Source organism: Enterococcus wangshanyuanii (assembly GCF_002197645.1).
Lineage (GTDB): Bacteria > Bacillota > Bacilli > Lactobacillales > Enterococcaceae > Enterococcus_L > Enterococcus_L wangshanyuanii.
This window is the reverse complement of sequence record NZ_CP021878.1, coordinates 1-57540: the sequence shown is the minus strand read 5'-3', so window position 1 is coordinate 57540 and position 57540 is coordinate 1. Positions and strand designations below refer to the sequence as shown.

Sequence of the window (57540 nt, the reverse complement as noted above, 5' to 3'; positions counted from 1 at the left end):
AGATTTGCCAACCCCTAGTGGATTGATATTTGGTACTTCTGGTTCAGGAAAAGGAATGGCTACTAAGTGGGAAATGATCAGTGCTTTACTTCGCTATCCAAAAGATTTATTCCGTATTGTTGATCCCGAAAGTGAGTATATACCGATTGCTCGAGCTTTTGGTGCTGAAATCTTAGATATTTCAACAGGGACACAACACCATTTAAACATTTTAGATATGGTTGACAGTCGTTTATTGGATGTAGAAGATCGAAATGTCGATTTAGTTAAAGAAAAGGCCAATTTACTATCTGGCCTATTTGAATCCTTATTAAAGTCCTATACAGATGAAGATGCCTCGATCGTTGACCGTGTGACAAGAAAAACGTATGCAGCATTTGAAGGGAGTCAAGAACCGCCTACCCTAGTAGAGTGGTTTAATATTTTGCTAGAGCAACCAGAACCAGAAGCGAAAACATTAGCTACAAAAGTAGAACCTTACTGTATTGGCTCGCAAGATATTTTTGCACATAAAACAAATATTGATTTAAATGCCAAGTTTGTTGTGTTCAATATCAAGAAACTAGATGAAAAAATGAAGCCTTTTGCGATGAAAGTCATTTTAGATCAGATCTGGAAGCAAGTCGTAGCAAATCAAGGGAAAGTTACTACTCGTCTATATTTTGATGAATTACAAGTGAATTTTGAAGAAGAAAGTTCCGCTAGTTGGTTCTTAAATTTATGGGTACGTATCCGAAAATATGGGGCGGTTACAACAGGAATCACTCAAAATATCTCAACAATGTTGGATAGTCCAGCTGGTATGAAAATGCTATCTAATAGTGAATTTATGATTCTGTTACGCCAAAAACCTGTAGATTTACAAAGACTGAAAGAAGCGGTCAATTTGAAACCTAAATTATTGAAGTATGTAGGCGAAAAAGTACCACAAGGAACAGGTTTGATCTATGCCAATGGAACGATCGTTCCATTTGAAAATCCTATTCCAGAGAATACAGAACTCTTTGAAATAATGAACACAGATGCTTAGGAAGTGATTCTATGACGAAAGAAGAGAAGCCTTCTTGGAAAGAAAACCAAAAAATTGCGCCTAGAGTGAAGGATGGCGTTAGCAAAAATGCTTTCCGTAATCCACGAGAAGCAACGAAGGTATCTAAGAAAGCATTTAAACAGGCAAAAAAAGACTATAAACTTTCTAGAAAAGGGTATAAGGGTCAATTAAAAAAGCATAAGATCAACGTGAAAAAGGGCAGTCAAGCTCCTTCAATCGATCATATCATTGCAAAGAAAAAATTTATTGAAGACAAAAACGGTAAAAAAGTAGCCAAACGTGTCTATCAAAAAATAAAGGCTAAAGATACAACTAGAATTTCTGTACAACTTAAAAGTGAAACCAAAGTTTCTATGAAAGAAGAAACTAAGCAACAATCATTAAAGGTCTTGAGTGAAGATGATACTTTAAAAGAGGGCGTAGAAGCTTATCGAAAACTACGACGAGCCAATCAAAAAATTCGTGTTGGTTTCAAAATCGGTAAAAATACTGGAAAAGTAGCATTAAAAACAGGAAAAGGTGCTTATGGTTTAGGTAATCGCACGTTCAATTTTTCAAGAGGACGTGGATTCCACCGAACACCAGAGAATCTTACGACACGAAAACAATTGATGTACAAATTACGTAATCACCGTCAACGAATGAAAGCGGCTAAGGCCGCAAAAAAAGCTGAAAAAGGTCTTAGCTTAGTTCGTTCTGTCCTAACAGGCAAAAAATCGGCTTCAAAAGCAGCGATGATTCTTATTAAAAACCCAATTACCTGGATCGTCTTATTAGTTGTAGTTGTTGTTTTTATGATGATGGGTATTGCAGGAGGAACACAGAAACCTGCGATCGTTCAAGAAGATGAAGATTTAACAGACTCATGGGTTTATATGACGAAACTAGATGCAGAGCACACGGACGACACCAATCAATTCTACAGCAACATTGACGATGTCATGTTTTATATGAATTATCGTTTTGAAGAATATAAATTGTCGGACACTGGATTGTTGGGAAAAAACTTTGAGAACTATCTCAGTGATCTGTGGGAAGATTTGAATGGAAAATCTCCTGACTACGAGTTAAAGACCATAAAAGAACTTGAAACAGACAACAAGTCACGTTATTTTCTTTCAGGCGAAGACTATGAGCATTATCAGGAAGTAAAAAAGGAATTAGGCTATACTACATTGGATGATCCGTTAGCATTTCCCTTTGAAACAGATTCATTAATTGTTTCACGTAGATATGGGTACGAAAAGAAAGACGGAAAAGAAAGTTTGTTCCAGGGAATTGAGCTTATGACAGAAGTTAATAAAGCGTTCAATTCCCCACTTGAAGGAAAGGTAACAACTATTCCAAATGAAACAAGTTTAGTCATAGAAAAAGAAAAAAGTGTTCGTTTAACCATTGAAGGCGTTAAAAGTAGTCGATTCAAAGGGAACGAAGACGTGCAAGTCGGTACCTTTTTGGGAAATAGTCCAAATGAAACGGTCACCCTTCAGTATGAAAAATATGATTTAGAGAAAAAGGCTTGGTTTTCTGTTAACCCCGCTTTTTATTTTCCCAATGTGACCTATACGCAAACAACATTATTGGGTTCTTCGTCCTTTGATCCAGGAGCGGATGTAGAGAGTCGAGCACGAGCTGTCTATGACTACTTAACAAAATTAGGATACAAAAAAGAAGGAATTGCCGCTATCTTAGGGAACTTTTCCGTTGAAAGTGGAATCAATCCAAAACGAGCAGAAGGAGATTACTTAAACCCACCTGTAGGAGCGAGTGCTACTTCATGGGATGATCCTGCTTGGCTAGCAATGGGTGGAACGGAAATCTATGGTAAATTCCCTAATATTCTTCATAGAGGGTTAGGATTAGGCCAATGGACAGATACAGCTGACGGAAGTACACGTCATACATTGTTACTTGACTATGCAAAAAGTAAAAAGAAAAAATGGTATGATCTACAATTACAATTAGACTTTATCTTTAATGGTGATTCTCCTGCCTATCGAACAATAGCTGCTAATACAGCAGGAAACAAAGTTGCCGCAACCGTACCAGAATTAACAGTGTATTTCTTGAATAACTGGGAAGGAAATCCAGGAGATAAAACAAGTGAACGGATTCAAGCTGCTCAAAATTGGTTTAACTTCCTGTCTAGTTCAGGGAATGAAGTCAATGGATCAAGTAGCGAAGTCTTCCAAAAATACAAAGATAAAATGAAACCTTTACCTACGGATAGAGAAACGAAACAAGGACAAGGGTGGCCTGGTAATGCGTATGCACTCGGAAATTGTACATGGTACGTGTACAATCGAATGGCACAACTTGGTAAGTCGATTCACCCAACGATGGGAAATGCGAATCAATGGATAGTAAATTATATTCTAACGCCAGGTGCGAGTCTTGTTTCAACACCGAGACGAGGAGATGCCGTGATCTTTACGAATGGAGTGGCAGGTTCAAGTTCTGTATACGGGCATGTGGCATTTGTAGAATATGTTAACAGCGATGGAACGTTTGTAATCTCTGAAATGAATGTGAGTGGTGAATACTCCATGAGTTGGCGTGTATTGAAGAAAGAAGCAGGCGAATACTTTATGCGTGTGAAATAAGAGAAAGGAGAAAATAATTTTTATGTACAATCATGATAAAATACGAAAATTGAAGAAAGCAGGCTTGTTTCTCGGCCTGTTTTTTCTTGTACTTTTATGTTTTTTTGTTGGATTTAGTGTTGGTAAAAGCAAACAACAAGCGGCTCAAAAGCCCGTGAAACAAGAGGTGGTGGAAAAGAAAAAAGATTTGACCACTGATACAGTCCAAAAATTTCTTATTGCCTATTTTACAAGAAAAGATTTAGGAGAAAATCGCAATCGATACGAGCCCCTGGTTACCACGTCTATGTATAACGAATTAACAACAGAGGAAGAACAACCTGTTAATCAAGCGTATAAAGGCTATGTGGTCAATCAAGTACTGGATACAGCAGATATTTACATTAATGCAGAAAATGATACAGCTATATGTGTTGTAACCTATAAAAATACCCAACGAAAGAAAATCGGAAGCAACGAAGGGGCTCTGAAAAATCAATCAAATCAAGAAGCTGTGCAAGTCACCTTTACAAAACAAGGCAAAAAATTCTTGGTAGATAAAATGGAACCTGTAACGTTGACCAATTTATTAAATACAGACAGTAATTCTTACAACACAAATGTAACTACGGAATCTGAATATTTTGAGCCAACGCAATCAACAATGACAAGTTCAACCACACTAGCCACAACGGAGGAATCAAGCCATGAGTAGAATTGAAGAGTTAGAAAAAAAGCAAAAACGGTTAGAAAATGACCTGAAAAAAGCAAAAGAACGATTGAAGAAGCAACAAGAAACCGTCACTAAAAAAGAAAATGAGCTGAAGCAACTGGAAGCAGAAGTTGTTTCAACGTTTTTAGTTGAAAATGATTTGACTTTAACAGATTTAAAGTCATTATTAGCACCTAATCAATCAACGCCCCCTGCGTTAGAAGAAACCCCAAAGGATAATGAAGGAGGAACTGAACATGTTTAATTTTCTAAAGGGAACATTCCGTTTTGAAGTGATCCATTCAGATAACATTCAAACAGAGTCTATTCTGACTCCAGAATCATTAGTGAACTATGTGATTGGCGTAAATAACCACTTAATTAAAGCAGAAGAGACTGGTTGGGTGTATGCAGAAAAATTTAAGGAGGGTAAAAAAGGCAAAGAGCTACTTTATGCATTTAAAATCGAGCTGCCGTTATACGAAGATAATCCCTATTTTGACCAGTTGCTTTCACCATTTTATACAAAAAAGAAACTACCATTTGAAGAGGTTGTTCTTCCAGAGGCAACCAAAGAGACTGAAAGTAAGGCAGGTACACCAGAATTGCCGTCAGAATTACAAGCACTTGCAGAGTCTGGCACAAAACGTTTGGAAGAGCAAGAGCCTGAACCTAGTGAAATCGGTGAAGTGAACTCTGAAGAACAAGAACTCGTAGATCTCAACGAGGATCAAGCGGAACAGCAACAATTAATTGAAAATCTTATGTATCAGCTAGAAATTCAACAAGAAGAGATCCAGAAACTGAAGCAAGAAAATGCTTCAAATATCAGCCTTAGCGATCCTTTTTCAAATGCAGATATAAAAACCGAATTAGTGGTAAAGAAGAAACAGCCTGAAGTAAGTTCAGATAAATCGTATCCTGGTCTTTCTTTAGATTCGATTGAACCAAAAACAGAAAAAACAACAGTTTTATCAACTCCTGAATCAGTTGATGCTGTAAGTGATGTGTTGGATCTTGTGAAAAATGAATTTTCTTCTCGCCTTTCTAATTTTGTGGAAGAAGAGACAATCAAAATAAATCAAGAAATCAAGGAGCTCGATACTCGTCACTTGATTGAAGAAGAAGTGACGAAACGTGTTCAAGCGGAAAAGCAGCGGACAATTGATGCTGAGATTCTTGTCCTGGATAATGAAGAACAAAAAGAGTTAAAAGAAGAGCAGCAACGACATGAATTAGCAGTTGCGACAATCAAACGAACTTGTGCAGAGAAGAAAGCGAACAAAGAACAAGAATTAGACGTTCACTTTAAAGACAAATTGGCCAATGATATTGCAGTCGAGTACAAAACACAAACCGAGCAACTAACACGTATACTGCAAGGAAAGAAAGACGAGCTTGCGTTTAAACAAAAAGAAATGAACGAAGGCTTAAAGACTAACTTCGCCCAGGTACTTGCTTCATTCAATGAGACTCACGAAAAGGTGATTGAACAAGTAGAACAACAAAAAGTGGCCAATCAACCGATTGACTTTTTAGCACATAAAAAAGCAGCTAATTAGTATGAAAGGAAGGCAAAATGAAAAAAAACGAATTAAATCATTTGTTGAATGTAATTTATTACGATTTCTTTATATTGGTTAGAACATTAGGTGTGATCGAAGAATGTGATGCAAAAGAATTTAGATTTTGTGGGAAAATGGCGGATATGATTCATGATTTTCCGAAATGTGATGTAAATTCTGATTATTTTAAGCTAGAGTTGATTGATTATTCTAATTTTTTAGCTGATAATTTGGATAAAGGAATTTTTCAGCAAAAAGATGTTGACCTTATCTATAAAGAACAGTTAAAAATGATAGCAGCCGTGTTGAATGAGCAAAAATAGAGCTACCAATCCTTAAATATAATTAGTCCATATGGTACAATATAAAATATATTGATACCAAAACCTGGAGGGAATTTATTGGAAGATTGTCGTAATAATCTATGGGAAAAAATTGTTAACATGGGATTGGAAAATTATTTACTAAGTAAAGGAGTAACTGAAGAAAGTATTAAAAGAAGCAAAGACGAAATGTCTTTGGATGAGCGAGACTTATATTATTACTATAATGACAAAAATCAAGTTGTAAATGATAGACTTGTACCAGTGAAAGATATTGTAGGGGTTAGCCGTGTTGTAGATTTTTCATGGTTTGATATTTTAAATTACAGTATTTTAGGGCTTGCCAAAAGTGATTATGAAATAAACATTGAACAGATTAGATTTTTAAGACAATTATTATTGTTAGAAGAAAATAATTTGGATGAATTTCAAAAAATGTATAATCAAACTGGAAACATTTCTTTTCTTGCTTTTAAAAATGGGAATGAGACAAAATATTTTCAATGTACGGATGGAAATCACAGGGTCATTTTAGCTAAAATAACAGGATTAGAAACAATTCGAGCAAATAAAATTCGTTACTATGAGTATAATTCTAAAAATTATAAGTTATATAATATTTATAAAGAAGCGGAAACAGACTTTATAAACTTTTTGGAGGAAACAGAATTTACAGTAACTGATACAGATTGTTTTTCTGGGAGCAAGAGAATCGTTCTAGATTATTTTGATTTCAATGAAACATTTAGCAGAATTGCTTTTTATCCTTTTAATTTGTATGAATTTGAAAGAGATCCACAATCTGTTTTTGAAATGATTGAACAAATGAAGGCAATTCAAGAGGATATAAGCAGTATAAATCAAAAAGCAGAATTATATTTTCGTGTGTATGGTATTATCCCACGAAAATTATTAAAGGTAAGAAAATATCTAGTCTTTGATGAAGTCAATACTAAATCTTTGGCTAAAATAATTGCAATAAAAAAAAGACTAGAAGAATAGTTATGAATAAAATGTACAAAGGATTTGAGGTGAGTAAATGGAACAACGAGAAATCGTCCACCGATATTACATAATGGGGACTAACACGTTGGACAAGACACTTCAGGTGCTGTCTCACTTATCAATGGATGGCCTAGTAAAAATAAAGGATAGTCGTTTCCCTATGAATGGTGAAACGAATTTGTATAAACTCATGAGCCGAAGTGATCCTTTAACTTCGGCTTTTTTAAATGAAAAAGTCAATTTAACTAAATTGAAAGAACACTTGGAAGAACAGGGGCTTCCCTTTGCCTTCAAAGAGACACCAGAAGGTACGAATTTATACTTTCGAGTGAAAGATAAAGAGTTAGCAAAAAAAGCCTTAGAGCGTGTGATAACAGATATTAAGAAAGACCCAAAAAAGATTTTAAAGAAACCAGGCGCTATGACATTTGAAGAAAAAATTGCTTATGCTAAATCTCAAACAGCTTACAAAGGCTCAATTAAGCCTACAGTGGAAAAAACGAAAGGACGTGGTATTTAGTGCAGATATACAAAAAGAAGCTGAAACCATATCTAATTCTTGCATGTGTCTTATTTGTTCTTGGCTTTTTGATAGGAAATTTCTTTTGGTTGTTACCAGGATATGATTACTCGTCAAAACTGAATTATTTGTTTACAAGAGAACTTCTACCATATGTAGAGAGTTCTTTTTTTTCGTTCTTTATCACACCTAATTTTTTAGCATTTGGTGTAGGCTTCTTAAGTTTCTTCAGTGGGTTATTGATGTATGTCTATGATAACGATCGAGGCGTTTATCGAAACGGAGAAGAATATGGATCAGCTCGTTATGCAACAAAAGAAGAAATGAAAAAATATGAAGACGAAATTCCGCAAAATAATAAGATTCTTAGTAAAAATGCAAAAGTTAGTCTTTTTAATAGTCGGCTAGATATAAAATTGCAGAAAAATAAAAATGATTTAGTTATTGGAGATTCGGGAGCTGCCAAAACGCTCTCTTATATCAAAACAAATATAATGCAACGAAACTGTTCATTTCTTTTAACAGATCCCGATGGTGGGGTTGTTCATGAAGTAGGACATTTACTAAAAGAAGATAACTACAAAATAAAAATCCTTGATTTAAATACGCTATCAAATAGTGATAAATTCAATGTATTTAAGTATATGAAGACAGAACTAGACGTTGATCGAGTTTTAGAAGCGGTCACTGAAGCAACAAAAAAAGGAGATCAGGAAGATATTGATTTTTGGCCAAAAGCTGAAGGATTACTCATTCGTTCTTTTATTGCTTATTTGTGGTTCGATGGTCAAGATAATGATTATTTGCCGCATTTAGGTATGATTGCAGATATGTTGCGCTTTGTTAAGAGGCAAGATCCTAAAGTTCCAAGCCCTGTGGAAGAGTGGTTTGAAGAGCAAAATGAACGTCACCCAAATAATTATGCTTATAAACAATGGTCATTATTTAATGAACTTTTTGAAGCAGAAACAAGAGCGAGCGTACTTGGAATTGCGGCTGCTCGCTATTCTGTCTTTGACCATGAACAAGTTGTTGACTTGATTCGTGAAGATACAATGGACATTGACTCGTGGACAGAAGAAAAAACAGCAATCTTTATTGCTATACCAGAAACTAATGATGCCTACAATTTCATTTCTGCTTTATTTATGGCAACTGTGGCTGAACAATTACGAGTGAAATCAGATGCAGTTCGTTTAGGGAAATTGAAGCTTGAAAAAGGAAAGAAACTCTTACATTTTCGATTCCTTATGGATGAATTTGCCAATATCGGCAAAATTCCTCATTTTGAAAAACTTCTTACAACCTTCAGAAAAAGAGAAATGTCTTTTGCGATTATTTTACAATCGCTTAACCAACTACAGGCAATGTACAAAAATAGTTGGGAAAATATTGTAAATGGATGTGCTTCATTGATTTTTCTTGGAGGTGATGAAGAGAAAACAGCTAAATATTTGTCTCAGCGAATTGGAAAACAAACATTATCTATTAGAAAACACAGTATTAATAAGAGTCGAAATGGTGGCGCATCAGAAAATCGAGATAAATACGGTCGTGATCTATTAGACACAAGTGAAGTAACAAAAATTGATGGTGATGAATGCTTAGTTTTTATAACGAAAGAGCATGTTTTCAGAGATAAAAAGTTCTATGCCTTTGATCATGAACTAGCGGATGAACTTGGGACAAATCCCGATGATCCCAAATGGTTCACATACAAGCGCTATCGTAACGAGGAAGAAGAATTGCTTGATAAAGTCAGGAAAGAAGATATCGTGGATCATGGCACGATTATGGACGATGCTGCATAACTAAAAAAGTCGAACGGTCAATAATTGATCGTTCGACTTTTTGCTTAGAAAGGGGGATTTAATGTGGCAAAAACACATGAAGAACGTCAAAAAGCGTTAGAAGAAGCAGAAAGTAAAAATATTGTTGATGTTGCACAAGGTTTAGGGATGGATTTGGTGAGATCAGGTAGAAATTATACCTGGTCTGAACATGATAGTTTCGTATTCAATACTAGAAAAAACTTATTCTATTGGAACTCTAGACAAAAGGGCGGCGGCGCAATTCAATTGGTTCAAGTAATTAAGGAGTGCAGTTACAGAGAAGCAGTAGCTTATCTGAATAATATGGATGTTGGTACGTTTGATCAAATTAAAGAAGCAAGAAGACGTCCCTTTCACTATCACTTAAAAGAACATACCAAAATGGATGCAACGATTGATTATTTAGTCAATGAACGGAAACTATCCAGAGAAACGGTTGACTTTTTTATCGAAAAAGGACTAATTGCACAAGCTACCTATAAGGATAAAGAATCAGGAAAAACGGAACCCGTCGTGGTATTCAAACATTTTGGTTTTGATGGAAATGTAAAAGGGATCGCCCTACAAGGAATATGGAAAAATCACGAATTACATGGTGACAGAGGCTATTTAAAAAGAACCTGGGGCGACGGATATTACGGTTTAACAGCACGAATTGGGAATCCTCCTTCGTTTAAAACAGCTACTAAAGAAAATCCGTTAACAATTGTTGTATTTGAAGCACCGATAGATCTTATGAGCTATTACGAGCTAAACAAAGCAACTATTGGAAATGTGGTGCTTCTGTGTATGAATGGGTTAAGAAAAGAAACTGTCTCAAAATTTATTGCCAATGAAATAGGGTCGGAAGTATCAGAAGAAGAAAAAATCAATGTTTTGGCACATTTTCAAAAATCAAGAATAAACACAGACAAAATAAAAATGATTCTTGCTGTAGATAATGATCAAGCAGGAAAAAGATTTGTAGAAGGATTTGGACAAGGATTTGGTGTAGTTGAAGAAAAATTACCTCCGTTACTACCTGGAAAAGATAAATCAGATTGGAACGACCATGTGAAGGAACAAAATAAAATTGAAGGAGTACAGATAAATATGAAAAAACAACAGCTGAAAGCAACAGAGCCTATTTCAGAAGAACAAAAAACAAAACAAGAAAAAAAAGAAGCAACGACAAAAACAATTACCGTCTCTAATGATTATCTAACGGATCTAAAAGAAGCTCTGGAAGAATCCGTTAACAAGATGGAGCAAACCAATGACCCAACTCACTATCTCACAGAAAAAGACGTGAAAAAGATCATGGATGAACATTTTACAAAAGTAGAACAATTACTCGCACATTTTCAAACCTCACATGACTTATTAGAGAAACCAACAGCTGAAGAAGCGTTACAGTTGAAAGAAGGACTAATTCAAACTGTAGAATCAGCCAACTCAGATGTTAAACGATCGTTAACTGCTGCTTTAGCAGAAACAAAACAAATAGCTATATCCAATGTAAAAGAAAAGGCCAATCAGTTAAGAATCTATGTGAAAAATACTTTTAATAAACCAATATTAGCCCTTAATGATAAAATCAGAACCTTTGTAGATACGATTGATCAACGTTTTGCTTTGGAAACTGGAGAGAAAAAAGAAGGGATTATTTCTGAAGAAGTATCTGCTGTTTCAGAAGTAAAAAATGAAGAAATTCACCCTACTCAAGACTCTGCTTTAATCAAAGACGTTCAAGAATATATTGCATTGAATGAAACAAAAGCTGCTCTCTTAGCACGTATTCAACAAGAGATACAAACCAACCCTTTAGCAAAAATTGATACATTACAGAAAGAACTAGAAGAAAATCAACACGCTTTAGCAGCTGTAGAAAATCGGATTGAAGCCAATACACCTTCTTTGAATGAAGTAAATAATCAAGAAGTCAAAGGTGCAACTGTAAATGAATTAACAAATCTTGTGAAGGAAAAAGAGCGTTTAGAAAATCAACGAACGCAGCTTGTTCAACAACCAGAATTTTTACGTAAAGAAGGCTCTCTCGATACATTCAAGCAGGTGGATCAGCAACTAACCACTGTGAATGAAAAACTCTCTGAAATTGAAAAAGGGACTCCTAAAGAAAAAGAACAGACAGAAGTAAAAGAACCTACGGTAGATCCGTTCGTTGCTGCCTCAGCTGTAGCAGCTAAACAAGTCGTTGCACATAAAAACGGTCAGAGTGAATCATTAAACAATGCAATATCTGCTCAAAACACAGCTGCAATCAATACTCAATTAAAGTCAAACATGGCTGAATATTATGACCCAAATAATATAAAAACCTACCTTGATTCAGCAAGTAAGTTTCATAATTATTCACCTAAAAATGTTCAATTGATCATGGAACAAGAACCAGGAGCAACGCAAGTAGCCAGTGAGAAAAAATGGAAAACGTTAGGATATGAGCTACAAGAAGATGCGAACCCAATTCAAGTTTATCAACCTGTATTTGTGCCAGTTCGTGACGAAGAAGGACGAGTTAGATATAAAGAGAATAATCAACCAGAAACAACAGTCGAGTTCCAATTGACTCCTGTTTATGACGTGAGCCAAACAACAGCAGGTCAATTAAAAGCACCAATATCCTATGATTTGTCAAATAAAGAGCAGTTTATGGCGGTCTATCAAAGTGTAGCTAATTTATCAGATGCTAAAATTACATTCCAACCTCTAGGAAATTTAAATAGTCACTATGATGCAGCTAACAAAACCATTATTGTGAATGAAGGATTAGGGAAGGAAGCAACCATTCAAACCCTTCTAAATGAAGTGATTCCATTACACAATATGGAAAATGAAATTTTAAAAAATGAACCGTCCTTGAATGTTTTTGAACAAGAAGTAACAGCTTATATGGTAGCGAGTCACATTGGATTAGATACAAGTTCATTTACGTTTGATTCTCTCTCTCGGCTGAAAGATGAAGGGTACACTGTCGATGACTTTACTCGATCATTAACGGACAGTTCAAAAAATGCAACGGATATAATCAGTACAATTGATAAAGGTTACACCAAATCTAAAGACGTAAACAGCACAAAAAATAAATTTGAAGAACGAAAATTACAGGCTGAAGTAAAAAATAAGGAAGTCGCAGAACAGTATCAAAAACGAGAAAAATCTGTGGAACAAGCACCTTCACTAAGAAGATAATTTTAATCAAAGAATACTAGAAGGGAGATTCTTCATGTTAGAGAAATCATTTGTACAGGAAAAAAAGACACCAAAACCTTCTCTTTCAGAGGTCATTAAAAAGAAGGATTATAAAGGATTATCTGAACACTTAGAAGAGGGAATCAAGGATTACTTAGACAGTGATACCTTTCAAAACTATTTAGATTTTGTCTCTAAATTTCATAAATATTCTCAAAAAAATGTCCGATTGATTTTGGCTCAAAAACCAACGGCTCGATATGTCGCAGAGTTTCAATCATGGAAAAAATTAGAACGACATGTAAGGAAAGGGAGTAAGGCTATCTATGTTTATGCGCCTTACTTCAAAGACAAAGTAGATAAAGAAGGTAATAAAGTAACCGATGAGAATGGGGAAATCGTCAAAGAAACACGCTACTTTTTGACTCCTGTTTTTGATGTTAGCCAAACAGAAGGGAAAGAAATTCCTAAACCTGTTTACAATCTATCAGAGGATATGAATGACTCAAAAAAATTTACGCAAACGTACAAGGCATTGGTGGAACTTTCACCAGTGCCTGTTTCAATTCAACCTATAACTAACGAAGCAAATGGCTACTATGATCCTGCAAAAAAAGAGATTGTCGTTCGTCAAGGATTAGGAGAAATCATGACGTTGAAAGTGTTGCTTCATGAGTTGACACACGCAACGCTTCACACCGATTCGCAAGCATTCTTTGGTGATCCGACATATCGCCGTCAAGAATTTGAAGCAGAATCTGTCGCTTATATTGTATCGAATCACCTTGGATTAGATACAAGTGATTACTCATTTGGTTATCTGTCTTCCTGGACAGACCAGGGAAATAAACTGGAAGAACTGACCACTTCATTAGAAACGATTACAACACAGGCCAAAGGATTGATTGAACGTGCAGATCAATTATTGAACAGAGTCTATACACTCGATGCACCTAAAAATAAATTTGAAGAACGTCTTGCGCGAGCAAGAGGACAAGAGCTTCCTGAACCACGAACTCCTTCAAAAGAATATGAGGTAGCTGACCCAAAAGTACACCGTCCCACGAAGACTCTGTGAGTCAGCGGTTCGGGACGAAGCCAAAAGAATTAACGAAAGGAGCCCCAACAAATGGACAATCTAACCGATGAAAGCAAGCTTATTATTGTACAATTTTTCTTGGATGATCCAACGAGTGAAACCCCACGCATTCACTCGAAGAAGAGAGAAAAAAGAAAAGGAACAGTCTTGAAAGAGTTGGACACACTGATTCATGATTTAGAAGAAATTGAGACAGATATTGACCTAGAACCTTACAAAGAAGCAGCAAAAATCCTTCGTAAGCTGCGTGGAAAAGACGAATACATGAGTTTTGTGGATGAATTATTGCAGCCTTATCTTTCTTAATGACTTAAAAAGGAATAAAAATAGGTCAATAAAAGTCAAAGATAGAAACGGGGATTGGGGAGACCCCAAAACTTTAAGAGCCACCTTCCTGCTTTTTAGGTAGGTGGCTTTTAAAATATCGCAACATGCTAGCATGTTGCTCCGCTTGCAAAAAGAAAGTCTACCCCTGGTATTTGGGAGGTGTCAACTAAGCGAACTCAAACAAAAGATTTAAGGAAGGTGTATGAACGGTGGAAAACAAAAATAAGTTGCGAAGACCAATTCAACGGATTATTCGTTTCTCAAAAGAAGAAAATAGATTAATAAACAAAAAAGTTGAGGAGAGTTTCTTTCCTAACTTTCAAAACTTTGCACTACACATGTTAATTCAAGGCGAGGTTCGTCATATCGATTATTCAGAGCTGAAACAATTGACGATGGAGATTCATAAAATTGGGATCAATATCAATCAAGTGACCCGACTGGCCAATCAATTCAACGAAATTTCGAGTACCGATATTCAACAATTAAAAAATGAATTAACAGCTTTAACGGAGACCGTTCAGTCCAACCTCGCAACGTTGATCAAACTAAAGGAGCGGACGTAAATGGTGTACACAAAACATTTTGTGATCCATACATTTGATAAATTGAATAACGCATGTGGCTACATTGAAAATGCAGAAAAAACAATTGTTACGAATGAAGACACACAAGATCACCTTGCACATTTATTTCAATATATTGCAAATGATGAGAAAACAAACATGAAACAATTAGTATCGGGACACGGTATTATCGATCCAACAAATGCTTATGAGGAATTCAAATTCACAAAATTAAGAACGGCTTTTCAACAAAAAAAAGGCTATACACTTGATCTAAAAACAAACAAGCTCGTTCCACCTTCACTAACAGAACTTGAGCGAAAAAATACAGTACTGGCTCACCACTTGATCCAATCGTTTTCACCAGACGACAACTTGTCTCCAGAAAAAATACACGAGATAGGGTATAACACTGTCATGGAACTAACGGGTGGTGAATATGAATTTGTGATTGCGACTCATGTGGACAAGGAACATATTCATAATCATATTTTGTTTAATTCAACGAATTTGAAAACAGGGAAAGCCTTTCGATGGCAGAAAGGAACAAAACGAGTTTACGAACAAATTTCGGATAAGATTGCAGCAAAAGAAGGAGCAAAAATTATCGAAAAGTCGCCTAGACAAACGCATACAAAATATACAAAATGGCAAACGGAGTCACTATTTAAACAGAAAATAAAATCGAGGATCGATTTTTTGCTAGAACATAGTTCGTCGATTGACGACTTTCTTCATAAAGCGAGTGCGTTGAATCTATCCGTTGATTTTTCTAAAAAGTGGTCAACCTATAAATTATTAGATGAACCGCAGTTAAGAAACACGAGAGGCCGAAGCTTATCGAAAAAAAATCCTGATCGTTACAACTATGAAGCAATCGTTGAACGATTGAAAGAAAATACAACGATATTTAGTATTGAGGATGTAGTTACTCGCTATGAAGAAGTCGAGACAAAAAATGAGAATGATTTTGACTATCAATTAACAATAGAGCCCTGGCAAATCTCACACAAAACGGAACGAGGATATTATTTGAATATTGATTATGGATTCGGCAATCATGGAAAATTATTTATTGGAGGATACAAGGTAGACCCTTTAGAAGATGGTAATTTCAACATTTATGTGAAGCGTAATGACTATTTTTATTTCATGAATGATAAATCGTCGAGTGACAGTAAATATTTGACGGGTACTTCTTTGATAAGACAATTACGCCTCTATAATGGGACAACACCATTAAAGAAAGAGCCTGTCATGCGAACGATTGATCAGCTTGTAGATGCGATCAATTTCTTGGCCGAGCATAAAATTGAAGGGACACGTCAACTCAACACGTTGGAAGAAAAATTGATAGCTGCTTTTTCAGAAGCCGAAGAAACGTTAGATCACTTAGACGAGAAAATCATTGAGTTAAATAATTTAGGTAAGTTATTACTGGAGAAAGAAACGCAAGGTGATACAGAAGAGATACAGAAGCAACTTCATGAAATACTCACAGATGCGACACTTTCAGAGTTCACTTTTGAAGATGTTCAAGGGGAAATAGAATCTATTACATTGAGCCAATCGTTACTAGAGAGTAAGCTAGAAAATACTCGAAATGAGATAGACAAACTCCATGAAATTCAAGCAATTCAATCTCAAAAGGAAGAACAAGAAAAGAATTTAAAACCGAAAATATAGTAAGAATGTGAGGAAAGAAAATGAAAAATAAATTTACACTCAGGAAGCTGTCTATACTAGCAGCTTTCTTTTTTATGTTGAGTGGTTGTAGTAGGCAGTTAGATTCTATTGGACGTACAAGCAACAGTTCATTGGATTCAACAGAAGTTTCTCAACAAGAAAATTCTTATTCAAGCGATTTCCCTGTAGAGTATGACGGCATGAATCAAGAGATTGTACTTAACGATAATAAGCCTACGTTTTCAGAGGAAGACTTGTCACTTAACAACGGTGTTTGGCAGTCTTTTTCAGATTTGGATCAGTTGAATCGTGTGGGTGTAGCAAATGCCCTGATTGGGAAAGAATCATTTCCTACTGTAGAAAGAGAGACTTTGACAATAAAACCGACTGGTTGGAATCAAAAGAAACTTTCAGATGGTCAGTGGTTATACAATCGTTGTCACTTAATCGGATTTCAGATGACAGGTGAAAACAATAATCCAAAAAATTTAATGACAGGAACACGTAGTTTCAATACTCCACATATGTTGAACTATGAAAATCAGATCATGGATTATATCCAATTAACAGGAAATCATGTTCGTTATCGAGTCACGTCTCATTTCATTGGCGATGAATTGGTAGCTCGTGGTGTACAAATGGAAGCAGCAAGTGTTGAAACAGACGAATTTGCCTACAACGTTTATATTTTCAACGTTCAAGACGGCTATCAGATCAATTATGCGACAGGAGCTGCAACTAAAGAATAATGGAGGGAAATATAAATGACGAAACTAATTTATTTAACAGATACGTTTGAAGGTGACTATGGCTATTGCCTGGATAAAGAAAAAAATGTGATGGCTGAAAAGAATCGTAAAGGCCTTCATTATTTTGATCAAAAAATTGCTTGTTCACAAAAGGATCAACACTTTACAGAAAGTGGGCATTACTTGTTTGATTATGTCCCGATGGTTTTTTCAAGGGAAGATTGGTTTGACGATGACGTAGAAAAGAAAAATGGTACTTGCGATGTCGTGATCACAGATATGATTTCCAAAAAGAAGCTAAAGCATTCTTTACAGCTGGCGACAATGTTTCCTAATAAAAAATATCTTCATGGGATTCTAAAAAATGGAAATAAACGATACGGCGGCCTAACATTTTTAGTGGACAACTGTTTACATTCTTACTCTGAATTAGAGACAGCAGGTATCCTGGATCACAAGGAATTAAAAACGAATCATTGTACGTCTTTGCCTATGGTTGACGTGGAGTTGTCCTACCTTCAGGCGAAAAGAAAAATGAATGAATCCTTTTTCCACTCAGAATCCATTACGGATTGGATAACAGAGGTTGGTCAACTGAAGGAGCGACTGAATAGTCAAAATAAATATGTCTATGGTGTATTCAAAATTGATGAATACTGGCTTATTCCATTGGCGAATGGTGAAATAAATGAACTCTATTCGTCAAAATATGTGATTATTCAAGCATTTTCAGAGACCTGGTTAGCTGAAAATAATCTTCCATTAAATACACCAATTTTGGCTCAATCTGGAAACAGTCACAGTGATCGAGAAAATAGTTCGTCTGGTCATTATCGAATGGGCGGACAAGTTGTAATTTCTGATGAGGAGGCGACACTTCTTACAGCAATCGATCGAGAGAGAAACAGATATTTCATTATTCAGAAGGGGAGAGGATGCAGCGGAAGGAGTTACGAATTCAATAAAAAACCTAAATGGGGCAAGAACGATCCGAGGCCGACTTGTTATGTGAGTGGTTTTCCTTTGTTTTCAAGTAATTTTAATTGATTGGATTATAAAAAGGAGTGTGTTTACATATGAGGAGAATGGATAAAGAATTCAATAAAAAAGTGGCGGGGTATATAGACAAACTCAAAAAAATGGAACAGGTAACTTATGTGGAAGAAGCACCTCTCATTAAAAAAGGGAAGCGTAACATTATAGCAAAATCATTTATTGTTGAGCTTGATTATGATCAATTGTGCTTAATGGGATCTGTAGATGTCTTCATATATTATGATGGAAGCTTTGGTATTGCGAAATATGGGATTCCATTTGGTATTAATGATTTACGTTCTTTACAAGATGTTATCAAGTTTTTTTATGGAACTCCATTTCACCTTAACTTAGAAAAAGTGAATAACTTGGATATTGTACGCTATATTGTTTCAATTCCTGAAATCAAAGTTAGTAGCTTCAGACTTTTAGAAATTTACATTGAACAGATGAATATTAGTTTGCATGAAATAGATAAGCATTGTCACTATGACTAATAATCATTGATTTAATTAAGATGACAAAAAGAAAGGGCTAGGGAAGCTTCCCTAGCCAATCTTATAGCCAATACTACTCAAAATATGAAATTTCAACGATTGATAATGTCGATATTGGCTGATTTTGTTGAAGTCTGTTTGGTACTTGTATACTGATTCTAAATGAAAAGAGTAAGAATAATACACGATCATATTGCGTGTGAAAAATATGTGATTGAGCTAAATAAATACAAATATCAAAATTACTAGTGCTCCTGCTTTTGAGTCTTTTCCTTTGTTCTAAAAAAAAAGAAGGCTATGAAATAGCCCTCTACTTAAATTCTACATGCAATTCTTTACCGACCTTTGTTGCGATCTCATAGAGAACCTTAAAACTGACATTAACTGTTCCGTTCTCGATCCTTGCGATCGTACTTTGAGGTTTGCCGACTTTTTCGGCAAGTTCCCTTTGTGTATACCCTAATTCTTTTCGTAGCTGCGCTACTGCTACAGCAATCTCTAAGCGCTGCGCTTCTTTTTCGTATTCTTGCGAAAATGTCGGACTTTCACTTTTCTTTTTCTTAATTAATTGATCTATTGCTGTCATTCTAATTCTCCTTTCTCATACATTTTTTTCAAGTTGTTGGCGTGATCTATTTCGCTTTTAGGTGTTTTTTGTGTTTTCTTAGTAAATCCATGAGTGATCAAAAATTCATTGCCGACTTTTTGAAAATAAATAGCTCGTTGAATATTACTTCCAACCTTAGAACGTAGTTCATATAAATCGGAATCTAACTTTTTTATCCACTCCATTCTTTGTGCAACGAGCAGTCCATGTTCTTCTGTCTTTTTGATAGTTGCTAAGAGTTTAGCTGAATCCTTTTCAGGCAGCGAATCAATAAACTCAACAAATTCACTTGTTCCGTCTTTTCTTCTTATGTAGTTAAATTGTGGTTTCTCCATACTCTTATTATAGCGGATTTGCTATCAAAATTCAAGCGCCCAATTTGCAAAAAAACGCGCATTTAAGTGTTGACATGCGCATTTAAGTGCGCTGCAATGGTATTAGGATAAAGAAAGGGGTAATTATATGAGAAAAGAATTTCGTAGTTTAGAGGAATTAGAAACAATTATGCTTGAAGAAGGGTTGCAATATAAAAGTGTCGAGTGGGACAAAAAAGATATTGAGTTCCATTTGATCGGCGGCCACACTTTACTTGTTGACACTTCCGAAGACAAGACAAACTTATTGGTAACAAATAAGAAAGGTTATATGATTGCTGTTTTACACAGAGTAGGAGAAGTCGATAAAAGTATGCTGAATACATTTACAAGTCCTGTATCACAGCAAGAAGTAGTTGAAGTCCAATGTAAAATACGAGACAAAATAACTGGAAAATTTGGTAAATGGTTTTTAGTAGGTAACAGTCTTGTTCCTTCAGGAAAAACCTTATCTACATTGAAGAAAAAAGGGAAGTGGGCTGTAGGCAAAGAAGATCAAGACGGCGCTGTTGAACGTTATGCTCTAAAAACAAAAGCCGTCTAAGTGTCACAAGAAAAATAATGTTGCAACAAAAAAATGTAAATGAAATGAGGAAGAAAAATGGTTTATATCGTGGAAGAGAAATACCCCGAAGACTTGAATATTGAGGCATTTGAAACAAGAAAAGGCGCTAAAGAACATGCTGATTCAACCGCTTTAGAGATTGTTAAACAACTTATTAAAGAAGGTAGCGGGTTCACGTTTGAATATGACGAAGTAGGTGACTTTTTTCAGATCCAGTCAAATGATGAAGAAAATGAGATTATAGTATCTATTTCAAGTAAAGAACTAAAAAAATAATGCCCCTGTCCTGTTACAGCAGAACAGAGGTAGTAACAAAAACCGTCTAGGGTAATTCGCTACTATTACAATATATCAAATTTAATAGTAGCGGACAACCGCTGCAGCGAAAGGATTATTCTTATGTATGCAGATAGAAAACTGATTGAAAAATTATTGTTCGAGGAAACACAAATATCTAATAGAAAGATTGCAGAAGCTGCAGGTATAAAGAGTGAAACAACTGTACGAAACTTTAGAAACGGTGATGCTTCCCTTGATAATTTACGTTTAAAGAACGCTGAAGCCTTGACTCAATTTGCAGAAGAAAAGGTCTATGGTTATTCGGACACAGAAGAAAAAATAGATTGGTTGCTTGATCAATACGATTCTGCAGGAATAAAATTGTCAAAATATGAACTGATCAAAAAAATGACTGATAATTATTATGAATTGGCAAAAGGTCAATTTATTAAAGAGATATGCGTAAAACCAAAGAAAGAATAAACATTCCTGATCGGAGAGAATATGGATAATAAAAGAAAAGATAAGATCCAAAGATTACTAGCCCTTGCGAACGATGCAAACGATGCTGAATCAATGAGCGCTTTAGCGAAAGCGCAAGAACTAATGCTAGAGTACAAAATTACTGAAAATGATATCTTTACCTACACTCAAAAGCTAACTAATGATTTAGTTGATACTGTTATTGTGTATGAAGGAAAACCGCAAAAATGGTTGTATAGATTAGCAAGAATTATAGCTAAAAACTTTCGTGTCAAGTTTTATTACGAAGCAGGAACACCCGTAAAATTGAAATTAACTGGATTATCTTCAGACCTTCAAATTGCAGAGATAACGTTTCAGTATGCGAGCGGAAGCATTTCTTATTGTGCTAAAAAGTTTATGCAGCAACCTGAAATAAAAAGAAAAAGAAAACGGAAATGGCAATTGAAACAAGATTATATTCAAGGTTACTTAGTCGGTCTAGAAAACACCCTAGATAGTCAAGTATTAACAAACGGTTATGAATTAGCTCTTCAACTACCTGAAGCAGTTGCAACGCATTTAGAAGGACTTGAACTCGTTAAGGGAAAAGGTACTTCTCACACAGTAAAAGACATTGAAGCGTATCATTCAGGCTACCAGGAAGGTGTCAAATTTAGAAGGCATGAACAATTAAATTGTTAATAGCGTATTTATGTGACAAAAGGAGGTTGAACAACGATGAAATCAGAAAAATATTTTGTATATGATCCGCAAAATGATGAAACAACACCATTTGATAGTTATGAAGAAGCAAAAAGTTACTTTGATGATTTATGTGATCGATATGCGAATTGGCCTGAAGATGATTCTGAAGTGTATTTGATGCAACCAATCCAAAAGGGCTTTTGGAAAGACGAATATGGCGAAAAATTTGTAGTACGAAAATATGATAATTAAATGGCAGTTTTTGAGGTATTAAAAGAAAGAAGGGTGTTTTATGGAAAGAAAAGAATTTATCAATGAAAAAGAACCTGAAATACACGGTGATGCAAAATGGTATCGAGATAATTTAGTAGAAAGAATGAGACACGCCTACATGAAGATCGATGGATCATATGATTGGCCAAACAGCGAAGAAGGGGACTTACTCCGTTTGACTAGACAAATGCTTGTTGTAATGGATCAAGAGCAACAAAATTAGCAATTTTAAATGACGGTTTTTGAGAAAGGAGATAAAAAAGTGAATGCAACAAGGAGGAAAGCAATAACTGTGAGTTTAGAAATACTCAAAGCTCAATATGAAGAGCTTGAAAAACTGAAAGAAGAAGAAGAGGATTATTTTGAAAATATCCCTGATAATTTACAAGGATCAACAAACTATGAAAAATCTGAAGATGCGATCAGTGAATTTGAAGATTCCCTTAACTCTTTAGATGATGTTATTGAAACTTTGAAAGAAGTAGTTAGTTAAAATAAAAATGACGGTTTTAAGAAAGGGAAGATTTGAATATGTTATTATCAGACAAACTCAAACAAGTTTGCTTTACTGAAATTGAAGATCCTATGAAATATTTTGATCAGTTAGCACATGAAGCAAAAGAACTGGAATCGATCTCTAGTATTCATTCAATATTAATAGAGGAATTAGGACAAAGTACAGTAGAAAATGCATTGAAAAGCTATTTCAATAAAAAATGACGGTTTTTAGGACAAACAGAAAAGGAGAATGTATCTAATGGAATCCATTTTTGATGAAGATACAAGAAAGTGTGTTGAATGTGGCTGTACACAGAATAATGCTTGTGTAGGAGGTTGCTACTGGATAACTGATAATCTTTGTAGTTCATGTCTAGAGAACAAAGCTGATCACGATTTAAAGATTGGGCCAGAATATTTTAAAGATGTTCTTCAAGGCTTGAAAAATTTTGAAATTAGGAGAAATGATAGGAATTTCAAAGTCGATGATATCGTAAATTTGAGAGAATTTGAAAATGGAAGATACACAGGAAGAATATTAACTGTAGAAATCATTTACATTACTGACTTTGAACAAAAAGAAGATTATGTAGTATTTGGATTTGTTGCAATACTTCCGGATCTGAACTAAATTTGTAAAATTTGAGTATAGGTAAAAAATATCTTCAGCAGCTGCTACGTGATCACTTTCTTTGAGTCAAGAATAAGTGTAAAAAAATAACTTTGCCAAAAACATTGGTTTTTGATATAAAGTATTTTTTTTAGAAAAGAGTTGACAATTTTTGAGAAAAACCTTATAATGTACCTATAAGCACTATATAGGTACATTATAAGGAGGTGTTAAAGATGGGAAGAAAACGTGTTTTTGAACCAGTAGTAACAACAACGATAGCAGCGGATCGCGCTAATCATGCAGAAGGTATTTTCTTTAAAGTTTCATACGGATTTGAATTAGACAATCCGAATGCAGTTTTTAAGGTTCAAATGGTTGGCGATGGATATGTCAAGGGAAGACAGGCGCCTTCTTACGGTGATAATGATTTTGATAAAATTATCAAGGTAAGAGAGATCCTGAAACAGAGATTTGAAAATATGGATAAACGTTTACGAGATATTGAAATATCAGAAGAGGAAATCGAGAAATTACTTTAAAATAGGAATTGATTTAAACGAGTAAACTTTTTTACTCGTTTTTTTCTCAATAGTTACTATCAAAACTTAAAAGTATTGATAGTGTTTGTATGGTGTGATAAAATAGGGTTTGTAAGACTGTCATATCTTACTATCATAAATAAGGTAAGAAATGGGGCAAAAATTGTGATTTTTGGTTACGCAAGAGTGAGTACCTGGGGACAAGATTTAGAATCTCAAATTGTTGCTTTGAAAAAAGCCGGTTGCGAAAAAATCTACACTGAAAAATTCACAGGAACAAAAATCGATCGAAAAGAATTTCAAATGCTGCTTAAAGAATTATCTGAAGGTGACACCTTAGTCGTCACAAAATTAGATCGTTTCGCTCGATCAACTGTTCAAGGATTAGAGACTGTTCAAAATCTTTTCAAAAGAGGAATTAAAGTTCATATTTTGAATATGGGTATAATCGAGAACACACCAACTGGAAGACTGACATTTACAATTTTTTCGGCATTTGCAGAATTTGAACGAGATATGATTGTAGAACGCACACAAGAAGGTAAGGCGATTGCTAAATTAAATCCTGATTTTCGAGAAGGACGGCCAAAAAAATTCAGCAAGGATCAATTGGATCTAGCAATGGAATTGCTGAAGACAGACACCACAAAAAATGTCTCACGTAAAACTGGAATAAGCGAAGCGTCTCTTTACAGAGAAAAAAGAAGAAGAAAGTACCAAAACTTATAACTAAATCTATATGTCATAAAACTACGTTAATGACAGAGGGATTCTAAGAGCATTTCAAGATTTAAAGTGAGTAGTTATCTGAGTTAACCATTCTAGCGATTGTCAAATACGTCCGTTTTTGGCAAAATAAATAAGTTGCCCCAAAACTAGGACAACTTTCAGTAATATCAGTATTTCATATTCATTGAATCATTAATTAGGTAAATTATCAATAACGCTCGTTTTTGACAAAAAAGAATGTTTCCTTACTTTTAATGTTAAATGAATACAGCCGTATTGTCAATTTGAAAAAGAATTAGAACTGAAGGAGGTAATATTATGGAAAAAGCTTTATGTATTATGATGGAAGATTATGATGAGGACGATGTTCAAGTAAAGTATGTGTATGAACGTATCACTTCATTGAAGTTAGTGGAGGATATGATCGAGGAAGAACAATATATTCATTTTACTTCAGATGGAAAAGAGTATGAAATGAATACATTTGATATTGACTGGTTTAGATTTGTTCCTGTTGCTTCAGACATGGTGACGTACTTTAAGAATAATGAAAGTTACACTTGTGCATGGGATGCACAAGGAGAGATTATCAAAAACGATAGGAAGGACAGAAAGTATGGATACAATTATTTACCAATTAAAAGAGAATTATAAAAAATTTAATAATTGGGGTTCACGTATCAATGGAACGAAATTTTACTCTAAGATTTCTTACATGAATTTGTAAACCCTATAAAATCAACGTTTCTAAATTTAATTATGAGAACTTACTCATTTTACAGAGGTTTTCTCTCGGAACAATGGAACGAAATTTTACGGTAGGGGTTAAAAGGCTCCTATACTAGAAATACGGACAAGTTGTTCGCTATAATCTATTAAAGGAGTTTTTATTATGCAGACAAAAAACACAGCTACAAGATATTCAAAAGAGTTTAGAGAATCCATGATTTCATTAAGTCAGACCGGTCGGTCTGCGAACTCACTATCGAAAGAATACAATGTAAGTGTCTCTACACTTACGAAATGGATACGGCAGGCAGATCCATTGGATCGAAATGTTCTTTCAATAAAAGAGCAAGAATTGCTAAAAGAAAATAAACGCTTGAAAGAAGAAAATGCTATTTTAAAGCGAGCGGCGGTGCTTTTGGCAAAGAGTTGATGGCCAAAGGACGAGCGACTGTCTTACGAGTCGTTCGTGTCAATTTAGAAGCAAAGCACCGCATTACTCGTATTTTAAGGGTTCTTAAAATCCCAAGAACCACCTATTATGCGTATTTAAACTGGATGCCTAGCGATCGAATGCGCAGACGCCAACAGATAAAAGAAAAGGTATTGAAATCCTGGTTAGCCTATCCGATGTATGGATATCCAAGAATGACAAAATATTTTAAAGAAGAACTGAATATCCCTGTCAGTCGTTACCTAATTTATCGTTTAATGCGTGAATTAGGGATTCACTCTCGGATGATAAAGAAAATGAAAAAACCTAAATCTTATACTGAAGTCGCTCAATTACCTAATCTAATCAGAAAAAAGAGTGATTGGTCTAAGGTTCTTTTAACGGATATCACGTATATTCCAGTGAGAGGAAAGTGGGCGTATTTAGCCAGTCTCTATCATCCAGAAACCCGTCGGGTTATTGCTCATAAAGTTGGTGCCCACATGACGAAAGAATTAGCAACAAGCGTGCTAGAAAAAGTAAATTTACAGGCACAAGGAATAGAAATAGTACACAGCGACATGGGAAGCCAATACACAAGCGACTTATTTAATCAGACATTAACGAATAAAAAAATAAAGCATTCTTATTCAAGAAAAGGTTGTCCAGGGGACAACGCAAGAATAGAGAGCTTCCACTCTATTTTGAAACGCGAATATGTGAATTTCCAATCCTTTAAAACACTTGAGGAAGCCATCGTTGGCATTGACAGTTACATTCGTTGGTACAATACAGATCGAATTTCTCTTGTTGCTTAGTAACGTCCCCTTTTTTCAAAAAAAGACGATTGAAGGGGTTATTTAAGTGCGTCTTCTTTTGATCAGTAGAGAAATGTGCCGTCTAATTTAGAGGCATTGGTTCACACGTCTCTTTTATTTATTATTTTTAATGAGCATTAAGCAATTCTTTCGCCTTTTTTTGTTCGGAGTATTGACATAGGAGCCTTATTATGTTAGTCGTAATGAATGGCACTGTACTGTTATCTTCATTTCTTTATATAGCAGGGAAAATAAAAAACGAAGATTGATAGGAGTAACTTAACGGTATTCATAGTGAGGTGCTATACATGAATTTTTTAACAGAAGACCAAAGAAACGCAATTCTCAAAACTATGTCAAAAGAACAAGTAGTAGTTCTTTTTGACCATAAAAAGCGTGATATCCAGTCTATGTTTTTGAATGAAATCTTTTCTAAAGACGATGAGTGGGAATTTGTAGACTATAATGAAAGTTCATTCTATCAAAATAAGAATATTCCTAAGTCCGATCGATTATATTGTGCTTGCGGGAAAGAAGTAAAGTATCAATATATACTGAAATCAAAACACACTGGCGAACAAATAGGACTTAGTCTTCAGCACTTTTCTGAACATACAAATATTCCTATAAATATAGCTAAAAATGTCAAAGAAGGGTTACAAGAGATAGATCGACACTTAGATGGCATTTTAGTAGAGGTGTACAAGGAACATGGGTTTCAAAGCGATATTTCAATTTTTTTGATCGATTATTCATTAGAATTACTAGAATTATCAAATAGGCTTAAAGAAACAGTTAGTGCATTTAGTGGTGTAAACTTACCTCTTGGATGGAATGATTATTGGAATATAAAAACAGCGATCGATGATTTTAAAAAACAGCTAATCATTAAGGAACAAAAGCGTGTTACTCAAGAAAGAAAAGCAAGAGAACTTTCAAGAAAAAGACCTATGAGTCTACAGAACAAGCAGCTAATTGATGATGTTATCATTATTATTGATCAATATTATGTTACTGAAGGATCGGTAATAGATATACGAGATATTGTTCGTTTGCTTGTAGCAGATTTGAATTATAAAGACGTGAGATTGATCGGTTATGTGGGCCCAACTATGGAGATAATCGCAAATGAAATTTGCCCTGATCGATTAGTTAGAGATAGTTTCTATCTTTATAGAAAGCTTACACCTGAAAAAATTTCATAAAACTATAAGTTTGTTGATAAGCTAAATAATAATAGAAATGAGGTATCGTCGTGGAAAAACTAAATTTTAATGAAATGTCACCTACATTTAGAGAACATAGAAATTTTCTGAAGCTTTCGTCAGTATTAGTTGATTATGGTTATATGTGTTCTTGGTTACCAGTTGATGATCAAGGTGCCGATTTTATAGCAGTTCACTGTAAAACAAACCATGTTCTAAAAATTCAGTTAAAAGGAAGAATATCAGTGGAACGGAAATACTTTGGTAAAGACATTTATATGGCTTTCCCGAAAGATGATAACAAACCATTGGAAGATTGGATGATAGTGCCACATGATAAGCTTGTAGAATTATTTATTTCACCTGCCTCTTGGGAGAAGAATCATGGTCGGAGCAATGGGAAAATCCCGTTAAAGATACTGAGTGGTGTAAGACAACTTTCAATTATTGAGCCAGTTACATTAACTTGAATCAAATACTAATCAAAAGGATAGGCGACTGCGTGCATGAGATTTAAAATTGATTAGTCTTTAGAAAAAAGTAAAAAGAAAAATATCAAGTGTGATATACTAATCAATGTAGAAAAGTTATGACGGTGGCGCTCTTTAGGAGGTGGTGCATATGATTGTGTGTACTGAATCTATTGAAAGGAGAAGCCTTTTGTCCGCATTAGAAACAATTCAATTGATCCTAAGCTTTGGTATGTTTACTATTGCTTTGATTAAATTGATTGTAGATATGCTTAGAAATGACAAAAAAAAATGACCGCTCATTAACTTTGGCAAGTTAGCGATCATTTTTACATGATTTAAAATTATGCTGCCGTCTTAAACGGTTCTACTGGAGAAAGATATGTTAGCGCATGTCTTTCTCTTTTTTTCATTATAGCATAAAAGTTTTTTCATTGCCACAAGGTGCATACATTAGGAGTTTCATGCTTGTTCTCCCCTGGCATGTAGTGCTATAATTTAAGCAAATCATATTATTGCAATTGCAATAATATGGCTAATTAAAGGAGACTCCCACCATGAAAACTAATACCTACGTATATCCACACCCTATCAATACATTCATTATCAAGCAACTAGGGGTTACTGTGGAACAATTCTGTGAACTACACGGCTATCCTCAATCTACAGTGGCTACATGGATCACTCGCAATCGATCTGTAGAGAACCTACCTGCTTCTTTTATCTATTCTCTCTCATTAGCTGCAAGTAGATCTATGGATGTAGTCTATTCTGATCTGTTACTGTTGCAGGATGATTACAAGCAACACCTTCACGATCACAGACGCACTAAAAAACGTATCGATGGATAAAAAACAAAAGATTGTTAACTTTTTTTATATCTACAATAGTTGTAACGTTACTGTTCACCACACCATAAAACCACCTTGTCTACATTCAAGGTGGTTTTCTACTTTGCTTAAAAACTTAAACCTAATTTTACAGTATTGTAGTATCACGATACTGTAATACTGTAAATTTGAATTAATAGTTCTCTATTGTTTTCCTATTCTGTTTTTGTAAAACTGAAATCAGATTATACGGATTCTTCAAATAACAATACTTCGATATTGTAGTATTACAGTACTATTGTATTACAATACTACAATACAATAGTACTACAATGCTATTTTTAATTATTGCAATATACTCACGTCAACATATTACAATACTACGATTTTGTAGTATTACTATATTTTAGTACTATCATATTTAAGTATTATAGTACTACAGTATTGCAATATTGTGATACTGTGATATAATGAAATAGAAAAAATATTTCAGGAGGTTATTTAATAATGGACAAAAATGGTGCAGCAACAATTCTATCCGTCGCCAATCAAAAAGGCGGCGTAGGAAAAACTACAACTACTGTAAATCTGGGAGCTACTCTTGCTTATGTCTACTCTAAAAAGGTTCTCTTAGTAGATATTGACCCTCAAGGAAACCTAACAGATAACTTGAACATTGATGTTAACGACAAGAACACTATCTATGAAGTACTTAAGGGGGAAACAACAGCAAAAGAAACTATTCAGAATTATGCTGAAAATATTGATGTTTTAGGCTCTGATATAGCTCTTGCAGCTGCGGAACGAGAGTTTACACAAGTTGGTTCCGAACATAGACTAAAAAAAGCTCTTGAACCTGTAATAAGTGAATATGATTACATTATTTTAGATGCCCCACCTTCCCTAGGAATGCTAACAGTGAACGCGTTTACAGCTAGCAATGAAATAATTATTCCTATAAAACCGTCAATATTTAGCTTAAAAGGTTTTATAAAATTGAACGAAACAATTGAAACTGTGCAAGAATTTACTAATGAGGAACTTACTATTCGTGGAATTTTGATCACTGGCTACAATGATCGTATTAATATTTATAAAGAAATGAAAGAATCTGCTGAACAAATTGCAGCATATATAAAAGCACCTATCTTTGACAGCTATATCCGTTCCACTGTTATTGTTGATGAATCACAAGCAGCTGGTCAAGATCTAATTTCTTTTTCGAAATCTTCAACTGCCGAAGAAGATTATATTTCATTTACAGAAGAATATTTAAGAATGGTTGGTGAATAAATATGGCACAAGGAAAGGATCGTAGCAGGCAGGCTTTAGACTCTCTTATTAGTGGGTTAAATAAAGAAGATAGTAAAAAAGATACTACTATTAAACCTGAGCCTAAACTTGAACCTGAAGTATTAAACAAGAAAAGCATAGAGAAGATTATTATTCAACAAGGAAATAGTAAACGGAGTCAGGACAGTTATAGAGTAAACCCAATATTATTTAATGCTTTAAAATATTGGACTTCGATTGGTGAACCTAACAAGAGTAAGCCTGATATTATTGAAGAAGCAATATTGAGAATCATACCTGAAGAATATCTGGTTCAAGGTTATGAAATGGCAAAGAAACAAAATAAAATTTAACAGTACATTACAGTACTACAGTATCGTCGTACTACAATACTAAAGAACTATTATATTACAATATTATAGTTCTTTTTTTTGTACAAAATATTGTAATGTAGCTGTTCTTTATATCAACTTTACAATACTACAATATTGTAGTATCATAGTATTGTAATTATTTAATATTATAATATTGTGAAATGGTGACAAACCTTTATATATCAACGTTTGCAACTAAGATAAAACTAAGGTAAACTAAAGTTGATTTTTATAAATAAAATCATTTACATGGAAACGGAGAATAATTATGGAAAATGGAAATATTCGTTCATATAGAAAAAATAAAGGATATGAGTCAATTCCTAGAGACTTGTTACAAAATAATGAACTAAGTTTAGAAGCTATTGGACTCTTGTGTCACCTTCAAAGTTATCCTGAATCTTGGAAATTATATAAAACTGAATTATATACACGTTTTAAACATAATAAACGGACAGCTGTACAAAGAATCTGGAAAGAATTGGTTAATAACAATTATTTAATTGAATTTAAAAAGCGTGAGGGAAAACGATATGTATATCAATATATATACAGTGTCGAACCCTTTACAGGTTCAGATATAGAAAAAATCAAACAAGAATTGCAAAATGACGGCTTTTTTTGGACTGTTGATTTTGAACAGTCCAAAATGGACAGTTCAAAATCAACAACTAATAAATTAACTATAAAAGAGATTGACTATAAAAGAGATATAGAAAAAGAAGAAAGGTCTCTACGTTCCCTTTCTTTTTCAACCGACGATGATGATAAATTAAATAAAAAGACGTCCTCAAAATACACGGAAGAACTCTCTGATCAAAACACTAAAGACATTGAACCAAAAGTATTACTTGCTGCGTACCTCAAAGACAAAGAACACTTAAAACCATTAGCAATGTCTTTACTTATTGCAGGATTATCAGAAACAGATTGTTTAGAAATTATTGAGTTTTTAGCATTGCTGCCAGTGATTGATCAACAAGTTTCGGACATAGTAAATGCACAAATTAGAGCCAATGAAAAAGAAGCTCTCTCTAACGGTCTAACGGACTATAAAGCTTATTTCTTAAAAGGGTTGGAAATGAAACTTGCTAATGCAGGTTTACGTGTTCGTGAAGCAGATATAACTGATCCTGACACGATTGAATCGATCCCTCAAGTAACCCTGCATAATTGGTTAGATCCAGAGAAACAGTGATTACGATCATTGATCCTATAAGTTATTAATTTGTTGGGAAACTGAAACATAACAAGCGTTCCGACGACAATTCGTTCTCTTATGCATACTCCTAGTTTGTTCGTTTTAACACAATGATTCACAATCATAGGTGATATTAGCTTAAAATGGCTTCGTAGAGCGGTTTGTTTGGGATAAATCACTTTACAAATTTGATAAATATGCTACGATAAACGAGCTATATTTGTAAAGTGAGGTGGATAAATGTTTCGATTATTCAAAAAAAGAAAGGCTACAAATCAGGTAAAGTTTTTGCGTGATGCAAAAGGAATCTCTCAAAAAGAATTGGCTCAAACTGTAGAAAGAATCTCAAAGGAACGTTTCGGTAAAGCAACGCCTTTAGCAGAGCAAACAGTAAAAGCGATTGAAGAATATCGTTATATGCCAACGTTTGGCTTAGCTAAGCTTATCTCTGATGCATTGGGAGAAGAACTTGAATCAGTTTTTCATAAAATCAATTAAGCTAGAAATACCATAGACAGTAGAATCAATACATAGAAAAAGCATACTCCTTATTATTTTGGGAGTATGCTTATTTTCGTGTTTTTTATGGATTCTTCGTCAGCTATGATCAAGGCGGATAAATTTATAATCAAATTCTTGTATTCAAATATAGCCCCTTTAGTATCTGCATAATATTTTAATGCATATTCTATAAAATCAGGATCAAGCCGAAATTGTTTACTCATTTTTTCAATCGTTAAATTGTCTTTATCATAAGCAAACTGCAAAGCACTTACAGCAAAGATTTTCTCTGTAATGTCTCTAAGTAGCGTTACAAAATCGTTCGATTGCTCTTTTCCTTCAGAGAGATACATGGTTGTATCGATCAGTAATTGTCTTGTTACTGGATCATGTATTTCGTCATAGGTTTCTAAGTAGCGTTGAATGTATTTTCCGAACTCTTTTAAAACAATATTTTCGCTAAATAGTAAAGTGGCCGCCTGTTGTTGCTGAGTAAAAGCTGTTTCTCTGCGATTTTTACGGTTGTGTTGAATTCTAGCTTCATACATGGATCGTAGTAGTTTGTCCTGTTCCTCAGAATCGAGAGATTGAAAGACTTTTCGAGCTTCTATTCCATAGTCTTTAATACCGTAGTAATTTTGCACATTGAAGTCTTTCGGCTCTCCGTATGCTAATAGATCAAGAGAAACGTTAAAATAGTCAGACAAAGCCCTCATTTTTGATAATGGAGGTTCAATTCGGTTTGATTCCCAGTTAGAAATGTTTGGGCCGTTAACGTTCATTAGCTCAGCAAGTTCAACCTGTTTCAACTTATGCTGTTTTCTCAAATATTTTATATTTGCACCAATAGACATAGAAAAATACTCCTTTCCATATATTTGTGTGTGTAATTTATTTTAACACAAGATAAGCTAAATAAATATGACATTTACATTAAAAATATAAAAACTTTCAAAATAACGTAAATTAAGCTTGCTATATTCGTAATATGATATTATAATTGAAATATAGAAATACATATTCGTCATTAAAAAAGCTATCTCTATTCTTGAAAGGAGTGATATTTTGGATAAAAAAGTATTAAGCCGTCTTGTTAAACAAGTTAGACAAGATACTGGGCTGACACAAGCTGATGCTAGAGAAGATGTGTTAGATAAAGCGGCTTATTCAAAGTTTGAAAACGGACATAAAACGATAGATTTCAACAGTTTACTGAAAATCTTATCAAATTTGAAAGTTTCGTTTAGTGACTTTATGGCAATGTACCTAGAACCTAACCTAGAGAAGACCACACGAAGACAATATCAAACTTTAATAGCTGAACTTCCTTCTAAAAAAGCTCTGAAAGAAATATTTACACTTTACAACTTTCTTTCAAATCAGTTTCCTAAACTGGAAATAGATGAAATGACTGTTTATTTCGATATTAAAGCTAATTTTCACAAAAAATATCCTTATAAAATCGCCCCAATTACACCAAAAGAACAGCGTTTCATTTTGGAAAGATTTTACAGAATAAATCAAAAAGTCATTTTTGAGGAAGATTACAAACTCATAGCTCAAGTTGTTAATGACCTTCAGCCAGACGAGATCATGAAAGTAACCTCAGTGATTTTTCCGATTGATCCTCATAGAATACTATCGTCAGAAATTAAACGTCACCTGTGTAATATTTTATTGAATTCAATCACACCACTGTTTTTCAACAAAGAATACAAGAAAGTTAAAGAGCTGTTAAAAGTTGCTGAAAAGCACAAATTCTTGTATGCAGATAGTTATTACTATTTAGCCCAATTTACTTATTTGCACAATCTTTATTTATATATAGTCAAGAATGATACTGAAGGATTTAAAAAAGTTACTGCGGTGATCAATGCTATCGATTTGATAGGTGATGAAGGTTCGGCAGCTTTGATGGATAAAGAGGTTCAGAATCTCGTGGACGGCAAAAAAAACCAAGGATTTTCTCAATATGATATTTTAATAGGCAAAAACTAGTTGTCATTTCAGACAACCAAATAGGAATATTTCTTACATTTTAGGGGGTGTTTGAAAAATAAATGCCAAAAAGGTTGTCAAATCTGCCAACCTCGTAAAAATATTCTGTTTTTCTTATTGAAAGTCATATATAATTACTTTATAAGCAAGGAAGGAGGACAAAATAATGAAAAAACATAAGAATATTTTAGGTACTGTAATCATTTGTGTTCTTACAATGGCTCCAATTTTCCCAAACCTTTTAGGTTAATTTGAAAAACCTGTTTTACAAAATGACTTGTATTATCAATTTGTCTGTGGTATCTTCTAAGCGTAATGAATTATGATAAAAAGATTAAATAGACATTGAAAATAAAAAATGCTAATTGTCTTGTTCCTAATATCTAATAAGGGTTAGGAGTGAGAGGTTAGCGGAAAACAAAAAAGAACCGTCTCCATAGGGCTACCAACCCTAGAGGAAGATACGACAGTTCAATAAGCTTTAGCAGGCTTGAACGGTCTCGGCTCCTTTTGTTGTAGCTGTTGCTACAACGTTTGTATTATAACAATTTTCAAAGGAAAAATACAGTATTAATTCAATACTCATGATATTATCAACTCCCCTAGAGACCTGATAAAATCCTTTTTTCTTGGAATCGTTGTAGTTTAAACGTAGTAAATAGCTATTTCAGGAGGGGGAGAGTACGCAGTTCAGCGTATTCTCCCCCTCTTTTTTTGTTTTCCGCTAACCTGTCAAATCTATTAAGAAATTCATTCAAGAAAGGAGAAACAGCTATGCCAACAACGAATATGACACCAGAAGAAGTGTTGAAATACGGAAAAAGAATAGTTCTTTTTCAAAAAGGGAAAGGGCGAGGAAAAAGAGAATTTATTATTCAAGACAATAGAGTGTTCCAACAAGCTATTGAATACATAGAGGGTTGCCGACACATTATTGAATCCAATCAAGTTGAGATCATGGATATCTATAATGAGATTGAACGTGTCTACTCTCAAAAAAATAAAGGAGTGTTGATCGCCAGAAGAGCAGGAAACTATAAAAGTAACCAAAAAAGATTACTGCCTTTAAGAAAAACAGGTAAGGGAATGGGCGAAGTGATTCAGGGAGCTCGATTAGCAAAAGCTGTTTATCAGCTGATGGATGAAGACAACCAACCAGATGTTGTAAAAAGACGAGCGCAGCAACGAATAGAGAAAGCCAAAAAAGAGGAGGACGAAAAGGAACGATTGCGACAAGAAAAAAAGCAACTGCAACAAACTTAATCAGATAGAAAATTAGCCTTTTCTTATTTGCTAATTTAAAACGAACGAATTAGCAACACATGTTTCAGGCAATTTCAAACTTTTTTAGAGCAAACTCGAAAGCTTATGAACTTAGGTTGAGAGGGTAACTAGAACAAGCTGCAATGAAGGATTATATTATTGCTTGATTCTTAGTTATCTAGGTAGAGGAAGCAGGACAATACCTATTTTTAACCGATAGGATGGAAAACTAAGGAAGAACGAAAGAAGACGAGACTTATATGTCGGTGTGCAATGACCGCCCTGTTTATCAGCGTGACTACTAAGGGACAGGGGTTAGAACTACAACAGTAAAAATGTCACAATACACGGAGAGATTGATCTAAGGATCAATAACTTGCTCAGGCGTACGAGAGGTTCGTATGTCGTTTCCGAGAGTTTGGGGTGAACGGATGCTTAAACCCTGCGACAGTAACACTATTGCGTAACAAAGATAAAAATTAGTAAATAAGAGAAGGCTAATGAATTTTAGGTGCTGTACCCAAGTGAAATGGGTGCAGCACCCGAAGGAGTGAACACCATGACTTCAAAAACTCGAAAGTCTATAACATTCACCGATCAAATGGATCAAGATTTGGCATTCCTACTTGCTAAAAAACGAGAGGAACGTAAGAAAGCGGGAAATAATCGTCAGTATCATGAAAAGGATCTGATTGCGGAACTGCTGAAAAATGAACGAACAGTAAAAGAAGCGTGGGGATGAAAAAAATGAAGAAACTAAAGAAAGTTGATAAAAAGAGAGGGCTGAAAATGAACATAAAAAGTTGTCTATTCTCTGTTCTGTTGTGTCTCGGTCTGTTATTAAGTGGTTGTTCCACACGATTAACAGAAGGAATTGTTCAGAAAAAAGACTATTCACCAGCGTATATAACGGCTGTTCCAATGATGATTGGTGAAACAATGACTGTCATTCCACAAACTTATTCGGCTAGTTATCGTTTGTTGATTGACGGCACAGTCGAAAATGAACATATATCAGAGTGGGTATCTGTTACTCCGTCTGAATATGAAGCAATTTCTGTTGGTGACCATTGGAAGAAATGAGAAGAATGTAAAAAGCAGAAAACAATCGTCAGTATCATGAAAAGGATCTGATTGCTGAAGTGTTGCACCAGGCACGAGAAGTAAAAGAAGCTTTTGGATAGGAGGGAGTGCATGAATGAATGATAATAAAAACGAATGGAAAAAGTCGTTGATCGAGTTTCTATTTTTATTTGTTATTTATGAGATAGTGTTGCTTTTTGGCATATTTCTACTCATAAAAGTGACTTTTTTACAGTCGGTCAATCTTCCAATTATTGGATACATGTTTGAGAATGTAAAAGAAAGTATTCGACAACTGAATTTCATAGATTTTTTGCATAAAGATAAAGGCCTATCCATGCTGCTTACTTTCTTTGCTTCAATACTAGCTTTTGGATCAATGGAGTAAAAGCTAGCTGTCCTTTAAAAAGCGATTATTTAAGGAGAGAGCATATGAAAATAGAGTTTCGTTTGTTTGATAAAACTACGAGTAGTTTTAAAATAGTCTATTTTCAAGAATGGAAAATAGATAAAAGACAACCTCTGTTTACCAGTAATCCTAAAAAAGCTAAAGAATATTGGCATGATCGTTTGGCTGAAGAGGATGTCAACTTGTTAAAAAGAGCAGAATCACGTACAGCTGTTACGTTATCAATAAAATTGGTAACGTAACTTAATGAAAAAAGAATCTGATTGCTGAACTGTAACATAGTGCAAGAGAAATCAAAGAAGCGTGGGAGTGAGAAATGTGAATGTTGAACAAAGTGACAATGAGAATTACATTCTGTTAAATCCAAGAAATACTCAGCAAGTTGTTTCTGAGCCAGTGTTTGGAAAAGAGATAAAAAACGAAGAACAGGGGCAAATTTTTGGAGTACCAATTGCTATTCTAATAGTAAGTTCTGTTATTGTATTTTTTCTGCTTACTTTATTGAAACCAGTTGGAAAAAGAAAAAAACAAAAAGTTCTTACTCTAATTAATTGTTCAACAGATCGTATCCTTGTTTATGAGGAGCATATTTTCTCTAAGGCGATAGATATTTTCGCTTATGGATCGACAGGATCAATCAGAGAGCACTGGAGATTTCCACTAAGATACAAAAAGTGTATTAAAAGAATTACTCAAGAGAACAACTGTAAATTGATTTCCAGTGAGGAGTATTGCAAAACTAACTATAGAACAGAGACTGTGGGTGACAGCAATATGACTCAAGGAGAGGTTTTCTCAATCTATCTAACTAGTGGAGAAAGTTTTGATCATAATATGGATGAGGTACAAACAGACAGAGAGTATATAAAAAATGTGATAATGACTTTTCAAGTAGATCATTTTACGATCGTAGATGCGGATGGAATAAGCAGCTACAAAACTTGTAATGTTGAAGCAATGACAATGGAAGGGGTATAAAAATGAAAAAATTTAGAATTAGACGTTTTATTCGTCAACTTTTTAAAGAAAACAGAGACAAAAAAATGTTTATTATTGACACAACAAAATTTTCTGAACACCAAAATAGAGTGATTGTGAACGAGCTTTGGAAGAAAAACCTACTTGCAAGTAGTCGTAAAAAAAATCAAGTCATATCAATTAATACACACAAGAGTTAGGAGCGAAAAAATGGCTGAATCAATAAAAGAATCAATAGATTATGCAGAGTATAAGCTAAAAAAGAAAAACCTCTTAAAGCTTCTTGATAGGAAAACAAAAAAGGTTCTTTATCTAGAAAAAAGAGCAAACCTCCTAAAAAAGTTACCATTTTTAGGGTATTTTGATCGAAGCAAACTTGTTTTGAGAACAAAATGGTACATGATTCCACTTCTAGCTGTAGTTCCATTATTCGCCCTTTTGGGGAAAACGATTTACGATTCTGGGTTTGAACAACCAGATATTGTACATATGATGGTGCCTGCTACATATCTTTCTTTGTTTGGAAATGTAATTTTTACTTTAATTGTACTCTTCTTGTGGTTATTGATTTTAGAAATCATTAGCCTAGCGATAGTTGAAGTAATTGTTGAGGTAGTAAAGTTTACTTCTTACGTATTTTCAGATCGTTATTTAGTCATTGAGCTAAAGGAATTAATAGAACGAATTGAAAAAGATAAACGAGCGATAAAAAAAGCACAGGAAGAATTGAATTTACTAAATGAGGAGTTGGAACTTTATGCCGAAGAAAAAGAATAGCAGCTTTGAGTCCAGTATCCACGTGTGGAGAGCAAGAAAACGTATGACTCAACAAGAATTAGCCGATAAAGTAGGAGTTTCGAGAGTAACAATTGTTCAATTAGAACGAAACCGTTATAATCCGTCACTTTTATTGGCGCATGACATTGCTGAGGTTTTTGAAGTGCCAATCGAGCAAGTATTTACCTTTAAAAAGATCAATGAGGAGGAACAAAAAAATGATCATTAGCAACTGTGTTTTATCACTCATTGGCGGTGTTCTTAGTATTATAGGTACCTGCTCGTCTAACGATAATTTAGAATGTTTTGGTTGGGGAATGATACTTGTTACATTTGTGAATACTGTTGGATATACTATTGGCTGTTTAAAAAAAGAAATGAGGAATAAATAATGAAACTATACAGAGTTGAATGTTATAGGGATTCTGATTTTTCAACAACTTACTGGACAACAGATCTAAACAAAGCTAAACAGGACTATGATAAACAAAAAGATGCTTGGTATGACGAAGAAGCATATGAGGATGATACAATCGAACTTGTTGAAATTGATGTGCCAGAAGAAGTTTTTGAAGAATTTGAAGATGACTCGACTACATTGAAAGAAGAAGTCTTATGTATTGATCCTAACGATGAGGACGAAGATGGATATGTTTCTTCTTTTTGGCATACTAAAATAGCAATGGAAGCATGGGTCATTGCTACTGAACCAGATGAAGCGGTTGTCGCCTATCAAACAACAGTTTCAGACATTCAAGACGGTGTTTCATTTGAGGTAGTGAGTGACTCAGAATTTTTAGAATCCTTTGCAGGAACAACGACAGAAGAAATGCCTACGATAGAACGTGGGTTGACAAATGCAGCACTCACTATAAAAGATTGTTTGTTTGATTTAGCTCAAAATAATAAAACCGCAAAAATATTAGCTGTAGATCAGGCATTGATCTAGAAAACACTTGATAAAATGTGAGTAATAACTTACTCTTGAGTCATAAGGAAAATGCTTCGTACCTACTGACTCTCTTGTTTCTTAGTCAAGAATAGAAAAGTGGTGGGAAAATGACATTTCAAGCACAGAAAGACCTTAAATGGAATGAATTGCTTCGTTTACTGGATTTAGATCCAGATTGGTATAAGAAACCTGAAACTGAACGGTATAGGCAAATCACAACATTAGGAAGAGAAATTTTTCAACAAGGAATGAAAAATAATCCTGATAAAATCGATGAACAAAAATATTTGGTGTTAGTCGGGTATGGCTACACACTCAATGAAATAGCCAAAGAGTTTGACGTTACAAAAAATACCTTACTTGATTGGCGAAAAAATAAAGGATACACAAAAAAACGTGTGATGGAGGAAGTACAATGAAAAAAGTAACCAAAAAACAAATGGGACTCATTGCAGCCGTTGTTTTATTAGGAGTAGGCGGAACCTATGCCTATGTACAAAATCAATCAAGTGTAAAGGCTGCTGAAGCAAAACAAGAAGTGAAAGCAACAACTGAAAAATTGGATAGCTTGAATACAGAAATCAATGCTTTGTATGATAAGAAAGATACTGATTTTTTAGAAAAAGGAATCAAAACCAAACAAATCAATGATTTACAGAAAAAAGTAACAAAAGAAACAACGATCAAAAAAGAAAAGAATCTCTCAAAAAAAGACTATACTGACCTTGACCAAAAAGTTGAACTGGTCAATACGAATATAAAAAAAGCTAAAAAGGCGATGGAAGCACTTGTTGCTATCAATGGATTGTATCAACAAACACAAACAAGCGTTGCAATCAATGGTTCTGATGTGAAAAAAGATTTAGCTATTGTGGATGATCTAAAAAAAGAAACGGTTGAAAATGTCAGTAAAGCCTTCTTTAAAGAAGGGGCTACAAAAACGTACGACAAAACAATCAATGAATTGATTGCCAATGCTGAAAAGCAGCTTAATCAAATAGATACTGCGAAAGCAGAAGTTGTGAAAGTTTACAAAGATGGCAAGGTACTTTCTACAGACAATAAGCTTTATGACACTGCTAAAAATGAGACAGACAAAATCAAAAATGACAAAGCGAAAAAAGCATTGCTTGAACAATTGGCGAAAGTAAAGGAAGACATTGATAAGAAAGCCAAAGAAGAAGCAGAAAAAGCAGCAGCCGATCAAACAGCGCAACAAGCACAGTCACAAACGCAACAAAATACTCAAACAGCAGTAGCCCCAACGGTTCAACAAGGAACTACTGAAGAAAACTCAGCAACTCAAGCTCCTGCCCCAACATATGATGGCGGTAATGGTGGCTATGTCGCACCACCTGCCACAGGAGGAAATGATGGAGGGAATTATCAACCACCTGTAACTGATAACGGAACTAGTGGAAACAACGGCACTACTCAACCACCAGTGGCAGGCACAGGCGGAATGAATCAAGATCAATTAAATGAAGATGCTAAAAATAATGATTACAATCCAAGTACAGATCCTAATAGCCCGTGGTATAAAGGATAGTCTAATTTACGATAACTTCCCCAAAATGAAATATAGATGATGAAGAAGCAACCAAGTTTTTAATTTGGTTGCTTCTTTTTTTGATTGAAGGTGATGAAATGAACAGTACACGTTCTCCAACTCAATAAACAGGTTAAAAAGTTGACGGAACAACTACTATAAGATTGGAGAAATAAAATGGAAAAAAAGGAACAAACTCAAAAATGGAAAAAACGATTACTTGGTGCCGTTTTGTTTGGGGTGTTGTGTGTTAATGCATTAATCCCTATGGCACCATTTAGTCAGCTCTTATTACAAGAGGCACAAGCATTTACAATTCCTAGTGGCGTGACTGAAATAGGAAAAATCAATAATGCGCCAGTCTTAAAAGCCCCTACAAATGACATGGATGATCCATGGTTCCAAGAATTGACTCAAAACTTATTTGAAGAAATTGGTTCCCCAAGCCATGTTATTAAGCAGGTTACATGGGGCACTGATACCGTTTTGTATAACGGAAAAGACTTATCAAGTTTTGGTAGTGCGCCTACTACTATTTTTGGTGGTGATGGGTATTTACCAACGGATAAAGGAATAAATTTAAAAGTTGGACAAGCTGCGACAATTATGAATGTAGGTACAGCTATTCAAATTAGCACTGGAAAAGAAATACCATTATCTATGGTTGTTACTCTAAAATCAGTTGAAGGATTTGGTTCTTCAACTTCGCCCCTAACAGCCTTTGATGAAGCTTTATTGGTAGCTAAAAGTCAAAACGGTGTGCTTACTTTAGGATGGGGTATTTTATCTGAAGGAGGTACTGAAGGTGGAGGTCAAGGTGAAGGTGGCGGCATTGAAGGCGGTGGATCTTCTGATGGATCTTCACTAATGTTTTTGGATAATATAAATTATTCGGTGATTTTGGTTGACAATACAGGACAACCTTTACCTGATGATACATTGATGCCAATCAAAATGAGTGATATCGATGCTTCACAGTTAGCTACAATGGATGGTGAAGGAGCGTTAGGTTATATTTTATCTCCTGATACAAAACTATCTATTAGTGGAAATGGGATGGTTTCTTCTCCTGGGGGAGCAATCAATAATGATACAACACAGCTCTCCCCTAATTCTTATTTAGTATTGAAACGTTGGAACAAAAATACTGTCGGCTATAAATATACAGATGGTTTAAATAACCATGCGGATATTGTGACAGGTATTTTCGGTGTGATTCCGAGTTGGCAAGTCGGTGGTTATCTATCTATTGATAAGTCAACGCTTCAATATGGGAAAGATAATTGGAATAAATTCTATTCGTTCGACACGTTATCATTTGACGTGTATAACAAACAAGGAAAAGTTGTTGATACGATTAAATTAGATAAAAACGGCAATGGAAAATCTAAGTATTTGCCTGTTGGGGAATATACATTGAAAGAAAAATCCTCTAATTGGGCAAGTAGTGGTCAAACGGTACGTCCTGATACGACAATTAAAGTCCAAGCAGGAAAAACCACGCCTGTGAAACTTGAAAATATCGCCGTTACTGGACAAATTACCATTAAGAAAACAGGCGTAGAATCGGGTGCTGACATGTGGAATGAAAAATACAATTTGAAAGGCAATAAATTTGAGCTGAAATCTGTAACAGATGGAAAAACATATACCATTACAACAGATGAAACAGGAACAGCAATCAAGAAGGATCTTCCTCTAGGTGAGTACACGATCACTGAAATCAGTTCTTCAGCTGGTTTTGCGAACACTTTTAAACCACAAACGGTTAAGCTGACCTATAAAGACCAAAATACAGAAGTTGTTTTTGGTGAAGCAAAAGGAACGAACCAAGAGATCAAAGGGCAAAACTTGCTACAAAAAGAAGATGTAGACACTGGGCTTGACCAAAATGGGAAAGCTGTTTTAAAAACAGCAAAATTCCAACTGTTTTATGATGATGATTCAACAGGATCAAGTAAACACAAACAAGGTGATCCAGTTAAGTGGTCGGATATACCTAATCCTGAGCTATTAGCAGGAGAAAAAGTCACTAGTGCTGTGATTGGTGGAAATAAAGTTGATTTCGGTGATCAAGTCGTAATCGATGTAGACGACGAAAAATTAACAGCTGCGGTTGGAAACTTACCGTTAGGTAAATTTTATTGGTATGAAGTTGATGCAGGTGAAGGATATGTCACTGATGCGATCAAGCATACGTTTGAAATTACGAAACAAGACGATCAAACGTTGGTTACAGTAACAACGGATACAAACAGTAAAAACCGTGCGATCGAAGCAGCAATCAAGATCAGTAAAATGTTTACATTGCCTGAGAATGAAGGTTCTTCTGGCTTTAACGATATTGAATTTATCGCTAATCCGTTAGAAGGAACGATTGCTGAACCAGTCACTATGGTTACTGGAGTTGATCCAGTGACAGGGGACGATGGTTATGCATTAGGGAACTTAGTTTATGGCGATTGGGTATTAGAAGAGAAAAGTGAACCTGAAGGTCGTAAAAAAATCAGACCAATCTATATTCATATGGAAACAGATCAAGAAAAAGATATTTTAACAATCAGTGCAAGCTACAATAAAGATTTCTCTAATCCGTACTCTACACGTAAATTTGCCCTACAAGACAGCAGTACAGAAAAGAACCCAAATAGCAAGGGAACTGTTGGCAGCGTAACAACTGAAAAACCAACGATTAGTTTATCTACATTACACTTTAACAATAATCCTGATACGCCAGACGTTCCAACACCACCGACACCACCAACAAAAGATGTGACTAAAACTGACGGTGGGGAATCAATCAATGAAGGTGACGTTGCTTTAAACTCTGACTTCTTTTACGTGTTAAATTCAAGTGTTTTACAACTAAATCGTCAAGATACAACCAGCTGGACGATCAATGACGATTATGACGAAAATTTTGATCGCTACAACGGAACATTCAAATTATATGCAACCAAAGACTTTGATTCTTACAAAGCAGGAGACGAATTGCCACAAGATTTCGTCAAAGCTGAAGATAAGAAAGGCAAGGTCTTATTTACTGCTCAAAAAGCGTTCTTAGACGTTGTAAACAAGCATAAAGACAAAGAGGTCGGATTTACTATTCACGCTTCATTCTATCGCTTTAAAGACTCTGACAAGGTTCTAAATACGTTTGTAGAGACAATCAATGATGTGAAGCAGGATTCTAACGAAGTGTACACAAAAACGCCGAAACCTGAACCGCATAAGTTCGATTTATCAAAAGAAAAGTTTGATTTAACAGGAGACAAGCTTTTAGACGATGACAGCGAAATGAAAGACCGTTATGCGGATTCTAACAAAGATCCTTACAACGATAAAACAGATAATAACGAAAAAGAAAATATCAATACAACGGATGTAAAAGCAGGTCAAACGCTGTATTATCAATTGTGGTTGGATACAAGACCATTTGACGAAACAAGCGAATTAACTTATTTGCGTATGGTTGATAAATACGATGCGGCTTCCGTAACGGTCAATAAAGACCAGTTGAAAGTATATGATGCAAAAGGAACAGATTTCACAAAATACTTCAAAATTGAAGACGATGGAAAAGGCACTTTGACGATTTCAGCGAATGTCTTCAAAAAAGCAAAGAATTCTAAAGGCGAAGAGGTTTCTATCGTCGATACTGAAAAAATTCCGTTCGGACAATTTTATAAAATCGATGCGCCAATGACCGTGAAAAAAGATGTGAAAGCAGGAATAGATATCATTAATACCGCCGATCAACAATGGCAAGATTCAGACGGAACAGAAGAACACCATGAAACAGAAAAACGTGTCAATAAAGTTCCGAAAGCTGCCGATCCGAAAAAAGAAGAGCCAAAATCACCAGTAGAAAAAGTTGCTGAAAAGGTACTTCCACATACTGGTGACAGTCCAACAAGTATTTTTGTTAAATTACTTGGATGGATCATTACTCTGAGCAGCATTATTTTTTTCACAGTTCGATCAAAAAGAAACAAACAAATCGTAAACGATGAAGAACCGTTCTAATGAACGGTTTTTCTTTTAAATTCGAGGAGGTGAATAGATGGGAACGAGTATTTTTAAGGAACAAGCACGTCACTTAGCGTTGAAGGAATCAGACGTTGATTTTGTTTATCAACGCAGCAATCAACAAAAAATCCTAAAACAGTTAACAATCAATGCAAATAAAGTAATCGAACTAAGAGAAAACAATTTGTTGGAATTAAAACAATGGCAGGAATACAGTGCGATTTTGTTGGTTCACAATAGAAAAACAATAAAAATTCCGATTACAAAAGGTAGTTGGCGATATTGTGGTAAAAATAAAGCACGATTACGCTTTTCTATTCCAAATAATGTTAGATTGTCTAGATCAAAAATGCAGAATTGGCACTTACGATAAGGAGTCACAAAGAGTTAAGTTAATACACAAAGAAAGAAGGCTTTTAAAATGGAAAGAGAAAAAGTAATCAAAAAAATGATTATCTGTGATGACTTTATTGAAAATCAAGCGAATGAATTACTGAAGGAACTGAAAAAAGAGACAGGGACATATGGAGAAATTCGGAGAAACCTTGAACTAATGCCTAAAAACAATTCATTTGGTTTTGTTGTTAGACGTGCAATGGAACTATTAAATGAAGAAATTAGCACAATCAAAGTAGGGAGGCATTTAAGTGAGTAAAAAAAAGGGATCAAAGAAAATAGTACAAACCGAACAAGGGAAGTATTTCAAATGTCCGGTTTTATTTGGATCAAGGGGCGTAGGACGGCAAGAGGCTTTTAAATCTTTACTTCAACGAATTGAACGAGGCGAGATCACTATTTAATAGTATTTTTATAGAATCTATTGAGATCATTATTAAATTCTAGTAACCGTTTAGAGTATTCATTTAAATATAGTTCATTCGTAATTAAGTTTTCATAGTCAAGCTCGTAACCTAAAATATCAAGGTCATTTGATATTTGTTTAGCGAAAGAAGTCCTTGTATTGCCGTCTATTATCGATCTGTAATTGTCTTTTCTTAAAATGATTATAGGATCAGAACTTACGGACAGTTCAGGATCTAATTCTATTTTAGTACATGCAATCAAATTTTCGTCAGTGACTTCTTGATGCCGTGTACCAAATGTAAATTCTTCCAACAAAAATTTCTTGGGTTTCTGCTTATTTGAAGTCAAGAAATCTTTGATTTTATCAATGTTCAAATAAGCGTCTAATATGAATTGATCAGAGTAACCAATATAAATAGGGAATCTGTAGTATTCATATTGTTCTTGGCAGTCAGTCTCATTTTCAACTACTTCAGCAATTCTGTTTGCATGTTTTTGGATAATATGATTGGGTAAATATGAATGTGTCTTCATTAATTTTCTAATCATACTCAAAGTTAAAGTCATACAAGTCTCTCCTTTGTTTTTGTCAGACAATTATATCATATAAAACAAAAATAATTTTATATTTCATTCATTTTGTGTTTGTGGAAAGAGGAGATGACATGATTAAAAGAAAGTAAAAAAACTGTAAAGACTGCTCAAGAGAACCACTCCCAAGTGTCGTTCTGTTAGGAGAAAAAGGTCGTGGTAAACAGGAGCCGCTAAAGTTGTTATTAGAACGAATTGAAAAAGGTGAAATTACTATTTAATCATTTTTTTAATCATGAAAGGAGAAAACAATGGAAAAGGTTACTTCAGCAACTGTTGAAATTGCAAGATATGTAACAGAATTTGATCATACTCAATGGCCATTTTTTAAAAGTGAATTTCCTGAAGCTGTATATGATGAAGTGAGAAAAAAGTATTTATCTTTGAATGAAGACTTTTTTGATAACAGTGATCTGAGACAATTGGAAAATGAAATCTTGAATGGTGAGGTAGTTCACTTAGAGAATATTTGTTTAGCACCTGATTATTACTGTTACTACAATGAAAAAACAACAGAGTATATTGCAGTGATGATTCCTAATAGCGACTTATCATTGAATTAATCAGAATTTTAGTCGTGAAGCTATGGTACTTATGTCTATCTGAATAGGTGCTTTTTTTGTTATAAAAAATCGTTTTAAAGGAGAGAAAACCAATGAAATATCAAAGACCAACAGAGCGTAGAAACGGATTTAAACAGTTTACAGTAGGAACGCATGCAGCAACGATTACAAAAGTACAGAACAAACAAGCAAAAAGCGGAAGCGATATGTTTATTCTATTTCTTGAAGGGAAAAATGAAGAACAGGGTCGTTTCTTTTTAACGTTCGGAAATGATTTCACACAAGACAATATGAATTTTCTTCTTGCGAGCATTGAAGACAACGGTGTTGAGATTCCAGATTTGACCTTTGGATATAATCCAGATACGTTGAAATTTCTCACAAGAAAAGACGTTTACATTCGAGTAGAAGAAGGGTCATATCAGGGACAGCCACAAGTACAAATAAAAGAATTTTTAACACTAGAAGAGTTTGAAAACAGCGAAGAAGAATCAGGATTTGACGGATTTGGACAAGAGGATAATTTTCACTCTTCAGAATGGCAATAACTAAAAAATAAGTAGAAAAGAGGAAATAGAAATGGATATCGTTACAAAAATTGTCACAATCATCGGAGCGATCATCGGTGTTTTAGCAGCTGTCGGCATTATGTTAGGAGTAAAGGATGTTCGTTCAGGAATGCAGACGGATGATCCAAGAAAAACAGATAAAGGGATTGAGGCAATTATTGTTGGTGGGGCATTTGCCTTGATTGCAACAGGCGTAGGTGCATACGTAATTGCTCAGCTTAGTTCAATCAAATTCTAAGGAGGGAAAAGAATGAATATTCCAGAATCCACCCTCAATCAGCTGTTTCAAAGTTTAGGAGAATATAATCCAACGACAAATGAAGTGATGGGAAAGATAGCGAAAGTCTTGATTCCTTTGGGACTGGCGATTTTAGGCATTCTTTTCATGGTGGAAATGACCAGTGTAACAAAGAAATTTAAAATGGAAGACGGAGGATTGGGTGTAGAAGTCCTTACAGACTTAGCAATGAAATATATCATTGCGTTTGTGCTGATCATGTCTTCGGGTTATATCGTAGACGGAATTGTATGGTTTGGGATTCAAGCAGCTAAGTGGATCAATTCAGTTGTGACTATTACAGGAACAAGTGATGCAATCCCTCAGATGGGAAAAGTATCCTGGTGGGCAAAACCACTTGTACTTTTATTTCAAGTGTTCGCCTATATTGCACTTTTTCTATCTTCGTTTATCACGAATATTCTCATTTTTTTACGAGGGATTCAACTGTATATTGTCAAAGCGATGGCACCTATCTTGATTGCTTTCTTCGTAAACGATGAGCTTCGCTCAATTGCTGTAGGGTATATCAAACAAATCATGGCGCTTGTTCTACAAGGTGCACTATTAGTCTTGATCGTTGGTTTAATTCCAATTTTAATGGCCAACGATTATTTGTCTTTTGCTTCATTTGAAGGTGGAGTTTGGGACAATGCAGGAGCATTAATGATCAATATCATGATTTATGTAGTGCTCATTTTTAAATATGTAGCGATTATAATCATTTTGATTGGCTCACAAGGAATGGCCAAACGATTTATGGGGGCGATGTAGTATGGCAATTGGCTCACAATTTTATAAAGATGTGTCTAAAATTGAACGAAAGGTATGGGGGATCAGTATACGACAGCTGAAAGCCTATGTCTTATTAGCAGGTACTGCGCTCATATTAGGAGTAGAAATATTTTTTCTTCCTGATTGGGCGTTTTTAATTTTCTCTCTACCTACTGCGATCGTTTTAGGGTATTATCCCGTTTTTCTATTGTTGAATACGTGGAAAGAAAAGAAACGGAAGTTCGAACTTTACTTTTATTATGAAGAACGAACCTATAGATCAGGACAGATAAGGAGATATGGAAAGCATGAATTTACTCAAAAAGAAACCATCAAAGAAACAGATGAGATCTAAACAAACAGAAAAGCAAATGAAACAACGTGTGATGGAAAAAGCTAATCCAACAGCGCAAGACAGTATTAAGTATACACTTCAGTTTGAAGAGGGCTTAATGCACGTTGTAGAAGGCGAATATTCCAAAACCTATCGATTGGGTGAAGTTGATTATGAAGTCTCGATGGAACAGGAACAGGAAGATATCGTGGTTGGCTATGCAGATGGGCTGAATACCTTAGATAAAAATTCAAGATATCAACTATTGGTACTTAATAAACGAATCGACGACTCTTTATTAGAGTCTATTCTATTACCTTATGCGGCAGATCCGTTGGACAATTATCGCCAAGAAATGAATGAGATCATTGATAAACAGTTCCAACAAGATCAACGAAATTTTACGATTGAAAAATATGCCACGTTTACAACCAAGAGTTCGTCTAGAAAACAGGCGAATAAAAATATTGAAACAATCGCAAAAAACTTTAAAAATCGTTTTGAAGCAAATGAAGTAGACCTGTCTGTGACTCCTCTAAGTGGTGTAGAACGGCTGTCAGTAATGAGTGGTCTCTTACGACCAGGTTCTTATTTTAGTACAACATATCAAGACATTGCGGTATCAGGATTGAATAGTAAAGCATTTATCGTTCCTGGGAAAATTCGTTTTGTGAAAGACAAAAAGTATATGCGCTTAGGCGAATATTATGCTGCTGTGCTATATATTCGCCAATACCCGAAATACTTAGAAGATCGTTTGATACGAGAATTATGTGCAATAGGAACAGAACTTGCTATCAGTATCCATGCCACGCCTTATGACATGATCCAAGCAAAGAAAAATATTCAAACCATGCAGACGTTAAATAATGTTGCGATTAGTAAGCAGCAAAAAGATAATTTTCAGCAAGGTGTTGGGGAAGATATGATTGCAGGTGACTTGAAGGACACTAAAGAATCAACGGAAGCCTTAATGGAAGAAATCAAAGAAAACGGACAAAAAATGTTTTCAGGAATTTTCACCACTTTTTTGATTGCGAAAACAGAAGCTGAGTTAGAAGAGTCCATTAAAGCAGTTGAGGATGTGGGTCATACATGGCAAGTAGATTTTGAGGTAGTAGAAGACTACAAAGAGGAAGCATTGAATACGATCTTACCGATCGGTAAACCGTATTTGGATGTAGAAATGAATTATATGCGTGATATGACGAGCACGAATGTGGCTTCACAGGTACCATTTACCAATGTTGAGCTACAAAGTCCAACTGGCCAATATTATGGGCGAAACCAAATAACGAATAATGTCATTACCTTAGATCGTAAAAAAGATTTGCCAACCCCTAGTGGATTGATATTTGGTACTTCTGGTTCAGGAAAAGGAATGGCTACTAAGTGGGAAATGATCAGTGCTTTACTTCGCTATCCAAAAGATTTATTCCGTATTGTTGATCCCGAAAGTGAGTATATACCGATTGCTCGAGCTTTTGGTGCTGAAATCTTAGATATTTCAACAGGGACACAACACCATTTAAACATTTTAGATATGGTTGACAGTCGTTTATTGGATGTAGAAGATCGAAATGTCGATTTAGTTAAAGAAAAGGCCAATTTACTATCTGGCCTATTTGAATCCTTATTAAAGTCCTATACAGATGAAGATGCCTCGATCGTTGACCGTGTGACAAGAAAAACGTATGCAGCATTTGAAGGGAGTCAAGAACCGCCTACCCTAGTAGAGTGGTTTAATATTTTGCTAGAGCAACCAGAACCAGAAGCGAAAACATTAGCTACAAAAGTAGAACCTTACTGTATTGGCTCGCAAGATATTTTTTGCACATAAAACAAATATTGATTTAAATGCCAAGTTTGTTGTGTTCAATATCAAGAAACTAGATGAAAAAATGAAGCCTTTTGCGATGAAAGTCATTTTAGATCAGATCTGGAAGCAAGTCGTAGCAAATCAAGGGAAAGTTACTACTCGTCTATATTTTGATGAATTACAAGTGAATTTTGAAGAAGAAAGTTCCGCTAGTTGGTTCTTAAATTTATGGGTACGTATCCGAAAATATGGGGCGGTTACAACAGGAATCACTCAAAATATCTCAACAATGTTGGATAGTCCAGCTGGTATGAAAATGCTATCTAATAGTGAATTTATGATTCTGTTACGCCAAAAACCTGTAGATTTACAAAGACTGAAAGAAGCGGTCAATTTGAAACCTAAATTATTGAAGTATGTAGGCGAAAAAGTACCACAAGGAACAGGTTTGATCTATGCCAATGGAACGATCGTTCCATTTGAAAATCCTATTCCAGAGAATACAGAACTCTTTGAAATAATGAACACAGATGCTTAGGAAGTGATTCTATGACGAAAGAAGAGAAGCCTTCTTGGAAAGAAAACCAAAAAATTGCGCCTAGAGTGAAGGATGGCGTTAGCAAAAATGCTTTCCGTAATCCACGAGAAGCAACGAAGGTATCTAAGAAAGCATTTAAACAGGCAAAAAAAGACTATAAACTTTCTAGAAAAGGGTATAAGGGTCAATTAAAAAAGCATAAGATCAACGTGAAAAAGGGCAGTCAAGCTCCTTCAATCGATCATATCATTGCAAAGAAAAAATTTATTGAAGACAAAAACGGTAAAAAAGTAGCCAAACGTGTCTATCAAAAAATAAAGGCTAAAGATACAACTAGAATTTCTGTACAACTTAAAAGTGAAACCAAAGTTTCTATGAAAGAAGAAACTAAGCAACAATCATTAAAGGTCTTGAGTGAAGATGATACTTTAAAAGAGGGCGTAGAAGCTTATCGAAAACTACGACGAGCCAATCAAAAAATTCGTGTTGGTTTCAAAATCGGTAAAAATACTGGAAAAGTAGCATTAAAAACAGGAAAAGGTGCTTATGGTTTAGGTAATCGCACGTTCAATTTTTCAAGAGGACGTGGATTCCACCGAACACCAGAGAATCTTACGACACGAAAACAATTGATGTACAAATTACGTAATCACCGTCAACGAATGAAAGCGGCTAAGGCCGCAAAAAAAGCTGAAAAAGGTCTTAGCTTAGTTCGTTCTGTCCTAACAGGCAAAAAATCGGCTTCAAAAGCAGCGATGATTCTTATTAAAAACCCAATTACCTGGATCGTCTTATTAGTTGTAGTTGTTGTTTTTATGATGATGGGTATTGCAGGAGGAACACAGAAACCTGCGATCGTTCAAGAAGATGAAGATTTAACAGACTCATGGGTTTATATGACGAAACTAGATGCAGAGCACACGGACGACACCAATCAATTCTACAGCAACATTGACGATGTCATGTTTTATATGAATTATCGTTTTGAAGAATATAAATTGTCGGACACTGGATTGTTGGGAAAAAAACTTTGAGAACTATCTCAGTGATCTGTGGGAAGATTTGAATGGAAAATCTCCTGACTACGAGTTAAAGACCATAAAAGAACTTGAAACAGACAACAAGTCACGTTATTTTCTTTCAGGCGAAGACTATGAGCATTATCAGGAAGTAAAAAAGGAATTAGGCTATACTACATTGGATGATCCGTTAGCATTTCCCTTTGAAACAGATTCATTAATTGTTTCACGTAGATATGGGTACGAAAAGAAAGACGGAAAAGAAAGTTTGTTCCAGGGAATTGAGCTTATGACAGAAGTTAATAAAGCGTTCAATTCCCCACTTGAAGGAAAGGTAACAACTATTCCAAATGAAACAAGTTTAGTCATAGAAAAAGAAAAAAGTGTTCGTTTAACCATTGAAGGCGTTAAAAGTAGTCGATTCAAAGGGAACGAAGACGTGCAAGTCGGTACCTTTTTGGGAAATAGTCCAAATGAAACGGTCACCCTTCAGTATGAAAAATATGATTTAGAGAAAAAGGCTTGGTTTTCTGTTAACCCCGCTTTTTATTTTCCCAATGTGACCTATACGCAAACAACATTATTGGGTTCTTCGTCCTTTGATCCAGGAGCGGATGTAGAGAGTCGAGCACGAGCTGTCTATGACTACTTAACAAAATTAGGATACAAAAAAGAAGGAATTGCCGCTATCTTAGGGAACTTTTCCGTTGAAAGTGGAATCAATCCAAAACGAGCAGAAGGAGATTACTTAAACCCACCTGTAGGAGCGAGTGCTACTTCATGGGATGATCCTGCTTGGCTAGCAATGGGTGGAACGGAAATCTATGGTAAATTCCCTAATATTCTTCATAGAGGGTTAGGATTAGGCCAATGGACAGATACAGCTGACGGAAGTACACGTCATACATTGTTACTTGACTATGCAAAAAGTAAAAAGAAAAAATGGTATGATCTACAATTACAATTAGACTTTATCTTTAATGGTGATTCTCCTGCCTATCGAACAATAGCTGCTAATACAGCAGGAAACAAAGTTGCCGCAACCGTACCAGAATTAACAGTGTATTTCTTGAATAACTGGGAAGGAAATCCAGGAGATAAAACAAGTGAACGGATTCAAGCTGCTCAAAATTGGTTTAACTTCCTGTCTAGTTCAGGGAATGAAGTCAATGGATCAAGTAGCGAAGTCTTCCAAAAATACAAAGATAAAATGAAACCTTTACCTACGGATAGAGAAACGAAACAAGGACAAGGGTGGCCTGGTAATGCGTATGCACTCGGAAATTGTACATGGTACGTGTACAATCGAATGGCACAACTTGGTAAGTCGATTCACCCAACGATGGGAAATGCGAATCAATGGATAGTAAATTATATTCTAACGCCAGGTGCGAGTCTTGTTTCAACACCGAGACGAGGAGATGCCGTGATCTTTACGAATGGAGTGGCAGGTTCAAAGTTCTGTATACGGGCATGTGGCATTTGTAGAATATGTTAACAGCGATGGAACGTTTGTAATCTCTGAAATGAATGTGAGTGGTGAATACTCCATGAGTTGGCGTGTATTGAAGAAAGAAGCAGGCGAATACTTTATGCGTGTGAAATAAGAGAAAGGAGAAAATAATTTTTATGTACAATCATGATAAAATACGAAAATTGAAGAAAGCAGGCTTGTTTCTCGGCCTGTTTTTTCTTGTACTTTTATGTTTTTTTGTTGGATTTAGTGTTGGTAAAAGCAAACAACAAGCGGCTCAAAAGCCCGTGAAACAAGAGGTGGTGGAAAAGAAAAAAGATTTGACCACTGATACAGTCCAAAAATTTCTTATTGCCTATTTTACAAGAAAAGATTTAGGAGAAAATCGCAATCGATACGAGCCCCTGGTTACCACGTCTATGTATAACGAATTAACAACAGAGGAAGAACAACCTGTTAATCAAGCGTATAAAGGCTATGTGGTCAATCAAGTACTGGATACAGCAGATATTTACATTAATGCAGAAATGATACAGCTATATGTGTTGTAACCTATAAAAATACCCAACGAAAGAAAATCGGAAGCAACGAAGGGGCTCTGAAAAATCAATCAAATCAAGAAGCTGTGCAAGTCACCTTTACAAAACAAGGCAAAAAATTCTTGGTAGATAAAATGGAACCTGTAACGTTGACCAATTTATTAAATACAGACAGTAATTCTTACAACACAAATGTAACTACGGAATCTGAATATTTTGAGCCAACGCAATCAACAATGACAAGTTCAACCACACTAGCCACAACGGAGGAATCAAGCCATGAGTAGAATTGAAGAGTTAGAAAAAAAGCAAAAACGGTTAGAAAATGACCTGAAAAAAGCAAAAGAACGATTGAAGAAGCAACAAGAAACCGTCACTAAAAAAGAAAATGAGCTGAAGCAACTGGAAGCAGAAGTTGTTCAACGTTTTTAGTTGAAAATGATTTGACTTTAACAGATTTAAAGTCATTATTAGCACCTAATCAATCAACGCCCCCTGCGTTAGAAGAAACCCCAAAGGATAATGAAGGAGGAACTGAACATGTTTAATTTTCTAAAGGGAACATTCCGTTTTGAAGTGATCCATTCAGATAACATTCAAACAGAGTCTATTCTGACTCCAGAATCATTAGTGAACTATGTGATTGGCGTAAATAACCACTTAATTAAAGCAGAAGAGACTGGTTGGGTGTATGGCAGAAAAAATTTAAGGAGGGTAAAAAAGGCAAAGAGCTACTTTATGCATTTAAAATCGAGCTGCCGTTTATACGAAGATAATCCCTATTTTGACCAGTTGCTTTCCACCATTTTATACAAAAAAAGAAACTACCATTTGAAGAGGTTGTTCTTCCAGAGGCAACCAAAGAGACTGAAAGTAAGGCAGGTACACCAGAATTGCCGTCAGAATTACAAGCACTTGCAGAGTCTGGCACAAAACGTTTGGAAGAGCAAGAGCCTGAACCTAGTGAAATCGGTGAAGTGAACTCTGAAGAACAAGAACTCGTAGATCTCAACGAGGATCAAGCGGAACAGCAACAATTAATTGAAAATCTTATGTATCAGCTAGAAATTCAACAAAAGAGATCCAGAAACTGAAGCAAGAAAATGCTTCAAATATCAGCCTTAGCGATCCTTTTTCAAATGCAGATATAAAAACCGAATTAGTGGTAAAGAAGAAACAGCCTGAAGTAAGTTCAGATAAATCGTATCCTGGTCTTTCTTTAGATTCGATTGAACCAAAAACAGAAAAAACAACAGTTTTTATCAACTCCTGAATCAGTTGATGCTGTAAGTGATGTGTTGGATCTTGTGAAAAATGAATTTTCTTCTCGCCTTTCTAATTTTGTGGAAGAAGAGACAATCAAAATAAATCAAGAAATCAAGGAGCTCGATACTCGTCACTTGATTGAAGAAGAAGTGACGAAACGTGTTCAAGCGGAAAAGCAGCGGACAATTGATGCTGAGATTCTTGTCCTGGATAATGAAGAACAAAAAGAGTTAAAAGAAGAGCAGCAACGACATGAATTAGCAGTTGCGACAATCAAACGAACTTGTGCAGAGAAGAAAGCGAACAAAGAACAAGAATTAGACGTTCACTTTAAAGACAAATTGGCCAATGATATTGCAGTCGAGTACAAAACACAAACCGAGCAACTAACACGTATACTGCAAGGAAAGAAAGACGAGCTTGCGTTTAAACAAAAAGAAATGAACGAAGGCTTAAAGACTAACTTCGCCCAGGTACTTGCTTCATTCAATGAGACTCACGAAAAGGTGATTGAACAAGTAGAACAACAAAAAAGTGGCCAATCAACCGATTGACTTTTAGCACATAAAAAAGCAGCTAATTAGTATGAAAGGAAGGCAAAATGAAAAAAAACGAATTAAATCATTTGTTGAATGTAATTTATTACGATTTCTTTATATTGGTTAGAACATTAGGTGTGATCGAAGAATGTGATGCAAAAGAATTTAGATTTTGTGGGAAAATGGCGGATATGATTCATGATTTTCCGAAATGTGATGTAAATTCTGATTATTTTAAGCTAGAGTTGATTGATTATTCTAATTTTTTAGCTGATAATTTGGATAAAGGAATTTTTCAGCAAAAAATGTTGACCTTATCTATAAAGAACAGTTAAAAATGATAGCAGCCGTGTTGAATGAGCAAAAATAGAGCTACCAATCCTTAAATATAATTAGTCCATATGGTACAATATAAAATATATTGATACCAAAACCTGGAGGGAATTTATTGGAAGATTGTCGTAATAATCTATGGGAAAAAATTGTTAACATGGGATTGGAAATTATTTACTAAGTAAAGGAGTAACTGAAGAAAGTATTAAAAGAAGCAAAGACGAAATGTCTTTGGATGAGCGAGACTTATATTATTACTATAATGACAAAAATCAAGTTGTAAATGATAGACTTGTACCAGTGAAAGATATTGTAGGGGTTAGCCGTGTTGTAGATTTTTCATGGTTTGATATTTTAAATTACAGTATTTTAGGGCTTGCCAAAAGTGATTATGAAATAAACATTGAACAGATTAGATTTTTAAGACAATTATTATTGTTAGAAGAAAATAATTTGGATGAATTTTCAAAAAATGTATAATCAAACTGGAAACATTTCTTTTCTTGCTTTTAAAAATGGGAATGAGACAAAATATTTTCAATGTACGGATGGAAATCACAGGGTCATTTTAGCTAAAATAACAGGATTAGAAACAATTCGAGCAAATAAAATTCGTTACTATGAGTATAATTCTAAAAATTATAAGTTATATAATATTTTATAAAGAAGCGGAAACAGACTTTATAAAACTTTTTGGAGGAAACAGAATTTACAGTAACTGATACAGATTGTTTTTCTGGGAGCAAGAGAATCGTTCTAGATTATTTTGATTTCAATGAAACATTTAGCAGAATTGCTTTTTATCCTTTTAATTTGTATGAATTTGA

Annotated in this window: 71 protein-coding genes and 2 pseudogenes (1 of these 73 only partly in view); 69 read left to right on the top strand and 4 right to left on the bottom strand. The window is 34.9% G+C overall.

Annotated features, from left to right (window positions below; translation table 11 throughout):
* The 17 genes and pseudogenes from CC204_RS20930 to CC204_RS20850 form a co-directional block, all read left to right on the top strand.
* Positions 1-1030 carry the 3' end of a VirB4-like conjugal transfer ATPase, CD1110 family gene (locus tag CC204_RS20930; RefSeq protein WP_088272034.1) on the top strand. It extends 1352 nt beyond the left edge of the window, so 1030 of the gene's 2382 nt are visible here — the last part of the coding sequence; its start codon lies beyond the left edge, outside the window; the stop codon is at positions 1028-1030.
* Between the two features lie 11 nt (positions 1031-1041).
* Positions 1042-3654, top strand: a complete 2613-nt coding sequence (locus CC204_RS20925) for a phage tail tip lysozyme (protein ID WP_088272032.1) — start codon at positions 1042-1044, stop codon at positions 3652-3654.
* Between the two features lie 22 nt (positions 3655-3676).
* Entirely contained in the window at positions 3677-4348 is a 672-nt protein-coding gene (locus CC204_RS20920) for a hypothetical protein (RefSeq protein ID WP_088272031.1), read from the top strand.
* Positions 4341-4610, top strand: coding sequence for a type III secretion system protein PrgM (locus CC204_RS20915; protein WP_088272029.1), 270 nt, complete (start codon positions 4341-4343; stop codon positions 4608-4610). Before CC204_RS20920 ends, CC204_RS20915 begins: the two co-directional genes overlap by 8 nt.
* Positions 4603-5907: a hypothetical protein gene (locus tag CC204_RS20910; protein WP_088272027.1), complete on the top strand. Its 1305-nt coding sequence runs from the start codon at positions 4603-4605 to the stop codon at positions 5905-5907. The genes CC204_RS20915 and CC204_RS20910 overlap by 8 nt, the downstream gene beginning before the upstream one ends.
* Positions 5908-5924: 17 nt before the next feature.
* On the top strand, positions 5925-6233 hold the full coding sequence (locus tag CC204_RS20905; RefSeq protein WP_088272026.1) for a hypothetical protein: 309 nt from the start codon (positions 5925-5927) through the stop codon (positions 6231-6233).
* Positions 6234-6311: 78 nt separating this feature from the next.
* Positions 6312-7235, top strand: a complete 924-nt coding sequence (locus tag CC204_RS20900; protein ID WP_088272025.1) for a hypothetical protein — start codon at positions 6312-6314, stop codon at positions 7233-7235.
* Positions 7236-7272: 37 nt separating this feature from the next.
* Positions 7273-7758, top strand: coding sequence for a DUF3801 domain-containing protein (locus CC204_RS20895; protein WP_088272024.1), 486 nt, complete (start codon positions 7273-7275; stop codon positions 7756-7758).
* Positions 7758-9569, top strand: a complete 1812-nt coding sequence (locus CC204_RS20890; RefSeq protein WP_088272023.1) for a VirD4-like conjugal transfer protein, CD1115 family — start codon at positions 7758-7760, stop codon at positions 9567-9569. The genes CC204_RS20895 and CC204_RS20890 overlap by 1 nt, the downstream gene beginning before the upstream one ends.
* A 63-nt stretch (positions 9570-9632) precedes the next feature.
* Positions 9633-12779 (top strand): toprim domain-containing protein, encoded by a 3147-nt coding sequence (locus CC204_RS20885; protein WP_088272022.1) that lies wholly within the window; start codon positions 9633-9635, stop codon positions 12777-12779.
* 34 nt (positions 12780-12813) lie between these two features.
* Positions 12814-13857, top strand: a pseudogene (locus CC204_RS20880) (ArdC-like ssDNA-binding domain-containing protein); the annotation flags it as partial.
* 51 nt (positions 13858-13908) lie between these two features.
* Positions 13909-14184, top strand: a complete 276-nt coding sequence (locus tag CC204_RS20875) for an LtrD (protein WP_088272019.1) — start codon at positions 13909-13911, stop codon at positions 14182-14184.
* 230 nt (positions 14185-14414) lie between these two features.
* A complete protein-coding gene (locus CC204_RS20870; protein ID WP_088272017.1) occupies positions 14415-14771 on the top strand; it encodes a plasmid mobilization protein in 357 nt (118 codons plus the stop codon).
* A complete protein-coding gene (locus tag CC204_RS20865) occupies positions 14772-16457 on the top strand; it encodes a relaxase/mobilization nuclease domain-containing protein (protein WP_088272015.1) in 1686 nt (561 codons plus the stop codon).
* Between the two features lie 20 nt (positions 16458-16477).
* Positions 16478-17206 (top strand): DNA/RNA non-specific endonuclease, encoded by a 729-nt coding sequence (locus tag CC204_RS20860; RefSeq protein ID WP_088272014.1) that lies wholly within the window; start codon positions 16478-16480, stop codon positions 17204-17206.
* Positions 17207-17221: 15 nt separating this feature from the next.
* Positions 17222-18253, top strand: a complete 1032-nt coding sequence (locus tag CC204_RS20855) for a hypothetical protein (protein ID WP_088272013.1) — start codon at positions 17222-17224, stop codon at positions 18251-18253.
* A gap of 29 nt (positions 18254-18282) precedes the next feature.
* Positions 18283-18738 carry a hypothetical protein gene (locus CC204_RS20850; RefSeq protein WP_157894352.1) on the top strand — a complete coding sequence of 152 codons (456 nt, stop codon included), beginning with the start codon at positions 18283-18285 and terminating at the stop codon, positions 18736-18738.
* Positions 18739-19048: 310 nt separating this feature from the next.
* On the opposite strand, the gene CC204_RS20845 is transcribed toward CC204_RS20850, so the two are convergent.
* Positions 19049-19324, bottom strand: coding sequence for a helix-turn-helix domain-containing protein (locus tag CC204_RS20845; RefSeq protein WP_088272010.1), 276 nt, complete (start codon positions 19322-19324; stop codon positions 19049-19051).
* Positions 19321-19680, bottom strand: coding sequence for a type II toxin-antitoxin system RelE/ParE family toxin (locus tag CC204_RS20840; RefSeq protein ID WP_088272009.1), 360 nt, complete (start codon positions 19678-19680; stop codon positions 19321-19323). Before CC204_RS20840 ends, CC204_RS20845 begins: the two co-directional genes overlap by 4 nt.
* Positions 19681-19807: 127 nt before the next feature.
* Between CC204_RS20840 and CC204_RS20835 the strand changes: the two genes are divergently transcribed.
* The 21 genes from CC204_RS20835 (at position 19808) to CC204_RS20730 (ending at position 32233) form a co-directional block, all read left to right on the top strand.
* A complete protein-coding gene (locus tag CC204_RS20835; protein WP_088272008.1) occupies positions 19808-20263 on the top strand; it encodes a hypothetical protein in 456 nt (151 codons plus the stop codon).
* Positions 20264-20320: 57 nt separating this feature from the next.
* Positions 20321-20560, top strand: a complete 240-nt coding sequence (locus CC204_RS20830) for a hypothetical protein (RefSeq protein WP_088272007.1) — start codon at positions 20321-20323, stop codon at positions 20558-20560.
* Positions 20561-20683: 123 nt separating this feature from the next.
* The gene (locus CC204_RS20825) at positions 20684-21046 is read left to right on the top strand and encodes an AsnC family protein (RefSeq protein WP_088272006.1); all 363 of its coding nucleotides are present in this window, start codon (positions 20684-20686) and stop codon (positions 21044-21046) included.
* Between the two features lie 21 nt (positions 21047-21067).
* Entirely contained in the window at positions 21068-21730 is a 663-nt protein-coding gene (locus tag CC204_RS20820) for a DUF2786 domain-containing protein (protein WP_088272005.1), read from the top strand.
* A 36-nt stretch (positions 21731-21766) separates the two neighbouring features.
* Positions 21767-21985 carry a hypothetical protein gene (locus CC204_RS20815; protein ID WP_088272004.1) on the top strand — a complete coding sequence of 73 codons (219 nt, stop codon included), beginning with the start codon at positions 21767-21769 and terminating at the stop codon, positions 21983-21985.
* Positions 21986-22025: 40 nt separating this feature from the next.
* On the top strand, positions 22026-22229 hold the full coding sequence (locus CC204_RS20810) for a hypothetical protein (protein WP_088272003.1): 204 nt from the start codon (positions 22026-22028) through the stop codon (positions 22227-22229).
* Positions 22230-22268: 39 nt separating this feature from the next.
* Positions 22269-22499, top strand: a complete 231-nt coding sequence (locus CC204_RS20805) for a hypothetical protein (protein WP_088272002.1) — start codon at positions 22269-22271, stop codon at positions 22497-22499.
* A 38-nt stretch (positions 22500-22537) separates the two neighbouring features.
* Complete coding sequence (locus CC204_RS20800; RefSeq protein WP_088272001.1) at positions 22538-22726, top strand: hypothetical protein; 189 nt, start codon at positions 22538-22540, stop codon at positions 22724-22726.
* A gap of 37 nt (positions 22727-22763) precedes the next feature.
* Entirely contained in the window at positions 22764-23135 is a 372-nt protein-coding gene (locus tag CC204_RS20795) for a DUF3850 domain-containing protein (RefSeq protein WP_088272000.1), read from the top strand.
* 215 nt (positions 23136-23350) lie between these two features.
* The gene (locus CC204_RS20790) at positions 23351-23656 is read left to right on the top strand and encodes a hypothetical protein (RefSeq protein ID WP_088271999.1); all 306 of its coding nucleotides are present in this window, start codon (positions 23351-23353) and stop codon (positions 23654-23656) included.
* 165 nt (positions 23657-23821) lie between these two features.
* Positions 23822-24385 (top strand): recombinase family protein, encoded by a 564-nt coding sequence (locus CC204_RS20785; protein ID WP_188634534.1) that lies wholly within the window; start codon positions 23822-23824, stop codon positions 24383-24385.
* 318 nt (positions 24386-24703) lie between these two features.
* Positions 24704-25039: a hypothetical protein gene (locus CC204_RS20780; protein WP_088271998.1), complete on the top strand. Its 336-nt coding sequence runs from the start codon at positions 24704-24706 to the stop codon at positions 25037-25039.
* Positions 25040-25277: 238 nt separating this feature from the next.
* Positions 25278-26362, top strand: a protein-coding gene (locus tag CC204_RS20770) for an IS3 family transposase (RefSeq protein ID WP_120308903.1) whose coding sequence is annotated in 2 segments (ribosomal slippage) — positions 25278-25515 and positions 25515-26362 — 1086 coding nt in all. Because the reading frame shifts where the segments join, the coding sequence is not laid out codon by codon here.
* Between the two features lie 308 nt (positions 26363-26670).
* Positions 26671-27567 (top strand): hypothetical protein, encoded by an 897-nt coding sequence (locus CC204_RS20765; RefSeq protein ID WP_088271997.1) that lies wholly within the window; start codon positions 26671-26673, stop codon positions 27565-27567.
* Between the two features lie 50 nt (positions 27568-27617).
* The gene (locus CC204_RS20760) at positions 27618-28037 is read left to right on the top strand and encodes a hypothetical protein (RefSeq protein ID WP_088271996.1); all 420 of its coding nucleotides are present in this window, start codon (positions 27618-27620) and stop codon (positions 28035-28037) included.
* Between the two features lie 151 nt (positions 28038-28188).
* Entirely contained in the window at positions 28189-28332 is a 144-nt protein-coding gene (pepG1, locus tag CC204_RS20755) for a type I toxin-antitoxin system toxin PepG1 (protein ID WP_088271995.1), read from the top strand.
* 262 nt (positions 28333-28594) lie between these two features.
* Complete coding sequence (locus CC204_RS20750) at positions 28595-28888, top strand: type III secretion system protein PrgN (protein ID WP_088271994.1); 294 nt, start codon at positions 28595-28597, stop codon at positions 28886-28888.
* Between the two features lie 486 nt (positions 28889-29374).
* Positions 29375-30160: a ParA family protein gene (locus CC204_RS20745; protein ID WP_088271993.1), complete on the top strand. Its 786-nt coding sequence runs from the start codon at positions 29375-29377 to the stop codon at positions 30158-30160.
* 2 nt (positions 30161-30162) lie between these two features.
* Complete coding sequence (locus CC204_RS20740) at positions 30163-30513, top strand: hypothetical protein (RefSeq protein WP_088271992.1); 351 nt, start codon at positions 30163-30165, stop codon at positions 30511-30513.
* A gap of 289 nt (positions 30514-30802) precedes the next feature.
* The gene (locus CC204_RS20735) at positions 30803-31732 is read left to right on the top strand and encodes a hypothetical protein (protein ID WP_088271991.1); all 930 of its coding nucleotides are present in this window, start codon (positions 30803-30805) and stop codon (positions 31730-31732) included.
* A 243-nt stretch (positions 31733-31975) separates the two neighbouring features.
* Positions 31976-32233 carry a helix-turn-helix transcriptional regulator gene (locus CC204_RS20730; RefSeq protein ID WP_088271990.1) on the top strand — a complete coding sequence of 86 codons (258 nt, stop codon included), beginning with the start codon at positions 31976-31978 and terminating at the stop codon, positions 32231-32233.
* Positions 32234-32286: 53 nt separating this feature from the next.
* Here the strand turns inward: CC204_RS20730 and CC204_RS20725 are convergent, their stop codons facing one another.
* Positions 32287-33090, bottom strand: a complete 804-nt coding sequence (locus tag CC204_RS20725; RefSeq protein WP_088271989.1) for a helix-turn-helix domain-containing protein — start codon at positions 33088-33090, stop codon at positions 32287-32289.
* A 211-nt stretch (positions 33091-33301) separates the two neighbouring features.
* On the opposite strand from CC204_RS20725, the gene CC204_RS20720 reads away from it, so the two are divergent.
* From CC204_RS20720 to CC204_RS20645, 16 genes are all read left to right on the top strand, one after another.
* Positions 33302-34234 carry a helix-turn-helix domain-containing protein gene (locus tag CC204_RS20720; RefSeq protein WP_088271988.1) on the top strand — a complete coding sequence of 311 codons (933 nt, stop codon included), beginning with the start codon at positions 33302-33304 and terminating at the stop codon, positions 34232-34234.
* Between the two features lie 774 nt (positions 34235-35008).
* The gene (locus CC204_RS20715; RefSeq protein WP_088271987.1) at positions 35009-35497 is read left to right on the top strand and encodes a hypothetical protein; all 489 of its coding nucleotides are present in this window, start codon (positions 35009-35011) and stop codon (positions 35495-35497) included.
* Positions 35498-36056: 559 nt separating this feature from the next.
* Positions 36057-36239 (top strand): hypothetical protein, encoded by a 183-nt coding sequence (locus CC204_RS20710; protein WP_088271986.1) that lies wholly within the window; start codon positions 36057-36059, stop codon positions 36237-36239.
* A gap of 47 nt (positions 36240-36286) precedes the next feature.
* Positions 36287-36580 carry a hypothetical protein gene (locus CC204_RS20705; protein WP_157894351.1) on the top strand — a complete coding sequence of 98 codons (294 nt, stop codon included), beginning with the start codon at positions 36287-36289 and terminating at the stop codon, positions 36578-36580.
* 115 nt (positions 36581-36695) lie between these two features.
* Positions 36696-36968, top strand: coding sequence for a hypothetical protein (locus CC204_RS20700; protein ID WP_088271984.1), 273 nt, complete (start codon positions 36696-36698; stop codon positions 36966-36968).
* Positions 36969-37012: 44 nt separating this feature from the next.
* Positions 37013-37231 carry a hypothetical protein gene (locus tag CC204_RS20695; RefSeq protein ID WP_088271983.1) on the top strand — a complete coding sequence of 73 codons (219 nt, stop codon included), beginning with the start codon at positions 37013-37015 and terminating at the stop codon, positions 37229-37231.
* Between the two features lie 76 nt (positions 37232-37307).
* Positions 37308-37967, top strand: a complete 660-nt coding sequence (locus CC204_RS20690; protein ID WP_088271982.1) for a hypothetical protein — start codon at positions 37308-37310, stop codon at positions 37965-37967.
* A gap of 2 nt (positions 37968-37969) precedes the next feature.
* Positions 37970-38167 carry a hypothetical protein gene (locus CC204_RS20685; protein ID WP_088271981.1) on the top strand — a complete coding sequence of 66 codons (198 nt, stop codon included), beginning with the start codon at positions 37970-37972 and terminating at the stop codon, positions 38165-38167.
* A gap of 10 nt (positions 38168-38177) precedes the next feature.
* A complete protein-coding gene (locus tag CC204_RS20680; RefSeq protein WP_088271980.1) occupies positions 38178-38744 on the top strand; it encodes a hypothetical protein in 567 nt (188 codons plus the stop codon).
* Positions 38725-38973, top strand: a complete 249-nt coding sequence (locus CC204_RS20675; protein WP_088271979.1) for a helix-turn-helix transcriptional regulator — start codon at positions 38725-38727, stop codon at positions 38971-38973. The genes CC204_RS20680 and CC204_RS20675 overlap by 20 nt, the downstream gene beginning before the upstream one ends.
* Before the next feature lie 162 nt (positions 38974-39135).
* Positions 39136-39693 (top strand): hypothetical protein, encoded by a 558-nt coding sequence (locus CC204_RS20670; protein WP_088271978.1) that lies wholly within the window; start codon positions 39136-39138, stop codon positions 39691-39693.
* 110 nt (positions 39694-39803) lie between these two features.
* The gene (locus CC204_RS20665) at positions 39804-40115 is read left to right on the top strand and encodes a hypothetical protein (RefSeq protein WP_088271977.1); all 312 of its coding nucleotides are present in this window, start codon (positions 39804-39806) and stop codon (positions 40113-40115) included.
* Positions 40112-41245, top strand: coding sequence for a hypothetical protein (locus tag CC204_RS20660; protein WP_088271976.1), 1134 nt, complete (start codon positions 40112-40114; stop codon positions 41243-41245). Before CC204_RS20665 ends, CC204_RS20660 begins: the two co-directional genes overlap by 4 nt.
* Before the next feature lie 177 nt (positions 41246-41422).
* The gene (locus tag CC204_RS20655; protein ID WP_088271975.1) at positions 41423-45271 is read left to right on the top strand and encodes an LPXTG cell wall anchor domain-containing protein; all 3849 of its coding nucleotides are present in this window, start codon (positions 41423-41425) and stop codon (positions 45269-45271) included.
* Between the two features lie 37 nt (positions 45272-45308).
* The gene (locus CC204_RS20650; protein ID WP_088271974.1) at positions 45309-45647 is read left to right on the top strand and encodes a hypothetical protein; all 339 of its coding nucleotides are present in this window, start codon (positions 45309-45311) and stop codon (positions 45645-45647) included.
* 48 nt (positions 45648-45695) lie between these two features.
* Entirely contained in the window at positions 45696-45929 is a 234-nt protein-coding gene (locus tag CC204_RS20645; protein ID WP_088271973.1) for a hypothetical protein, read from the top strand.
* A 137-nt stretch (positions 45930-46066) separates the two neighbouring features.
* On the opposite strand, the gene CC204_RS20640 is transcribed toward CC204_RS20645, so the two are convergent.
* A complete protein-coding gene (locus tag CC204_RS20640; protein ID WP_088271972.1) occupies positions 46067-46645 on the bottom strand; it encodes a hypothetical protein in 579 nt (192 codons plus the stop codon).
* A gap of 275 nt (positions 46646-46920) precedes the next feature.
* Here CC204_RS20640 and CC204_RS20635 point away from each other — a divergent pair, with 275 nt between their 5' ends.
* The 15 genes and pseudogenes from CC204_RS20635 (at position 46921) to CC204_RS20580 (ending at position 57193) form a co-directional block, all read left to right on the top strand.
* Entirely contained in the window at positions 46921-47232 is a 312-nt protein-coding gene (locus CC204_RS20635; protein WP_088271971.1) for a hypothetical protein, read from the top strand.
* A gap of 92 nt (positions 47233-47324) precedes the next feature.
* Positions 47325-47780 (top strand): type III secretion system protein PrgE, encoded by a 456-nt coding sequence (locus tag CC204_RS20630; protein WP_088271970.1) that lies wholly within the window; start codon positions 47325-47327, stop codon positions 47778-47780.
* 31 nt (positions 47781-47811) lie between these two features.
* Complete coding sequence (locus CC204_RS20625; protein WP_069653744.1) at positions 47812-48039, top strand: type III secretion system protein PrgF; 228 nt, start codon at positions 47812-47814, stop codon at positions 48037-48039.
* Positions 48040-48051: 12 nt separating this feature from the next.
* Positions 48052-48852, top strand: a complete 801-nt coding sequence (locus CC204_RS20620) for a TrbL/VirB6 family protein (protein WP_088271969.1) — start codon at positions 48052-48054, stop codon at positions 48850-48852.
* Position 48853: 1 nt separating this feature from the next.
* A complete protein-coding gene (locus CC204_RS20615) occupies positions 48854-49207 on the top strand; it encodes a PrgI family mobile element protein (protein ID WP_088271968.1) in 354 nt (117 codons plus the stop codon).
* Positions 49161-51543 (top strand): annotated as a pseudogene (locus tag CC204_RS20610) (VirB4-like conjugal transfer ATPase, CD1110 family). Before CC204_RS20615 ends, CC204_RS20610 begins: the two are co-directional and overlap by 47 nt.
* Before the next feature lie 11 nt (positions 51544-51554).
* Positions 51555-52577 (top strand): hypothetical protein, encoded by a 1023-nt coding sequence (locus CC204_RS21655; protein WP_227011298.1) that lies wholly within the window; start codon positions 51555-51557, stop codon positions 52575-52577.
* Positions 52578-52605: 28 nt separating this feature from the next.
* Entirely contained in the window at positions 52606-54060 is a 1455-nt protein-coding gene (locus CC204_RS21650) for a phage tail tip lysozyme (RefSeq protein WP_227011297.1), read from the top strand.
* On the top strand, positions 54002-54169 hold the full coding sequence (locus tag CC204_RS21780; RefSeq protein WP_335673682.1) for a CHAP domain-containing protein: 168 nt from the start codon (positions 54002-54004) through the stop codon (positions 54167-54169). The genes CC204_RS21650 and CC204_RS21780 overlap by 59 nt, the downstream gene beginning before the upstream one ends.
* 22 nt (positions 54170-54191) lie before the next feature.
* On the top strand, positions 54192-54587 hold the full coding sequence (locus tag CC204_RS21645; RefSeq protein WP_227011296.1) for a hypothetical protein: 396 nt from the start codon (positions 54192-54194) through the stop codon (positions 54585-54587).
* A gap of 267 nt (positions 54588-54854) precedes the next feature.
* A complete protein-coding gene (locus tag CC204_RS21305) occupies positions 54855-55007 on the top strand; it encodes a hypothetical protein (protein WP_157894350.1) in 153 nt (50 codons plus the stop codon).
* A gap of 461 nt (positions 55008-55468) precedes the next feature.
* Positions 55469-55669, top strand: coding sequence for a hypothetical protein (locus CC204_RS20595; protein WP_088271967.1), 201 nt, complete (start codon positions 55469-55471; stop codon positions 55667-55669).
* Positions 55670-55804: 135 nt separating this feature from the next.
* On the top strand, positions 55805-56395 hold the full coding sequence (locus tag CC204_RS20590; RefSeq protein WP_088271966.1) for a hypothetical protein: 591 nt from the start codon (positions 55805-55807) through the stop codon (positions 56393-56395).
* 47 nt (positions 56396-56442) lie between these two features.
* Positions 56443-56715, top strand: coding sequence for a hypothetical protein (locus CC204_RS20585; protein ID WP_088271965.1), 273 nt, complete (start codon positions 56443-56445; stop codon positions 56713-56715).
* Between the two features lie 223 nt (positions 56716-56938).
* A complete protein-coding gene (locus tag CC204_RS20580; protein ID WP_088271964.1) occupies positions 56939-57193 on the top strand; it encodes a hypothetical protein in 255 nt (84 codons plus the stop codon).
* Positions 57194-57540 lie beyond the last annotated feature (347 nt).

Bases quoted from the DNA above. Each gene is read 5' to 3' on its own strand.
- CC204_RS20925 (WP_088272032.1), top strand. From the start codon at position 1,042: ATGACGAAAGAAGAGAAGCCTTCTTGGAAAGAAAACCAAAAAATTGCG.
- CC204_RS20920 (WP_088272031.1), top strand. From the start codon at position 3,677: ATGTACAATCATGATAAAATACGAAAATTGAAGAAAGCAGGCTTGTTT.
- CC204_RS20915 (WP_088272029.1), top strand. From the start codon at position 4,341: ATGAGTAGAATTGAAGAGTTAGAAAAAAAGCAAAAACGGTTAGAAAAT.
- CC204_RS20910 (WP_088272027.1), top strand. From the start codon at position 4,603: ATGTTTAATTTTCTAAAGGGAACATTCCGTTTTGAAGTGATCCATTCA.
- CC204_RS20905 (WP_088272026.1), top strand. From the start codon at position 5,925: ATGAAAAAAAACGAATTAAATCATTTGTTGAATGTAATTTATTACGAT.
- CC204_RS20895 (WP_088272024.1), top strand. From the start codon at position 7,273: ATGGAACAACGAGAAATCGTCCACCGATATTACATAATGGGGACTAAC.
- CC204_RS20875 (WP_088272019.1), top strand. From the start codon at position 13,909: ATGGACAATCTAACCGATGAAAGCAAGCTTATTATTGTACAATTTTTC.
- CC204_RS20865 (WP_088272015.1), top strand. From the start codon at position 14,772: ATGGTGTACACAAAACATTTTGTGATCCATACATTTGATAAATTGAAT.
- CC204_RS20860 (WP_088272014.1), top strand. From the start codon at position 16,478: ATGAAAAATAAATTTACACTCAGGAAGCTGTCTATACTAGCAGCTTTC.
- CC204_RS20855 (WP_088272013.1), top strand. From the start codon at position 17,222: ATGACGAAACTAATTTATTTAACAGATACGTTTGAAGGTGACTATGGC.
- CC204_RS20850 (WP_157894352.1), top strand. From the start codon at position 18,283: ATGAGGAGAATGGATAAAGAATTCAATAAAAAAGTGGCGGGGTATATA.
- CC204_RS20845 (WP_088272010.1), bottom strand. From the start codon at position 19,324: ATGACAGCAATAGATCAATTAATTAAGAAAAAGAAAAGTGAAAGTCCG.
- CC204_RS20840 (WP_088272009.1), bottom strand. From the start codon at position 19,680: ATGGAGAAACCACAATTTAACTACATAAGAAGAAAAGACGGAACAAGT.
- CC204_RS20835 (WP_088272008.1), top strand. From the start codon at position 19,808: ATGAGAAAAGAATTTCGTAGTTTAGAGGAATTAGAAACAATTATGCTT.
- CC204_RS20830 (WP_088272007.1), top strand. From the start codon at position 20,321: ATGGTTTATATCGTGGAAGAGAAATACCCCGAAGACTTGAATATTGAG.
- CC204_RS20825 (WP_088272006.1), top strand. From the start codon at position 20,684: ATGTATGCAGATAGAAAACTGATTGAAAAATTATTGTTCGAGGAAACA.
- CC204_RS20820 (WP_088272005.1), top strand. From the start codon at position 21,068: ATGGATAATAAAAGAAAAGATAAGATCCAAAGATTACTAGCCCTTGCG.
- CC204_RS20815 (WP_088272004.1), top strand. From the start codon at position 21,767: ATGAAATCAGAAAAATATTTTGTATATGATCCGCAAAATGATGAAACA.
- CC204_RS20810 (WP_088272003.1), top strand. From the start codon at position 22,026: ATGGAAAGAAAAGAATTTATCAATGAAAAAGAACCTGAAATACACGGT.
- CC204_RS20800 (WP_088272001.1), top strand. From the start codon at position 22,538: ATGTTATTATCAGACAAACTCAAACAAGTTTGCTTTACTGAAATTGAA.
- CC204_RS20795 (WP_088272000.1), top strand. From the start codon at position 22,764: ATGGAATCCATTTTTGATGAAGATACAAGAAAGTGTGTTGAATGTGGC.
- CC204_RS20790 (WP_088271999.1), top strand. From the start codon at position 23,351: ATGGGAAGAAAACGTGTTTTTGAACCAGTAGTAACAACAACGATAGCA.
- CC204_RS20780 (WP_088271998.1), top strand. From the start codon at position 24,704: ATGGAAAAAGCTTTATGTATTATGATGGAAGATTATGATGAGGACGAT.
- CC204_RS20765 (WP_088271997.1), top strand. From the start codon at position 26,671: ATGAATTTTTTAACAGAAGACCAAAGAAACGCAATTCTCAAAACTATG.
- pepG1 (WP_088271995.1), top strand. From the start codon at position 28,189: ATGATTGTGTGTACTGAATCTATTGAAAGGAGAAGCCTTTTGTCCGCA.
- CC204_RS20750 (WP_088271994.1), top strand. From the start codon at position 28,595: ATGAAAACTAATACCTACGTATATCCACACCCTATCAATACATTCATT.
- CC204_RS20745 (WP_088271993.1), top strand. From the start codon at position 29,375: ATGGACAAAAATGGTGCAGCAACAATTCTATCCGTCGCCAATCAAAAA.
- CC204_RS20740 (WP_088271992.1), top strand. From the start codon at position 30,163: ATGGCACAAGGAAAGGATCGTAGCAGGCAGGCTTTAGACTCTCTTATT.
- CC204_RS20735 (WP_088271991.1), top strand. From the start codon at position 30,803: ATGGAAAATGGAAATATTCGTTCATATAGAAAAAATAAAGGATATGAG.
- CC204_RS20730 (WP_088271990.1), top strand. From the start codon at position 31,976: ATGTTTCGATTATTCAAAAAAAGAAAGGCTACAAATCAGGTAAAGTTT.
- CC204_RS20725 (WP_088271989.1), bottom strand. From the start codon at position 33,090: ATGTCTATTGGTGCAAATATAAAATATTTGAGAAAACAGCATAAGTTG.
- CC204_RS20715 (WP_088271987.1), top strand. From the start codon at position 35,009: ATGCCAACAACGAATATGACACCAGAAGAAGTGTTGAAATACGGAAAA.
- CC204_RS20710 (WP_088271986.1), top strand. From the start codon at position 36,057: ATGACTTCAAAAACTCGAAAGTCTATAACATTCACCGATCAAATGGAT.
- CC204_RS20705 (WP_157894351.1), top strand. From the start codon at position 36,287: ATGAACATAAAAAGTTGTCTATTCTCTGTTCTGTTGTGTCTCGGTCTG.
- CC204_RS20700 (WP_088271984.1), top strand. From the start codon at position 36,696: ATGAATGATAATAAAAACGAATGGAAAAAGTCGTTGATCGAGTTTCTA.
- CC204_RS20695 (WP_088271983.1), top strand. From the start codon at position 37,013: ATGAAAATAGAGTTTCGTTTGTTTGATAAAACTACGAGTAGTTTTAAA.
- CC204_RS20685 (WP_088271981.1), top strand. From the start codon at position 37,970: ATGAAAAAATTTAGAATTAGACGTTTTATTCGTCAACTTTTTAAAGAA.
- CC204_RS20680 (WP_088271980.1), top strand. From the start codon at position 38,178: ATGGCTGAATCAATAAAAGAATCAATAGATTATGCAGAGTATAAGCTA.
- CC204_RS20675 (WP_088271979.1), top strand. From the start codon at position 38,725: ATGCCGAAGAAAAAGAATAGCAGCTTTGAGTCCAGTATCCACGTGTGG.
- CC204_RS20670 (WP_088271978.1), top strand. From the start codon at position 39,136: ATGAAACTATACAGAGTTGAATGTTATAGGGATTCTGATTTTTCAACA.
- CC204_RS20665 (WP_088271977.1), top strand. From the start codon at position 39,804: ATGACATTTCAAGCACAGAAAGACCTTAAATGGAATGAATTGCTTCGT.
- CC204_RS20660 (WP_088271976.1), top strand. From the start codon at position 40,112: ATGAAAAAAGTAACCAAAAAACAAATGGGACTCATTGCAGCCGTTGTT.
- CC204_RS20655 (WP_088271975.1), top strand. From the start codon at position 41,423: ATGGAAAAAAAGGAACAAACTCAAAAATGGAAAAAACGATTACTTGGT.
- CC204_RS20650 (WP_088271974.1), top strand. From the start codon at position 45,309: ATGGGAACGAGTATTTTTAAGGAACAAGCACGTCACTTAGCGTTGAAG.
- CC204_RS20645 (WP_088271973.1), top strand. From the start codon at position 45,696: ATGGAAAGAGAAAAAGTAATCAAAAAAATGATTATCTGTGATGACTTT.
- CC204_RS20640 (WP_088271972.1), bottom strand. From the start codon at position 46,645: ATGACTTTAACTTTGAGTATGATTAGAAAATTAATGAAGACACATTCA.
- CC204_RS20635 (WP_088271971.1), top strand. From the start codon at position 46,921: ATGGAAAAGGTTACTTCAGCAACTGTTGAAATTGCAAGATATGTAACA.
- CC204_RS20630 (WP_088271970.1), top strand. From the start codon at position 47,325: ATGAAATATCAAAGACCAACAGAGCGTAGAAACGGATTTAAACAGTTT.
- CC204_RS20625 (WP_069653744.1), top strand. From the start codon at position 47,812: ATGGATATCGTTACAAAAATTGTCACAATCATCGGAGCGATCATCGGT.
- CC204_RS20620 (WP_088271969.1), top strand. From the start codon at position 48,052: ATGAATATTCCAGAATCCACCCTCAATCAGCTGTTTCAAAGTTTAGGA.
- CC204_RS20615 (WP_088271968.1), top strand. From the start codon at position 48,854: ATGGCAATTGGCTCACAATTTTATAAAGATGTGTCTAAAATTGAACGA.
- CC204_RS21655 (WP_227011298.1), top strand. From the start codon at position 51,555: ATGACGAAAGAAGAGAAGCCTTCTTGGAAAGAAAACCAAAAAATTGCG.
- CC204_RS21780 (WP_335673682.1), top strand. From the start codon at position 54,002: ATGGAGTGGCAGGTTCAAAGTTCTGTATACGGGCATGTGGCATTTGTA.
- CC204_RS21645 (WP_227011296.1), top strand. From the start codon at position 54,192: ATGTACAATCATGATAAAATACGAAAATTGAAGAAAGCAGGCTTGTTT.
- CC204_RS21305 (WP_157894350.1), top strand. From the start codon at position 54,855: ATGAGTAGAATTGAAGAGTTAGAAAAAAAGCAAAAACGGTTAGAAAAT.
- CC204_RS20585 (WP_088271965.1), top strand. From the start codon at position 56,443: ATGAAAAAAAACGAATTAAATCATTTGTTGAATGTAATTTATTACGAT.
- CC204_RS20580 (WP_088271964.1), top strand. From the start codon at position 56,939: ATGTCTTTGGATGAGCGAGACTTATATTATTACTATAATGACAAAAAT.